The organism is Halobacillus shinanisalinarum (assembly GCF_022919835.1).
In the GTDB taxonomy this organism is placed as follows: Bacteria; Bacillota; Bacilli; order Bacillales; family Halobacillaceae; genus Halobacillus_A; species Halobacillus_A shinanisalinarum.
The window spans coordinates 4717078-4774748 of the sequence record NZ_CP095074.1 but is presented as its reverse complement, the minus strand read 5'-3'; the positions used below and the strand labels follow the sequence as shown (position 1 = coordinate 4774748).

Sequence of the window (57671 nt, the reverse complement as noted above, 5' to 3'; positions counted from 1 at the left end):
TCATGTAGAAAATCGCGATGTTTAATGAAAGCTTCCTCTGTCTCCTTGTAAGGACGAGTGGTGAGGAATGAACTGAACCATGCACTGGCAATTTGTAACTGTCGTAACTCAAGGGCCTGCTTTAACTCCTGGGTATCCTTTGGATATTTATTTCCTACCTCTGTACCTTGGAATCCTGCCAGTGCCATTTCGCTGACGCACTGCTCAAACGTATTGCCACTTCCTAATTCGGGCATATCATCATTGGTCCAGCCAATTGGACATATTCCCAGTTTTACCGCATTCTCTTTAAACACCTGCCGTTAACCCCCTAAACTTATGTATAATTAAATTTATACAGAAAAAAAGGGAGAACGCCTCCCTTTTTTCTACTGATTTATACCCAGCGAGTGGTCATTACTTTTTTGCGAGTAAAGAATTCTACTCCATCCTTGCCGTTAGCATGCAAGTCTCCGTAGAAAGAGTTTTTCCACCCAGAGAACGGGAAGAATGCCATTGGTGCTGGAACTCCGATATTGACTCCGAGCATTCCTGCATCAATCGTTTCACGGAACTGACGGACACTGCCTCCATCTTTGGTGAAAATGCAGGCTCCGTTGGCGAATGGAGATTCATTCGTGACCTCTATTGCTTCGTCTAAATTCTTAACACGTACAATGGATAGTACTGGTGCAAAGATCTCATCCTGCCAGATTTTCATTTCTGTCGTTACATTATCGAAAATGGTTGGTCCGACAAAATAACCTTTCTCCTGTGAAGTATTATCTTGACGACCATCTCTGATCAGATTTGCTCCTTCTTGTTCACCGGTTTCAATATAACCAAGCGTGCGTTCTTTGTGTTGTTCACGAATAACTGGTCCAAGGAATACTTCTTCATCCAGACCATTCCCGATTTTAACCTCATCGGCTTTCTGCTTAAGCTGAGAAATAAATTCATCGGCTACAGACTCTTCCACGGCAACGACAGAGGCAGCCATGCAGCGTTCGCCTGCAGAACCGAAGGCTGCATTAAGGATTTGAGTAGAAGCATTGTCCAGGTTCGCATCATTTAAGATGATGGAATGGTTTTTCGCTCCTGCAAGTGCCTGTACACGCTTCAGATTTTCTGTACCGCGCTTATATACATATTCGGCTACTGGCTGTGAACCAACAAAGGAGATCGCCGCGACCTTCTTGTGGTCAAGCAGTCCGTTCACAACATCATGCGCCCCATGGACGATATTAAATACGCCTTTTGGCAGTCCAGCTTCTTCTAATAGTTCTGCCAAGCGATTAGCCAAGAGTGGTGTACGTTCAGACGGCTTCATGATGAACGTATTTCCGGTGGCAATCGCCATTGGGAACATCCAACAAGGAACCATCATCGGGAAGTTAAATGGTGTGATTCCTCCAATAACACCGATCGGATAGCGGCTCACGCCTGACTCAAGTCCTTTGGCAATAGAGGGCAGCTGGTCGCCCATCATTAACGTCGGGGCCCCTGTCGCAAACTCAACGTTTTCAATTCCCCGCTGCACTTCACCTTTAGCTTCTTTTAAATTTTTTCCGTTTTCTATCGTGATCAATTCTGCCAGCTCATCCCAGTGTTCAACAAGCAGCTGCTGATACTTGAATAAGATACGTGCTCTTTTTGGAACCGGAACTTCTTTCCATTCCTGAAATGCTTGCTTTGCAAAATTCACCGCATAATCTACGTCTTCTTCGGAGGAAAGCGGTACTCTGGCAATAACTTCTCCGGTGGCTGGATTATACACCTCTTCGGCCTGGTCGCTTTTTGCCTCCACCCATTCGCCGCCAATATAGTTTTTTAGAGTTTTCAATTCACTAGTCACATTACTCATTTAATCTTCCTCCTTAAATAATAATGGTTTTTTATATGAAGTAATTCAGGAAATATCCTGTCTTTCGGCATTTGCTATAAATTTATCCACCTCACGAGTAGTCGGCATGGCGTCTGAACAACTGTGTCTCGAAATGACGATTGCAGCTGAAGCGCTCCCATATTCCATTGCCTTTGATAAATCCCACTGCTGGAACAGCCCGTAAATAAAAGCGGATGCATAGGAATCACCGGCACCAAATGTTTTTAGTACTTTGGTTTTAAACGTACCGCTCGTATGCGAGTGCCCGTCCTTTGTATAAGCGTAAGAGCCTTTTGATCCATGCTTAATGACTACAATTTCAGCATGGTGGTTAAACCATTTGGAAGCTGTCTCTTCATCTGTCTTCTTCTCTTTTTCGAATTGTTCCATCATGTCGAACTCATCTCTTGTGCCAATAATGACATTACATTTTTCGGCAGCAAGGTTATAATACGTTGCTGTTTCTTTTTCGTCTTTCCAGGTGTATGGACGGTAGTCAATGTCAAAGATCACGACAACTTCGTGTTTCCTTGCATATTCAAGGGCTAAAAATACAGCTTCTCTGGATGGACTTGCCGAGAGTGCCGTTCCCGAGATATGCAAAGCCTTGGCATTTTTTATATAATCTTCCGATACATCATCGGTACTTAGTTTTAAGTCGGCTACGTTATCCCGATACATTAAGATACTGCAGTCTTCCGGACTCTTAATTTCAGTGAAAGCTAACCCTGTTACAGCCCCTGTATGATCAACAGAGATATTCGTGGTATCGATGTCATCCCCTTGTAAATAATCCACGATGAAACGCCCCATTTGATCATCTGAAACCTTGCCTATAAAACCTGGTTTGAGACCAAGTCTCGCAGCACCAATAGTGATATTGGTCGGGGAACCTCCTACATACTTTGTGAAGGATTTAGTTTCTTCCATTGGACGATTAAACTGATCGGCATTTAAATCGATGCAAAGTCTTCCAATTCCAATAAGATCTATAGGTCTATCTTCTTTGAAATCCAAGTTGTACACGTGATCCCCTCCATTAATTCATAAACTATAAGAATCGTAGACTCTTTTATTGTTCCCTTAACTTGAAAGCGTTTAAATATCTTAATCTTACAATATAATATTGTGAGCTTAATTGCAACAGAAAGATACAAAATATAATCATAAATTAACCTAAAATTACTCAAAATTTCAATTGGTAGGCTCCTCATTAGTCTTGATGTCTCTAAACTTACTCATAATAAAATATAAGAAACTGCTATCCCGATAGATCCGAAGATTAACGTGAACGGCAGATTGGTGACGGTAATAGCGTATGGGTTTTGCCTGGTATTTATAGATGTCATAGTAACTACCACACCATAGGTGCCAGAACTTGCAGTTGCCAAAGCCCCTACAATTAACATCACACCGATTCCTATAGGGTTGAAGATCTCAAAAAATGGACGTAAAATCTCCAGCAATACACCAACCGTTGCTATTGGGTGAACGCCCAATAGACCAAGGCTTATGTATGTGAATAAAATTAACACAAGGATTACGACAGGATACTCCTTAAAGACAGTAAACGGATATTGGATCCACGAAAGAGCTGCGGTTTGATTAAGACTGTTTGAAAACAGAGATAGTGAAATAAAAAGCACCACAAAGTTCTGTAACTGATTGGTTTTCTGGCGCCAGCTTTTGTATCCCATTCTTAAAAAAAGAGAGGTTTTTTTCATGAAGAATGCCCAAACAAAAGAAAACGGAAAGATGACCAGAGTAACTGCAAGAATAAAACTCAGTCGTAACCATTGACTGGCGAGCATTACTACAGCTAAAAACATGCCTAAAATCATCAATAGTTTAAACATTTTCAGATAGATTTCCTTCGTAGCCTGGTACCTATGCGCTTTTCCCTGCTCTCTGTATGGAATGCTCCGAAATGAACGTTTTTGCAACTGGAAATCAATGAGTAATACGGTGAACGATACCAGTAACAGCCAAGGTAGATAACTCAAATAACTGACCCCTGTAGCATCAACCACAATGCCAACCATAATCTCCATTGGACTCCAGATCATCGTCAGAGCATAAGCTCGTATGGTGGACCTCGCAATAAGCCGGTCACGAATTCTTTTTTTTATGGATTTTAATGAATTGATTAACATCTCTTGTGATAAGTTTACCGCTGACAAATTTAAGAACGTCATTAATGTTCCGCTTGTCAGTACACTTTTAGGATACAGATCACCAAGATTTCGGACGTTTACTTTCATAAGCTTTTTAATACTTTTCTCGTAACGTCCGATATAGGCAGCACTATTAATCCATGGCAGCATGCTTAGAAATATAAGGAGATTCATATTAGATATAAGATACAATGGGAAGTTGTGAACGGGGATATCAGATGAAATTAACATAAAATTTCCAGTAGTTAGAAATAGACATCCCAGGACTTGAAACAAACGAGTAGCGTAATAAAAGGAAAGTAGAAGAATAGGTACAGCCAATATTCCTACAGTCCATTCAAGGTATGACAGATCCAGGAACACGTGGATTAAGTACACAAGTAAAAGTACGGAGTACAATATAAATAGTCGATCAGACAGCCATCGCTTCATACAAACTTCTCCAGGTGGCAGGAATAGGAATGAATAAATTCCAGAGGGAGAATAGGTTCTCCCTCATCTTCTACAAATCTAGGTAAATAGCTGATCAATCTCATCGAATTCTTGATTGCTAATCTTCACTTCGAGCGTTTGTAAATTACTTTTTACCTGCTCTTTGTTCTTTGCGCCTGGAATAATTACATCAATAGCCTCATGTTCCAGGTACCAGGCGAGAACTAAATGAGGAACTTCCACACCTTTTCTATCCGCGATCTTCCGAAGCTCTTCTACTTTTTCCAAGTTCTCCTTGAAGGCCTCTTCTTGAAAATGAGGCAGGCTGGAACGCAGGTCAGAGTCCGGAAAAGTAGTATATTTATCGTACTTCCCAGCCAGAAGACCTGATGCTAATGGAAAAAATGGCACAAAAGAAATCTCATTTTCGACGATGTAAGGGAAAAGCTCTTTTTCAGAATCTCTCTGAAACAAATTGTATAATCCCTGGAATACATCCACATATCCATCCTGATTGGCTTCTTTCAGCTGATCAAGACTCATATTGGAAACACCAATAGAGCGTATTTTGCCCTCATCTTTCAATTCCTTGAGCGCCCCTACGGCTTCAGCTTTTGGGGTGTTTTCATCTGGAAAATGAATATAATACATATCCAGGTAATCGGTTTTAAGGCGTTTCAGGCTGTCTTCGACGGATTGTTTAAGAAAAGCAGGGGAGTTATCCAAAACTTCTTCCCCGTTAACAAACTTTTGAGCACCTTTCGTAGCGAGGACAATTTCACTGCGATTGCCCATTTCACGTATAGCCTTTCCTACTAACTCTTCGGAGTATCCAGGGCCATAAATATAAGCGGTATCGAGAAAGTCTACCCCATTTTCCACCGCTTCTTTGACCATATTGACTCCTTGCTGCTCATCAAGATTTGGATACAAGTTATGGCCGCCGACCGCGTTCGTACCAAGTCCAATAGGATTTACATATAAGTCCGTTGTTCCAATTCTAGTTTTTTCAGCCATTTCCATGCTCCCCTTTCTTAAGGAAAGATTTATATCTGTTAGAAAAGGCGGCCTCACCAGCCTCCTTTTCTTTAGGCTCTCTTACTGCTCATAAACTCTCTCATCTTACTTTTAGCCATTTCTTTCATCGCCTCTTTAGCAGGCGTATGAATAATTCTAGGTTCATAGACTTGCTCATCAGCTTTTAATACTTTTCTTACGGCATTGGTCCAGGCTTGAATACACTCTGTATTGACATTGATCTTAGCGTGTCCAAGCTTAATCGCTTTTTGTAATTGATAGGTGGGGATCCCGGATCCTCCGTGGAGCACGAGCGGTACCTGGGTCTTTTCGGAAATCTGTTTCATTTCTTCAAACCCTAACTTCGGTTCTCCCTGGTAAGGGCCGTGTACAGACCCAAGCGCGGCGGCCAGGGCGTCTACATCAGTTGCCCCAACCAGCTTCAAGCATTCAGCAGGATCAGCGTACTTTACTCCGCCGGTCACACCATCTTCCGTACCACCGACAGATCCTACCTCCGCCTCTACCGAAACTCCTCTTGGATGCACGTAATCTACTACTTCTTTCGTCATTTGAATATTTTCCTCAATCCCATAGCGAGAGCCGTCAATCATAACCGAAGAGAAACCGGCATCCACCGCCGCTTTACATCGTTCAATACTTTTTCCATGATCGAGATGCAAGGCGACAGGCACGGAAATAGACATTTCTTTGACGAGGCTTTCTACCATAGCGACTATGGTTTGAAATCCACCTAGATAATCGATTAATCGATCAGACGCTCCCAGAATTAAAGGAGATTCCTCTTCCTCGCCTGCAGCTAGAAAAGCTTGAATCGATTCCAGGTTATTAATATTAAATTGCCCGACAGCATAATCTTCCCGCTTCGCTTTGAGCAGCATGTCCTTCATAGATACCAGGGGCGTCAGTACATTTTCATTCGTATTCACAGGTATCCACCCTCTTATTTATATTGGTTGAGTATTGTAGTGCTTGGATACTACATCAAGGGTTGTATCCTTCGCCTTTTTAATGACTTCTTCTGCATCCATTTCGTAGTAAGCAGGACGGAAGAGCTCTACGGATACGACTCCATCTTCATACCCAATCTCTTTCAAAGTAGACAGCAGTCGATCTAAGTCAATCGCCCCTTCCCCAGGCCAGACCCGGTCTTCATCTCTTAAAATACCGATCGGAAAGTCTTCTGTATCATCAATATGGAGAATGAAAATTTTTTTTCCATCTGCTTTTTCCAAAGCTTCATAACTTGAGCCCATGGCATGAAAATGGAAGCAGTCAAAGACGAGTCCCACATTTTCACGATCCACTTTTTGCACAATATCGTAGGCCTGCTCAAACGTATTCACCGTACACTCTGGATGACCTACAAACTCCATGGCAACCTTAATACCATACGGTTCTGCAATCTTCGAAAATTCTCTCAGCATTTTTACGGAACTTTTTTCAATGTTGTTCAGTAAAATTTTCTCCTCTGTTACAAGGGGAACGGCAACGATGTATGGAACACCCAGCTCACTTCCGATTTCCACCATCTGTTTGAATTCCTCTAGAACTTCTTCTTCATTATCGCGATTGTTAAAAAAGACCAGAGCATTCAAGGCTAACGGCTTAATGTGGCGCTCCTGAAAGTAGGATTTTAAATCGTCCAGGGAATGTGACTCCAAATACTCCGGAAGTTTATCCATCGCCCGTATTTCGATGTAATCATACCCGTGTTTATCACAATAATCTAAGTCCTTCTCCAAGTTTGAGTTCTCAAGCGTAGTTGCCTGATTAAAACATAATTTCATACTCTCTTCCTCCTTAATCGTAAAAAGTAACAGCGTCACATAGGCGGTGGGCCAATGTGACGCGCCAGCTGTTGACCTTGATTAAATATTCAATCCCTCTTTAATGGATTTCATGGTAATTTCATTGGACCATTCAGGTTTATCAGGATAAGAGAATACAGAGTTTGTCACAATTCCATCAAACTCCATTTCTCTTAATTTCCGGTAAAGTGCATCAAAATTCACTTCCCCTTCTCCAGGGTTCAAGTGCTGGTGGACCGTTACATTAGCATCAGGGGGATTCACAATATAACGAAGTCCAAAGGCAGCTTTATGATTGAGCGTATCGGCAATTAATACATGATCAAGCAAGTCTCCCGCTTCTTCCAAGTGCTGCTCCACATCGCCAATCCCATCATCATAGAAGAAAGCATGTGGAACGGAATAGACCAATTTGATCCAATCTTTATCCAGAGCGCGAATCATTTTAACGGCCTCTGTATTCAATTCAATAAAGTCATGAGGGTGGGATTGTAAATTAAGATTGATCCCCTCTTTTTCAAACAGCGGCATCAGCTCATCCATGGATTTTACAAACGATGCTTCACTTTGCACCGGACGGCTTTTATCGCCGGCAAATTCGGTATTCATTAAATCCACCCCTAAATCAGAAGTGATTTCAATACAACGCTTCCAATTTCTCACCGCTGCTTGACGTTCTTCTTCAATCGGGGATGACCATTGCTGAACAGGAAGTACGGAAGAAATTTTGACACCTGCATCTGAACAATACCTTTTCAAATCTTTGATGAGCTGCTTATTAACTTTTGGATATTCATTAAACCAAATAAAATCTTTACGCGGAGATAGCTCCACGTATTCATACCCTAATCTGGCCACGGCATCGATCGTATCTTTTAGGTTGGTATTATCACGAAAATGTGATGGATCATAGGCTAGACGCATAATCAATCTCTCCTTTGTCATTTATTTTAGATTAAATACTATTCGTCTTTGTGTGCACAAGGAGGGAGTTGTTTCTAACTCCCTAGTATTAATTGGTGACCCCTTAACTCCACACGGCTGTTTCTTTTTTATAAAAGTCAGGCGTGTCCTGGAGATTAATATCGACTTCTTCACCCGACTCCTGTGCCTGCAGGCATGCATCAGCTGTGACAGCTGCGATGTATCCATCCCACGATGTAGGCCCTTGCGGTTCGCCAATTTTCTCGATTGAATCCAGAAAATTCTGGAGCTCTTTGTTGTAAGCATCCATAAATCTTATTTTCCAATCGTTCAAGATGTTTGAGCTCACCTTGGATTCTTTACGAACTACTACACTAGCTACTTCTGGCAATTTAGCAATTCCTTCTTCTCCCATAACTTCACACTGGATATCATAACCATATTTACAATTGACAAAGACTTCTGCTTGAATTAATACTCCACTCTGGGTTTTCAGTGTGAATACTTGCGGATCCTGTAATTCTGCATGGGAGTGTTTTGTTTTTTTAGGGAAATCTACTCTTACCGATTCATAATTGTCATTGATCAGCCAGTGCAGGGCATCAATTTCATGAATCAATGTTTCTGTTACTGCCATATTCGTTTTGTAATTTTCATCAACAGCTGGATTGCGGTGTGAACAGCGGATCATTAACGGATTGCCGATTTCGTTGTTATCCAGGGCATCCTTCAGTTGTACATACCCTTCGTCGTAACGGCGCATGAATCCGACTTGTACAAGGCGCTTCCCGTGCTTTTGCTCCGCTTCAACAATTCTCAAACACCCTTCAGCGTTTGTGGCCAGGGGTTTCTCGCAGAACACATATTTCCCAGCTTCAATTGCGATAAGTACGCTCTGCTCATGTGCCGGCCCCCAGCTTGTCACAAAAACTGCATCTATGTTTTCATCTCCTACAAGAGATATATCATCAGGATAAACAGTGGCATCTAAGTTATAATCTTCTACGGCTTTATAAGCAGATTCCTGATTCACATCTGTAACTGCTTTAACTTCCCCTCCAGATAAAATGTTCTCAATTCGATTGATATGTTCTCTTCCTATGGCACCTGTGCCAATAACTCCAATTTTAATCGTCATATTCATCCTCCTCTAATTTTATAAAGCTTTGGTGTTCACATTTTCTTTTTGATTTTCTCTTTTCTTGAAATAAGACTCTATTTCTTCTAACGTCTTACCTTTGGTTTCAGGCAGGAACTTGGCCACAAACGCGATGGCCAATACTCCAAGAGCCGCAAATATAAAGAATGTGAAAGACAGCCCAATTCCGGCTAGCAAAATAGGGAAGACAAAGCTGACTCCAAAGTTAACCATCCATAAAATAAATACCGAGATCCCCATCCCCAATCCGCGTAGTCGCAGCGGGAAAATTTCAGCAAGCATCAACCAGGTAACCGGAGAAATCGCCCCTTGTTGGAAACCCAAGAACATAACCGTTAAGCTAATAACGACATAAGGCAAGACGGCTGTTCCTTCGAAAAGTAAAGATGAAATACCAATCAACAGTAACGCCGCTAGCGTTCCACATTGACCAACGAGGAGCATCGGCTTACGCCCGACCTTCCCTAACAGCCAAATACCCACAAATGTAGCAAGAACAGATATCACTCCATTAGAAATATTCGCTGTCAATGCCGCATCTGTACTAAAACCGGCATCTCTTAAAATCTCTGTTCCATAGTACATAATGGAGTTAACCCCGGTAATTTGCTGAACAATCGCAATTCCGATACCTAGAAACAAAATATGTCGAACCCACGGTACGGTTAGATCCTTGTACGTGGCCTTATCTAACTTCTCTTCCATAATTACAGTGGCATCGATTTGGTTATATTCACCACGTACATTCGACGTTTCGCGAATTTTGTGCAAAACTCCTATAGCTTGATCTTTTTTCTCATTTTTCATCAACCATCTTGGACTTTCTGGAAGTGGGAGCATACCGAAGAATAAAACCACAGCAGGAACAGCTGCAATTAATAGCATAATTCTCCAGACACTATCGTTGTCTCCTGACATGTTTCCTAAAATCGCATTGATGGTAAAGGCTAGCAGCTGCCCTGTTACGATCATTAATTCATTTTGTGTTACCATTCGTCCCCGGCTTTCAGATGGAGCCATTTCTGCTAAGTACGTAGGAACGGTTACGGATGCTCCACCGACCGCAAGTCCAAGTAAGAACCTGAAGATGATCATCACGGTTACACCAGGCGTAAAAGAAACTCCTAACGTGGCAACAAAGAAAAGTACGGCTAAGAAGATTATCGTTTTCTTCCGGCCGATCCCATCAGAGACCTTACCTCCAATAATCGCTCCGATCGCTGCTCCAAATAAGAGTGAACTCGTAACTAACCCTTCAAGGAAGGGAGTTAAATTGAGCTGGCTCTCTTTAGACATGTATGGGAGTGCCCCATTAATAACCCCTGTGTCATAACCAAACAACAAACCGCCAAACGTCGAACAAACAATAATGATAAATAAAAACTTACGGGGGTTCAGATTTTTTTTCATTACCTCGGCCTCCAGGTTTTAACTTTTTAATAATCAGAAAAATTAAAGTGTAACCGCTTGCCTAAAACTATAAGAGAGTATAGGGGAATGGAGATCCCCCTCCCCCCTTCTTAACTTCCACTATTGAGTTTTAATACTGTTTCGCTTCTCCAAGCATCTTCACCCGATGCTCGTGTGCTTTTTGAACGCTTTCACTTTCTGAAACTTCCGCTACTCCAACATTCCACCAGCTTTGATAACCGTCTGTCATAGTCTTTGGTAGTACCTTCATATCAATCAGTGTAGAAACGTCTTGTTTTTTCGAATCTTCCAAAGCTTCTTCCAACTCTTCCATTGAATGCACTTTATAGGTTTTTGCACCATAACCTTCAGCCACTTTGGCATAATCAATATTCATAACCTCGTTCTCGTCCGTTCTAAATTCACAATAGTAACTGCCGCTGCCATGATCCATTTGCAAATTATTGATACAGCCATAACCAGAATTATCAAATAGCAGGACATTGATTTTTTTATTATATTGAAGAGAAGTAATCAATTCTGAATGAAGCATTAGAAAACTCCCATCTCCTACAATCGAATAGACTTCTTTATCTGGATTCGCTAGCTTCAAGCCAAGCGTTCCGGAAATTTCGTAGCCCATGCACGAATAGCCGTATTCTAAGTGGTAGGTGTTCGGAACAGTTGAATGCCAAAGTCTCTGTAAATCTCCCGGGAGAGAACCTGCCGAACAAATAATGACGCTACTCGGATCGATCATTTCATTTATTTTTAATAAGGCAGTGGTTTGAGGAAGTTCTGTATTCAATGCGTCGGCATATTCATTCAGGACTTGTTGGGAAAAGTGATTTTTAATCTCTGGGTCAAAGTTTTCTCTGCTGTAAACCACTTCCTTCAGGCGATCCCGCTCTTTTAACCATTCTGCTTTCAGCTCCTGGATCTCTGAGCCAAATTCTGATTCATATCCATCCAGCATCGGCTGCAATTGCTCTAGAGTAAGTTTCGCATCTGCTACAACTTGGAAGCCTTCCATTTTATAAGCCTGCATGCGATTGACGTTTATATTGAGAAAACGCGTTTTTTCAAAGTCGAAAGCTGTTTTGGAAGAAGTGGCAAAGTCCGTGTACCTTGTTCCCACTCCAATTATAAGATCGGATTCCTTTGCTGCCTTATTAGCAGCAAGAGTTCCTGTAATACCAAGCCCGCCCAGATTATTTTTGAAATCTGATTCAACGGTAGATTTTCCTGCCTGTGTTTCTACCAAAGGAATATTATGCTTCTCTAATAGCTCCATTAAAATTTCTCGTGCCTGGGAATACTTCGCGCCTCCACCTACTAAAATGACAGGCTTTTCACTATTACGGATCAGCTCTTCTGCGCCTTGTAACTCACGCTTCTGCGGAATTGGACGATCCATATAATGAACCCGCTTCTTGAAAAAGTCGGCATCAAAGTCATACGCTTCCCCCTCCACGTCCTGTGAAATAGAGATCGTCGCCGGCCCCGCCTTTGCTGGATCAGTCATAACTTCAAATGCTCGAATTAAACTGCTCATTAATTGTTCCGGACGGGTCACACGGTCCCAATACCTTGAAACAGGCTTCAGGGCATCATTGGTAGTTGTTGCAATACTGTTTTCCTGTTCAAACTGTTGAAGAACAGGGTCAGGCTGTCTTGTCGCAAATGTATCACCAGGGAGAAACAATACCGGAATGTTATTAGCTAACGCTGTTGCAGCGGCTGTGACCGTATTAGCTGAACCAGGACCTACAGAGGTGGTTACAGCGTAAATTTTTTGCCTGAGTTTTTCTTTGCTGTAAGCAATAGCCGCAAGCGACATCCCTTGTTCATTCTTTCCTTGGATGACCTTTAGATCGCCAGCGTCTTGTTCAAGAGCCTGTCCAATTCCAAGAACGTTTCCGTGCCCAAAGATATTAAATACACCTTCTACAAAACGAAATTCTTCTCCATCAACATGTATATATTGGTTTTTAATAAACTTAATGAGTGCTTGAGAAGTTGTTAAACGTATGGTTTCTTTCATATGCAATTCACCCTTTACTTTCTTTAGGTTTCAAAGATTTATAGATTTTTAATCACGATTTACAATCCATTCATGGTCTTCATCGTTATTGAACTTCCACTTCCGAACAGGGCCAGCCATTACATTTAGATAATAAGATGTATATCCATCCGGTACTCCTACTGGATGATAACCTTTTGGCACGACGACCACATCACCATTTCCCGCGGTCATCGTTTCATCTAATGAGCGATCGTCTGTGTACACCCGCTGAAACACAAACCCTTGTTGAGGATCCATTTCATGATAGTAAGTTTCCTCCAAAAAGGATTCTTCCGGAAGATTATCCTGATCATGCTTATGAGGAGGATAGGAAGACCAGTTTCCACTTTCTGTGTACACCTCAACCACAAGAAGACTGTTTGCTGAAGGATCAGAATCAGGAAGAATGTTGTGGACTTTTCTTTGGTTGTTGTATTTACCCCTATGCTCTGCTTCAATGGAGTCGGCTTTAATCAATTTAGTAGGAAGCTGTTCTTGGGAAGGTGAATAGCATAAAGCTACCCGAGCTCCAGTAATCGCTTTTACTTGAAAGCTGCGATCATTTGAAACATAAACGCTATCTGTAGGTTTCCGTTCAAATACGCTGTCACGGGTCCCTAGATTCTCAAACGTTTCTTCTTCTACGTTGATATCAACCTTACCGGTTAGAGCAACGATGCAGCATTCCAAATTATCCAATTGCCCCCTATATAAGGATCCTTTTTCCAAGTCCACTACTTTAAATCCTACATACTCTAAATTGGAGCGCTCCCCTGTAATGTCATGGACTATGGTTACCCCCTCGGATTTCACTACATCCTGTGGTTTTCTCAGTAAATTGCTCATTTTCATCCCTCCATTAATTTAATGGTCACCAACGAATACTTCCAAATAATTACCCAAAAGTTATCACAAAAAGATAAATAAACGGTTTTTAACTTTTAAATCACAGCATAGATGTTATGTTTTGGTTAACTTATTGTTAAATTATGATACAATCATATTATTAAAAGCGTTTTCAGTCAACCGTTTTCAGAATATTTTATTCAATGATTTTTTGACTCCGTTTAGATTAAGGAAAGACCAGCTTTACATTATTTTTCTCAGTAAACTGATGGTATTTGTCTTCCGGTGCTTCATCTGTTACTAAATAATCGATATCTTCCATATCACAATACGTAGTTAATGAATAATGATCGAATTTACTACGATCTACTAAAAGGAAGACTTCTCTACTTCTGTCGACCACCGTACTTTTAATTTGCGTCTCCTGGGGAGAAGAGTTCGTTACTCCATTTGTTAAGGAGATGCCTGTCGAAGCCATGAATGCTTTACTGAAGTTATAACTTTTAACTGCCTCTGCACTTTCCAAGCCAGCGTATGACTTGGTAGACCTTTCATACATCCCACCAGTTGAATAAATCTTTAAATTACTATAAGGGGTGGCTTCCAAAGTAAAATCAAGATTATTCGTGACGATAATGAGATTTTTATCCTTTATAAATTCCAACACCTCAACTGTCGTTGTCCCGGAATCCAGAAAAATGATATCCCCATCCTCTACATAGGAAGCGGCTAATTCTGCGATTTTAATTTTTCCTTCTTCATTTTGCACTTTTCGATCATGGTAAGGTACAGTTGAAGATTTATTTGCTGAGACACCTCCATAAACCTTTTGAAGCTTGCCCTGATCCACTAACTCTTGAACATCTCTTCGGATCGTGTTTTTAGATACTTTGAATTCTTTAACCAAGTCATCCAACGAGACTGTTTGCATCTTTTGCACATACTGAAGTAACTCATTGATCCGCTTATTCTTTATCATTGTAAATGACCCCAATCCTGTTTGATGTTTGTATCTCACTTTGAATTCTTTCCTCCATGTTACCAAAATAAACTCAAAACTTCATCATTTTTTGGGGTTATTTATAGAAAAAGTGTATGATTTTTTTAAATTGTATGATATATTTTGATAAATTTACTCAAAGGAGGAAGTGAAATGCCATTAGTTCGATTTGATATTGTAGAGGGGAGATCTAAAGAAGAACTCCAATCTTTGTTAGACGCCTCCCATGAAGCTATGGTGTATGCTTTTGAAGTACCAGAACGTGATCGATACCAGATCGTACATCAGCATCCGGCTCACGAGATGATCATCCAGGATACGGGACTAGGATTTGAGCGCAGCAAGGATGTAGTAGTCATATCACTCACAAGCAGACCTCGGACAGAGCAACAAAAAGAAAATCTTTATCACAATTTTGCCGTGTATCTTCAGGAACGTTGTGATATCTCACCCGAGAATATTATGGTGTCCATCGCAAACAACGGAGATGCGGATTGGAGCTTCGGTAATGGAGAAGTTCAATTCCTGACTGGACTATTATAAGCAATAAAAAGATGACCCGGTATTTCTGGGTCATCTTTTATGCTTTCGTTTCAATCATTTATTCTTACCTTTTAGTTTAGTAATGAAGAACATGAGACTTGCTGTAGAAGTCCGGACGCTCTGGAATTGAAATGGGTTCTATTTTTTGAGACTTTTTCGCCTCTACAGACGCATCCGCTGTTACTGCTACGACAAAACCATCCCATGCTGTTGGGCCGCTCACCTCTCCTTTTATAGTGGAGTAGATCCATTCTTGCAGCTCTACATCGTATGAATCAATAAATCGGTCTTTCCAATCTACTAAAATTTCATTGGATAGATTAGCCTCACTGCGAATCGCTACACTAGCCGGTTCTGGAAGGTTCGCCGTCCCCATTTCTCCAACTACCTGACATTGAATATCATAACCATATTGACAATTAACGAAGCTTTCTACACTAATTCGAATACCTTTCTTTGTCTCCAAAAGTAAAATATGGGGATCCTGCAGCCCTTCCGCTGCAAAACGTGTTCTTTTTGGCAATAGGACCTGAGCAGAAACATAATCATCATCAAGCAGCCATCGTAAGACGTCCATTTCATGCACAAGGGAATCGGTTAAAGCCATATCCCCACTAAAGCCTGGCGCTTCTGGAGCACGGTGGGCACTGTGAACCATCAACGCTTCACCTATTTTTCCACTATCCACTATCTTCTTTAATTGTCGGTAGCTTCTATCGAAACGTCTCATAAAACCTACCTGGGTTAACGGCTTCCCATGCGCCTCTTCTGCCTCTACAATCCTCTTACATCCTTTTGCAGTTGTAGCTAACGGTTTCTCGCAAAAAACATATTTTCCAGCCGAAATGGAAGCAAACACAAATTCCTCATGAGTGGGCCCCCATGAGGTCACAATAATAGCGTCTACATTGTCAGCCTCAATCACCTCATGCCCATTTCCGTAAATTTCAGCATTCAGTTTTTCTTCTTTAACTACTTTGTTAGCAAGCTCAGCATTTACATCTGTAACCGCCACTATCTCTGCTCCCTGCAGAGAGTGCGTAATTCTGCGTATGTGATCTTGCCCAATAGCCCCTGTTCCGATTACACCGATTCTTAAGATCATGAATAACTCCCCTTTAATTTTAACCACTTCAAAGAATTGTTTATTTCAAAATTCGTTACTTTGATTCACACATGTATGCGGCATTTAAACACAGAATAAGTAGAAAAGAATGGTTTCCACAAATCCAAATTTTAATAATTAAATTTTCTTTCAACAATCAACAAATTTTAAGACAAGGATTATCCCCTCTTATGAAAGCGCCATCTTTTTGTGGTTATGGCATAAATTATATAAAGTACATAAGAAATTGTATTTAAATTATCAAGCCATATTTTTGCATTTTTATGCCATCATTCTATAATAAGCTTTATACCATACAAACTAGCAGTGTTTAATAGTCTATAAAGGAATTTGTAGTATAATCACGGTAAAAGCATAATGTGGCTTTGCGCTATACTAAAACTAGCGTCTAGAAAGTGAGGGAGACTCTTATGGCGACAACTCCATTAGTATTTGGAAAAAGCTTTTTAAACCAATTGATTCAGCGAATCCTTCTTGATAATGCAACCTTTCATGTCCATTATTGGGGAGGGGTTCCCAACCATTATGATACATTGCTTCATAAGCATGCGTTTTTTGAAGTCTGCTTTGTGGTGGATGGTGAGGGATATTATATTGACGGTAATCAGAAGTATTCCCTCGTCCCAAATACCATATTTCTATCAAGACCAGGAGTCCTTCATCAAATCAAAAGTGAAGATGGGTTGAAGTTAATCTATTTAGCTTTTGAATTAATCGAAACCGAATCATGTGAGGAATGGATCAGAATCATGAAAAAAGCGGAGCAATGTTCAAACGTGGTCTTATATGTAACCGATGACACCCCTGTTGCCCTTCTGTGGAAATCTTTATATTTACAAGCAGCAAAACCAAGCCATGCCTTAACGAAAGAAACATTAGCCAATTTATCAAGCTCTTTTCTTTATGTATTATTACAAACCTTTATTCCTTTTCCACAAAACGACAAACAGAAGGTACAGTTAGAAACCAAGTCACCGCTGTTAAATCAAGTCAAACTTCACATTAGAGACAACCTTTCCGGTACGTTAAAGCTCACGGATATTGCCGAGCATTTCCATGTTTCCAAGCGGCACTTATCACGGCTGTTTGTTGAAGAGCTCAGGGAAACCTATACAGATTTTGTCCAGAATGAACGATTACAGCACGCGGCAACCCTACTTAAAATGACCCAATTACCCATTAAGGATATCGCATTTGAAAGTGGTTTCTCTTCTGTTCATTATTTCACTCGCGTGTTTACCTCTTCGATGCGTCATTCTCCTGGGCGTTTCCGCACCCTCTACAAACATAATGAAATCACTTCCTTCGGAGAAGGTGAATAGAAAAATACCCGGATATAAGACCACTTATAGTCTTATATCCGGGTTATTTTAAGCGTTGAATTCAATTGTATGTCCATCGGGATCTAAGCAGAATAACTGAACAAAATTATCTGTTGTCCATTGTTCGATAACCTCTACCTGATTTGCTTTCAATTGTCTATTATTTCTTGATAATCCTTTACTCTGAATGCGACATGGTTACCTTGGGGGTCAATGGACACATTCAGGTTGTTAGCGGGAAGAGGAGCTTCAATTAAATGGAGCTCCTGCTGATTTTCTACTTGAAATCACAGACCATTATGCGGAGCATCTGGACGTTCGATACTTTTTAATCCTATGACATCACTGTAAAAACGCTTCGATTGTTGTAAGTACCTGGAAGTTAAACCGACATGGTGAATCATACCTAAGTTTATCATAATCCCTCCTTATGTATTACAATCCCCATCTTAAAATAAAAACCGTATTAGATTGTCCAACTCAATCACGTGCTACCCTTGAAACAAAACCTGACTTTGCTTTCTTAAAATCTCTTGGGAGTGAATCTCTGAGAACATCCATGGACTTTTTCACACCTGTTAGTGGATCCATTGTTAAATCTTCCATTTCTAGAACTATCGCTCCCTCATACCCCATCATTTTCACTACAGTAAAAAATTCCTTCCAATATTTAACGCTATGACCATACCCCAGTGCTACATAATTCCATGAACGATCCGCAAAGCTTTCCATTGGCTTAACATCAATTAAACCGTTTACATCATTAACTCCTCTTTCGATTCGAACATCTTTAGCATGCACATGATGAATGGCATTCCCTAATGTTCTCGCCGCTGCAATTGGATCGCCGCCCATCCAGAACAAATGACTTGGATCTAAGTTCATTCCAACCATTTCACCAACTTCATTTCGCAACTTCAATAATGTCTCGGGGTTATGAACCAAGTTGAAACCAAGATTTTCAATTGCAATTTTCTCAACACCTGAATCTTTTGCGACTTTTACCGCTCTTTCCCAATAAGGGAATGCTACTTCATTCCATTGCCAATCTAGTGTTTCGAAGTGAGGAGGTAGAATAGGGTGTGTGATCCAGTTTGGAACCCTATCCTCTGGTCTAGCACTAGGGCATCCAGACATCATAACAACTGTTTTCACACCCAATAGCCCCGCTAACTTAAATGTTTTTTCAACAACTTCCGCATGCTTTTCACCCTGCTCAGTAGGTTCCAGTTGATTTCCCGAGCAATTTAAAGCGGAAATTTCAAGACCCCTGCTTTCAATAGTCTCTAAGAATTGTCTACGCTGGTATGAACTATCTAAAAGACCATCTAAGTCTAAGTGAGGAGCATTGGACCAATTTCCACATCCTAACTCTATTGTCTCTATCCCTAATTCCTTACATGTGTCTAGCATTTTTTCAAATGGCATATAACTTAAAATGTCTGTAACCAAGCCTGTTTTCAACATAAAAAAATTCCTCCATTCAATTTATAAGTACCCATGGAAAATGAAAACTTGACCAATATTGCTGTTTCTATTCCTGATTTTTCATATGTTAAATAGTGGTCGCTATGCTAAAAACCTTCTTTGTACGTATTATAGAAAAATTTAGAATTTTTGTATTTCTAATATTAAGACTACTTTTTGTCTTTTAAAGACACGATTAAAATATATAAAGGCTTTTTCAGGGTACCGTCAATTAATTTGTGTAAAGAAGCAGTAATGTCTCCTGGTAAAGAAGAGTGATTATTATTCGAATTGGGTATCCTAATTCCATTATCACCAAAGCAACGTAGAACCCAATCTTGGAATGCCAGTACAAACAAAGAACGATTTAACAATTCTTCGATAATTTTAGAAAACTAAGATTCTCCTGCAAAGTAAAAAGAAGCCCTTTAAAAGTCCAGAGAACTTTTAAAGGGCTTCTTAATATTATATTTGATATTAATATCCAGTCATTTTACGCTTTTCATGCTTCAAAACCATTGTCTTAAATGGGTTTTGGGCGTTATCACATCATGCCGCCCATTCTTTAGATGGGTTATTTGAGCTTTATCACGCTTTATTTCATATTGGAACAGAATAGATATTTTCCTGTTAAATCAATTTTCTTTTTCTATATTTCCTCACTTATTTACAATTCGTGATATTCATGTGATGTTTTATGATGCATGTGATTTTTTCTGTTTCTTTATTTTAGAAAAAAGAATATTAACACGCAAGGTTGTAGCTAGAGTATATTCAAAGATATTGCCTTTTCTAAATAAGCATAACAATGTACTTTTAATTAATAAACGCTTGCAATACTATTGATCTTTGTAATTTGTTTACTTTCATTTGATTCTAGAGCAGAAAGAATTACCTGTAAAGATTTTATCCCTTCCTCTCCCGTTACAAGTGGATCACGATCATAAATAATCGCATCTACAAAATGATCAATTACATGTGTGGTCGTCTGCCCTTTCTCATCATTCGTTTGAATTTTATCTAACTTATAATGAACACATTCCCCGTTCTTATAATCAATTTTCAATGAATAATCGGGGTCATTTTCTAGCTGTATAGTTCCATTTTCACCGTAAATTACCGTGGTATTATCTCCGCCTGAAACATAAGACCAACTGGCGGTAAGCGTACCGACTACCCCGGATTCCATTTTTAAAATACAAATGGCATTATCATCTACACTTGTATTTTCTTTCGCCGAAGTTTCGACAAATGCTCCGACTTCGGAAACCTCCCCTAACAAGTAACGGATCAGATCGGCTTTGTGTACCCCTAAATCCCCCATAGCTCCTACAAAAGCTTCTTCCTTATTAAAAAACCAGCTTGTCCTACCATCGATACTCCAGTTTTCTGGACCACCATGTCCGAAGGTTGTTCGGAAGCTATAAATCTTACCCAGTTCTCCGGATTCAATAATATGTTTAGCTTTATGGTGAGATGAAACAAACCGCTGATTGTGTGCAATCATAATTTTTTTCTGGTTAGCCTTCGCTGCATTGTTCATTTCATTAGCTTCATCTAATGAAACAGCCATTGGCTTTTCGCATAACACATGTTTCTTTGCATTTAAGGCATCAATGGTGACGGAAGCATGAAGATAGTTAGGTAAACAAACACTTACAGCATCCACTTCAGTTAGCTGTAGAACTTCTTTATAATCAACAAATGCTCTTGCACCATATTTCTCGGCTACTTCAGCGACCCTGCTTTCGACTACATCGCAAACTGCTACAATTTCCACGTACGGGTTCACTTTATATTCAGGCAGATGACGTTTCTGGGCAATACTCCCACATCCAATAACAGCCACTTTTACTTTATTCATATTAACTCACCCTCCAATTTATTTTGGTTCAAGTTTTGAGTTTTCTACAAGTAAAGGAGAAGGTTTACAATGACTTTGTAATGTAGCCCGTTCTCCCGAATTTGATGACTTATGAAATGCATGCATAGTTTCTAGAACATGATAGGCTAATTGACTATTTGCTCTAAATGGTGTGTTGTATTTTATAGAAGAAATCATATCCATGACACCTAATCCTCTGCAATTTTCTGTATAAGGATATTCGAGTTCAATTTCCCGCCAATTATCCTCACCTTTTTTCTTTATGAATATAGGCCCACCAAATGTATTAGGATCAGGTACTTTTAAAGTCCCTTCTGTCCCGTAAATTTCCATTGGAGGTGTGTCGGTTGCCGCTACATCAAAACTCATACTCATAGTAGCGATAGGACCATTCTTAAACTCTAATGTTCCTGAATAATGAGTCGGTGTCTCAACGTTTATACTTCTTCCTTGTTTTTCACCCGTTTTGATTACGCGTTCGTGGGAATTTATTTTGGCCGAAGCAACTACTGAATTTATAGGGCCTAACAGCTGGATTAGAGCCGTAAGATAATATGGACCCATATCAAACAAAGGCCCACCGCCAACCTGGTAAAAAAATTCAGGATTTGTATGCCATTGTTCAGGACCAGATTTCATCATGAAAGCAGTAGCTGCTAAAGGAACCCCTATCTCTCCCTTCTGGATTAGCTGCTGACAGGTTTGAATTCCAGAGCCTAAGAACGTATCAGGAGCTGAGCCTGCGAGTAATTGTTTCTCTTCAGCCAATTTGACAATACTGGCTCCATCTTCAAGGTTGACAGCTAGCGGTTTTTCACTGTATACATGCTTGTCATTCTTTAAGGCTTGGATCGAAATCTCTGCATGAACGCTGGGTGGTGTTAGATTGATGACCAGATCTATTTCTGGACTTGTTAAAAGTTGATTTACCGGAAGTGCAAGAGGGATGTTATATTGCGTTGCCTTATGTTTTGCCAACTCCTTATTAAGATCTGAGCATGCTACCAGTTCAATGGTGATGCCCGTTGAACAGTTTTTGAAATAAATGTCACTGATATTTCCACACCCAATGACTCCTACCTTAACTTTCTCCACTCAATTACTCCTCCCTATCATTAATACTTGAACACTGATTATTCTTTTACAGCTCCTCCACCTAAGCCCTTGACTACTTTCTCTTGGGAGAACAGATAAACAACCAAGATTGGTAAGCTCGCTAAGGTTAAAGCTGCCATTAAACCGGGAACGTTCACCGAGAACTCTCCTTTAAAAGCCTGCAAGCCGAGAGGCAGTGTCATACTTCCAGGGCTTGATATTAAAACCAAAGCAAAAATAAACTCGTTAAACAAATGGATAAAATTGTATATAAGCACTGTCATCAAAGCCGGTGTAAGCATGGGCAGGATTACTCTCCAGAAAATCCCGAAGTGGGTGCACCCGTCCATTTTAGCAGCCTCTTCTAACGCTTTCGGAATTTCTCTCATAAATTGAGTTAATATGAAGATGGAGATGGGAAGACTAAAAGCAATATAGGGTCCTAACAAAGCCCAGAGTGTATCATAAAGTCCGATATTCTCGGTAAATTTAAATATGGGGATGAGCGTAGCATGGATAGGTAGCATCATCCCTGAAATAAATAATAAAAACACCGCACGGTTTAGTTTGAAATTCATCCGGCTTAATGGATAGCTAGCTAAAGCCCCAATGAACATAACAGCTACAACAGCAACTACTGTAATCAAAATACTATTGAAAAAGTAACGAGTTAAGCCCATTTCAAAAACGGAAACAAAGTTTTCTAAGGTTAAGGAGGAAAATATCGCAAATGGCTCTTCAAAAAATTCACTTTGCTTTTTAAGGGCTGTAGATACCATATAAAGGAATGGGTATCCGGTAAATATCAACAATATTAAAGCAATGATATACAAAGGAATTTTCTTCAGTATCGTTGTCATGAAAATGCCCCTTTCCTCTTACGGTAATAATCCATTAACTGGATAATAATGGTGACCACTAAAGCAATTAAAAACATAAGGAAAGCGATAGCACTGGCATATCCCATATTAAAGTTAACAAATGCTTGCTTGAACATATAGGTTCCCATCAATTCAGTACCATGGTTGGGTCCTCCGCCGGTCATGATGTAAAAAATATCAAAGGCTTTTAAAGAACCAACAATTGCAAGAATTGAAGAACTTACGATTGTTGGCATTAACATTGGCAAAGTAATGTGAATAAATTTTGTTAAGCTATTGGCCCCATCTATTTTTGCGGCTTCATATAATTCTTCTGGAACTCCAACTATAGCCGCTTTAAAAAGTATCATGTAAAAGGGAGAAAATTGCCACACAACGACAAGTAGCACCGCAAACATCGCCGTGTTAGAATCACTTAACCAGGTAACATTTTCAAATCCCAACAGGGTTACAAGCTGATTAATTACTCCATTAATTGGATCATACATAAGCACCCATAATAACCCGATTGCTATGGTAGACATAAGGAAAGGAAAGAAATAAACACTATTCATAAGGCGAATTCCTCTAATAGGTGCAAACAACATAAGCGCCATAATTAGTCCTAATGGGATTTGAACAAATATTGAGGCCAGCACCACCCATGTATTATTGGTTAATGAAGTCCAAAAAATCGAGTCGTTAAATAGCTGAACATAGTTCTGCAACCCGATAAAGGTTTTTTCACCCATGCCGTCCCACTGGTATAAACTGTAATTGAATGTCGAGAATATTGGATATAGAACATAAACGGCATAAACAATAAATGCTGGAGCAATAAAAAGCAAAATGGTAAGAATACTTTTAAATTTACTGTTGCTGATTTTTGGGGCTGATTTGGCAACAGTTCGAGACCGTGCAACAATTTTGTTTGCATGTGTTTCCACATGATCCCTCCTTCATTTGCTTCAAGAGGGGGGATGCCCCCCTCAACACTTCAAACTATTCTAAGACCTCTTTTGCTTTTTTCTCCATTTTCTCAGCTGCTTCTTTCGGCGTCATACCCAAACCGAAAATTGCTTGCGTCGTATCTTTGTGAAGTTCCGCTAGTTCGGATGGGAGCGTCTGATCATAAGGCATTTGCAAATGAGTCGCCTTCTGTACCACATCATAAAACTGCTTTGTAAAGTCATCAGAAGGCACTACACCTTTTACGGCTGTTAAAGACCCTGTACGATCTGTGTAATTCCTTGCAGTTTCTTCACTTGTCAGTTCTTTAATTAACTCTGTCGCCAACTCTGGGTGTTTTGAATTTTTAGATACTGACCACACAGGGCCTGTTGCAGCACCAAGCTGTGAGCGATTTCCTTTTCCGCCTTCAATAGTCGGGAATACAAAAAAGTCTAATTTCTTCTCAAATTCAGGAGCTTCTGTCCGAACGTTATTTAAGAAAGAAATGGTCATATCCATCATGGCAGCTTGGCCGGAGTATAATAGTTGTCTGCCTCTTCCTGCATCATAAGGAACACCATTGAACCCTTCATTAAAGGCATCTTTTTCAACCATTTCTTGTATGTACTGACCTGCTTGTACATACGCCTCATCGTCAAATCCTTTACCTTTACGGTGGAAGGCGCTATCAAAAAGTTCCGGTCCTGCAATACGACTTGCAAAATTCATCAGGTAGTAAGCTCCAGGCCATTTTGTTTTATTCGCTAATGCAATAGGAATAACATCGTTTTCATTTAATGTATTGATAATGTTCAACCACTCTTGATAAGTCTTCGGTTCTTCCAGACCGTATTTATCAAATATTTCTTTATTATAAAAGACCACATCAATTGAAAGACCAAGGGGAAGTCCGTACACTTTATTATTGAAGATAGCATTGTCCAAAGCCAGTTCATTAAAGTGGGATTTGTCTATACTACTGGTAATGTCTAACACTTTGTCCTGTTTAACAAATTTATTTAGCCATCCGCCACCCCAACTATGGAATACATCAGGTGCATTACCGCCGGACATGGATACAGAAAGCTTTTGTTTATAGGCATCATTCGGAATTCGCAGCATTTTCACTTTTACATCTGGATGCTTTTCTTCAAATTTAGCTACGGCTTCTTTATAAACTTTTTCTTTTTCACCTGGATCAATATGCCAAAACTCAATTACTTTTTTTCCCTCCTCTCCTCCTGAACTAGAAGAAGTCCCTCCACATGCAGATAAAATGAGAACAGAGCAAATCATAATCATACCTAGTATTTTTTTCAAACTGATCTCCCCTTTTACTAAGTTTTAGATCGAAGTAACATTTTGTTCCCTTAAGTAACGAAGGCTTTTAGATATACTTTCAAATGGCGAGCGCCTAGATTGATCCTGCTCAACAATCCACCATTCAACATTATTGGATTCAGCTCTATTTAAAACGCTCTCAATGTCCACTCCACCTGTACCTAATTCAGCAAAGAATCGTTCTCCATCTGTCGTCATATCCTTCAGATGAACAAGAGGTGTTCGTTCTTCATATTTACTTAACCATTTCACAGGTGATTCCCCAGCCTTGGTTAGCCAATAAATATCAAATTCAGCTTTCACCCATTCATGGTTCGTTTCAGTTAGTAAAAACTCTAAAGGGGTTTTTCCATCATTCATCTGCCTCAACTCAAAATCGTGGTTGTGATAAGATAATGTAATTCCTTCTTCCTGACATTTACGTCCAGCTTCATTTAAGATCTTAACCAGCTTGTGATAATCTTCGTCACTTCTTCTTTCAACTGGTAAATGCGGACACACAATGTGTTTGCTTCCTAGTATCTGTTGCGCTTGAATAACCTCTCCTATTTCAGATTCTATAGAAGTAATCGGAATATGACTTGAAGCTGCTTTCAGTCCTAATTGATCAATAGTCCTACGGAGATCCTTTGCTTCCATGCCACCATAACCGGCAAATTCTACACCTTGAAATCCGATATCAGCAACTCGCTCTAAAGTACCAATAAAATCTTTCTCACTCTCATTGCGTAAAGTAAACATTTGTAGACCTACCGGAATATTCAACAACTAAATCTCCCCTTCCAAAAAATTGAATGTAATCGATTACAATTTAAGTTAATAAAAACATGCTAGAATCTCCGAAGCTTCACCCCCTTTAATGGCCCTGTTGTAAACAATTACATCCCTTTGTGGAAATTTAGCCTATACTACAGTACTTTCTTTCTGTTTAGTCCCACAAGATTCACGAATAATCAATTTATCTGGCAGGACATGCTCCGTCTGAGACAGTGACTCGCCTTTGAATTTTCTAATTAGTAACTCCATAGCTCTTTTTCCCATTCCAAACATGGGTTGTGCAATGGTGGTTAATGGCGGATCAAAAATGGAAGAAAATTTTATATTATCAAAACCCACGACTGCTAAATCCCCTGGAACGTTCAATCCATGATGTTTTGCGGCATTGACTACACCCATGGCCATATCATCACTAGCAGCAAAAACTGCAGTTGGAGGGTTTTCTAGATCAAGCAGTTTCTTCATTTGTTTGTAGCCGGACTCATATGTAAAATCTCCTTCTAGTATAAGATTGCTATATATTTCTAACCCATTTTCTATCATAGCCCGGCGGTAACCCTTACACCTATTTTTTGAAATCAACGAGTACAAAGGCCCGGTCAAATGAGCAATTCTTTTATGCCCTAAACTAATTAAATGTTCAGTTGCCTTTTTACTACTATTAATATTGTCTATTGATACAACCGGTATCTTTACACCATCAAGATGAGCAGTAGCTAATACTATCGGATATTGATTACTAATATCCAATAAAGTTTCTTCATCTAGCTTTGGAGAAAGCATAATCATGCCATCGACTTGTCGTTGTTTCATGTGTTCAATTGAGCCATATTCACTATCAATCTGATTATTTGAATTCCGCAGCAACACTCTATAGCCTTTTTTTGAAGCTTCATCTTCAATACCACCGACAATCTCAGCGAATACTGTATTAATGATGTTCGGTACCACTACCAGAATCGTATTCGTTTCAGTTCTTCGAAAGTGACGAGCCAGCATATTCGGCTGGTAGTTCAATTCCTCGATGGCCTCTAATACCTTATGTTTCGTTGGTTCGGTTACCGCTTCAGGATTTCGTAGAACCCTTGAAACAGTTGCTGTCGATACATTCGCTAATCTTGCTACATCACTCATTTTTGTCATAATTAAATCTCCCTGTTCCCCTTATCAACATTGTAATCGATTACAAACATTGTAATGGATTACATTCAGAATTGCAAGATTATTTATAATATTATAAAATTAACTAAAAATTTATTAAGAATACATCGCGTCTTCTGAAGACGAGACTTTACCTGCTTTTTCATTGTTTCATCAGTTTAGGACCTTCGTCAGGATTATTCGCTTCATTAAGGTGCGGATTTGATTCCCTGAGTAGCAATAAGCAAGAATTAAGCTAACTTTTATCGCTAACACTCTAATGACTCTTTGAGATAATTGCATATTATTCGCCAAGTAGATCATTACAAGCTTTTTCTTTTCCTCATATGATCGAGTAATCAAACTTTCCATTTCCTCAACCCCTTTAACAGGAACGTACAAAGTGAACGTTACCCATTTTGTTACTCCTGAATACTTCCCAAGGGAATTAAGAACCTTTAAACCCTTTAGTCATAGTGTTTATGAGCAGATGATTACATAATGCCGCCCATCCCCTTTTAGATTAAAATAACATTAAACAGGAAATGGAAGTCTCTCTATGAACGCTTTTTCGATTTAATTAAGATGCTCTTGGATAAATAGCACTTACAATTATGAGTATTATCCAGTCACAATCCAGTCATTAAAAAGGTTTATTTTATAAACACTAGACTGGTGATACATAAAAAGGTAAACTTTCAACATAATAAGACCGGCAGTTTTCCGACTGGTTAAAAATAGAATTGAAGAACCCTGGCTTATCCAGGGTTCTTGCTTTTTCGTTCATCCTTCAAAAAATACGAGTGAAGAAACCTTTTCTGTGATTTAAATAAAAAAGTCAACATGTAATGTTGACTTTAAGTTATCTTATTTTACTGCTTCTTTAAGGCTTTTCCCCGGCTTGAATGCAGGTACTTTACTTGCTGCTATTTCTATTTCCTCACCTGTTTGCGGATTACGACCTTTACGTGCTGCCCTCTCTCTTGATTCAAAGTTACCAAATCCAATTAATTGAACACTATCTTCGCTTGCAAGTGCTTCTGTAATGGATTCCAAAGTGGCATCAACGGCTTTTCCTGCATTCTCCTTAGATAGCTCAGAATCCCCAGCAACTTTATTAACTAATTCTGTTTTATTCATAAATATCTCTCCTTTTTTATAACAACACACTTTTATTTTTACCATATATATCCTTAGTTATCAAGGTAAAGAGAGACTTCGGTTATTTACCTGGTTGACCGTTACAGTTTAAATGATGCACTTAACTCAAATTTAAGCGACATGGTTTCAGTAAGTCTTATTAAAGGGTTATGAATGAAATGATAAGTTTATCATAAAAAGCAATGGAGATAGGCCCTCCATTGCCTAATTTCTTTTCTATCAGATTACTTCTAATCGCTGTAACAACAGCTTGGGTACGGTCGTTAACTTTCATCTTGTGTAAAATATTGCTCACATGGTTTTTAAACGTTTTTTCACTAATATAAAGCGACTCAGCAAGACCGCGGTTACTACTTCCGTCCGCCAACAGCTGCAACACTTCACACTCACGGCGTGTAAGCAGATGAAGGGGCTTACGATACTGTACCGTTTGGTATGAGTTCTCTCCCGGGCTTTCTAATAACCGGTGATATTCCGCCATTAAACTATGCGTCACTTTTGGATGTAAGTAAGATCCGCCATTAGCGACTACTTTAATCGCTTCTATTAAAGCATCAGAATCCATTTCTTTTAACAAGTACCCGTGAGCCCCTGATTTAAGAGCGTGGGTTACGTAGTTTTCATCATCATGAATGGAAAGAATGATCATTTTCAGGTCTGGATAACGATCTTTAATCTTCGCTGTTGCTTCTATGCCGTTCATGTCAGGCATGCTAATATCCATCAATACAATATCAGGGTTATTTTTTTCGATAAGGTCGAAAGCTGCAGTTCCATCATCGCCTTCTGCAATGACTTCAAAGCTGGATTCAAAATCCAATATTCGTTTCACACCTTCACGAAATAGTTTATGATCCTCAATTAATACAAGTCTGGTCGCCATAAGTTACCCCCTACCCTCCCCATTTGCTTCTTTATTTTTTACGAATAAAAAGATTCTCATTTTCTCTGTCTATTTTATGTCGCCCTAATCCTACCTTTATTATAAACGCTTCACACCCTTTTTACATAGGTCTCAAATGGGATTAACTATATAAAGACAATTTTATCAAGAAGATGTCTATTGCATTGGTGAGTTGGATCCACCATATTTATCTCAATATGGTCCATTTTTGATACTAACTGTGAATTTCAGTGATAAATGGCGCATTAATTTGAGTGCTATTTGTCGTAAGGAGCTGATCCCTAGACATTGGTCGCTATATAAAAAAACCATACGAGTTTTTCGTATGGTTTTAAAAGATTTTTTATAAATTGGAAGAACAGCTTATCAATAAATTTACTGATATTCTATTCTAAAAGCTCCCCAATAATGGAGGTAAACTTAAATTACGAGAACAATAACATCTACGGGCGTAATTATCACATTAATTAATAAGCATATATTTATGTTTAAACCGAAATCCATTCACAATTCGTCAGCACCTGGTTTTCTCCACGGAAACCACTTCTGTTCCATTTATCTAGATCGGATTGGCTTTAGCATCAATTTTTGCCCGATCACCAGTCATCTTTGCCCATCTATCTACCCAAGCAAATTTTCTTCCTTGGGATTCGCTTTCCCGTTCTAGCAGACAAAACATCACCATTGTAAATTATATCAGAAGGAATTAGCCCTCATAAATGTTCGTTTTGATCATAATTAAAATAAATATTAATCATAAATCCACAGATTTTGAGACGTAACAATAACCGTTAGGAAGTAATACATAATATATTATTTGGGTATCCCCGGGTTAGTACCAAAGATTAATGACCATTATTTACATTCGTTTTCAGGTGAATAGTCATTGATTCCTTTTGAGTTGTTTGAACATTTTATAGATAAAAAAAAACCTCTATAGATAGAATCGACTCTTGAAATCGATACATTCATACGTTTTAATAATCCTAAAGTATCTCGATTTAAGTGACATCCATCACACGCTCTCTGCCATAAAGGGGTTAATACATCTTGCATTCTTCCAAGCAGTAGATGGTTCATCCTTACATGTTCAAGAAGGAATAAGCTAGCTCCTGGTTTACTTACTCTTTGGATTTCTTTGAGAGCTTGTACCGGATCTGGAATCGTACAAAATACAAGCGTTGCTACTACTGAGTCAAATGTATTTTCTTCAAATGGAAGTTTTTCCGCCTTGACTAAATAGGTTTTAATTGTCGCTCGGGATCGTTTTATACGTTTAAATGATTGTTTCCTCATCAAAGGGTTGGGTTCGATTGCATCTACCCGTGTTGCATTCTTATAGTAAGGAAAATTCGCACCTGTACCTGATCCGATTTCTAGTACTCTCCCCGTTGCTTCGCTTACCAGTATTTTTCTAACCTTTTTGAACTTGGCTTGTTCCAAAGGGGTCATTGCCATATCATAAATCCGCGGAAACCATTTTCCCATCCTATTCACCTCTGTATGATCACCTGTAGATGAAATAAATAAGGCTTATCCATAAATAGAGTTTTTAAAATTTCACTGTCACACTCATATCCTCCAATAAAACAAAATACGTCCAAAACAACATCCATCCTATCTTCGTTAATGCCAATATAACACAATGTAACCGAAGGATACGAGTGGTCAAAAATCTACTTGAACATCACGACATCCCTCGTCTTTTGATAAAAGTGATAGCCAAATGGCTTTCGTATGTATGCGTGGCTGAAGCCACGTCCATCACCTTTAAGGGTCGGATGTTACTAATCTGCAAGCCAAAATTAATGCCAGTAAAATAAAGAAATAATCCTTCTGACTTCATGGGTGCAAATAAAGGATAAATAGCTTAGTGCCACCTTTTAAGGAAACTAATAAGTCACGGTGTCAAAGAAGAAGGAGTAGAATGGTTATGGCCAATGTTGTGGAGTTTCTAAAATTCGTAATTAAGATGAAGACAAGAATCGGCTTACTAAATTTTAGTTAAAGAAAAAAGGACGGTTTCTCGCTAGCCCCCCTTTTCGGTTAAGAGATATTGATAAGGGATTTTGTTGATCCTGTTGTAACTGCTGGTTTTGCTGGTCAGTTGTTGTGTCCTTGGTTTAGAGCCTCTTGCAGCTAGCATTAGGATTGAAAGTGAAAGGAAATAGGATATGAAAACGACCTTAGACATAGATATTTTAAATTTTCATTAAATGTTTCACCAATTAAAACTCTGTCTTGTTTTATTCCTTCATATAAAAGGCACCATGTATAGATATGGGAGTATTAAATAATTTTATTTGCTATTTGGCTTTATATATTTCATATATACAAGGTAATTAACACCACTTATTTTTCTGAATTTTGGTTTTATTCGTTTAAATTCTTTGTAACCTAGTTTTTCATATAGTTTTACCGCATTTATATTTGTATCTGCAACTTTTAAAACATACTCCCTATATTGAGGGAAAGTGAATATATAATTCATAATTGCTGTCGCAACACCTTTGCCTCTATATTTTGAAGCTGTTGCAACAAATTCAACAGAGGCTATTTTATTACCAGTTTCTAGCAGAGGTTTTTCAAATTCAGGTTTTAAAACAGTGTAGGCAATTGTACCTTTGTAAAACCCTAAATGTTTTCTTAATTCTTTTTTATTCAAGTAAACGGAAGAAAATTCACCATTGGTACAGGCTGTCATCCCTGCAATTTCACCTTCTATAATTGCGACGTAGAAAACACCAAGAACAAACATATGCTCTAAAGCTTCTGCTAGTTTTTTATTATCTTCTGAAAAATAAGTTGGGGGCTTACCAAAACTATCAACAAAAATCTCACTAATCTTCTTTTTTGGATTTCACCTAATTCACTGGCACGTTTAATTTCAATCATTATAATCCTCTTTCTTCCGCAATTAAATATTCAGAAATTATATAGCCTTTTCACTAAAGGAATTACCATTGTAATTGCTCGATTTATGTAAAAATCCCCTTAAAATCTCCGTTTATTTTAAAAATCCAATTACATTTCCATGATTTGTACTGTTTATTAACCATCTTTACCGGTTCTTTAATACAGTTTTTCTAACAAATTTAAGATTTCCCTCTGTTCGAGACGTATGTTTCGATATGATGACCTTATGAGAAGGAATCATTTCAATTGGCACCTTCCTAATATTTGGAATGTCGGCGATACCCCATGCCCATCAAGATTAGTGACAATAAATGTAACTGGGTAAATGAATGATGCAAAGCGTAATTACTTACGTAAGATAAATAGAACAAAGGCTGTTTAGCATTGGGTTATTATTTAGTCAACGAAGTGGAGGATTAGCCCCTCCACTTTGCTTTAAAGTTACAAAGGAACAATGAAACCATCAAAAAAGATCCCTACACTCGAGAATGAAAACTCCTGCATAATATGGACCGATTCAGAAAAAGCGCACTCTTATTACATTAGTACGCCTATGCGCCCATTTGAAGAATATTTTACGTAATATTGGAAGTAAATTTATATAGAATTAATACTATTTTATTAAACTTAATTTGAATGTATAAAGACTACTTATGTAAGAAGGAGGCTATTTTATGAAATTAAAATCTCTTGGTATTAGTATTGTTACCATCGCTATTACCGCTATCTTAATCACAACAAATTCTTTCAGTTCTCCCGTTCAAGGGAAAACAAATGAAAATGAAAAGCTGCAATTCAACGCTGATGGGAAGTATCGAATCGTACAGTTTAATGACATTCAAGATGATGAGGATATCGATCCCCGGACGATAGAATTAATGAATACAGTGCTTGATGAGCAGAAGCCTGATTTGGCCATTTTAAATGGCGATATGCTTAACGCTGATCTGGAAACACCGGAGGAGGTGAAGCAAGCCATAAAAACTATTACCCAACCGATGGAAGATAGAGGGGTACAATGGGCGGTAACCTTCGGCAACCATGATGAGGACCATACACCGAAGACCGGGTTAGATGAAGAAGAAATGCTAGAAATCTATATGTCTTATGAACATAACGTCAATAAGCCCGGACCAAAAGATATTACCGGAACAGGAAATACAAACCTTGTTATCAATAATTCCAAAAATACAAAACCGGCATTTAATATTTGGCTGTTTGACAGCGGAAGATACGCACCCGAGGAAATTGCAGGGCAGGATTTCGAAGGTTATCAAACCTGGGATTGGCTCCGCCACGATCAGGTTCAGTGGTATACTGAAACTTCTAAAAAACTGGAGAAAACAACCGGACATAAGGTTCCTTCGTTAGCGTTCATGCATATTCCTCTCCCGGAATTTGAATATATGTGGTATGCTAGCCCATCTGAAAGAACAGAAGAAAGCCATGCAAAAGCTGTGGAAAAACATAATATCAGAGGCGAAAAGAATGAGTGTGTTTGTACTGGTCCATTTAACAGCGGAATGTTTGCTGCTATGCTGGAGAGAGGCGACGTAAAAGGTGTGTTTTCTGGCCATGATCACATCAATACATATGTTGGGGACTATTATGGAATCAAATTAGGCTATGCAGGAAGCGTAGGATTTGGAGCTTATGGCCTTGGCGAGGAGGAAAATCACAGATTACGTGGTGCCCGGGTGTTCAACTTAGATGAAAATACGAAGGATGGAATTGTCGACACCGAAATGGTTTTTGCGAAAGACTATGGAATACAGTAAAAAAGGATTAACTGCAGTTATACTGTTAATAGATTAGCAAAAGAATATTATAGGATAAGCCACCCTGTCAAAAGTAACGGGTGGCTTTTTTGTATCTGGCTCTATCCATCTCATTTACAGCAGAGAAGTATTCATATACTTAATGCTATTCTATTTACTTTCTAAAAGTTCTCCCCTTATTCCATTAAATGGCCCGTTCGTGATATAAATGCAGTAATATTTTCAATACTTCCTTCCTTAGAAACGTATGTTCTGATATCATGACCTTATGAGAAAGATGGAATCAATTTCAATTAGTAATCTCCCCTGATGTCCTGATTGTTACATAGATTCCGTCCTTCTCTTCTTTTTAACATATATGTTCAATCATGGTACACTACCTAAACCATTTAATTCCCTCTATTTTATTGTAAAATAAAAAGACGGCACGGAGCCGCCCGTATATTATTCCGTCGGAGCTTCTTCATGGTCTGTTATAAACCGTCCTTTTGTAATTGATGCCGTAAGAAAAGACGGCGTGGGAGAGCCGTCCTTTTCCGTATTCTTCATATACACATTAATTAATAGATGGCACCTACGCTATTATCAGTCATTAATAGAGCCGTTTGGAGCTTATCTAGTTCTGCCGTCCAGTTGTCTATAGAGCGTTGTAGCTTATTCGCTTCCCCTTGATTGCCCTTTTCAGCCTGTATGTTTGCGACTTCTCGAAAAGTATGAACTAATCGTTTATACTCCGAGATGATATCGCTTAATTGACGATCCCCTTTAAGGTCGATAAAGAACGCTATAACTTCTTGAGCTTCTTCACGGTCTTTGATAGTCCAGTTACGTATGATCTCTTTTCCTTCGATCATCGGCTTTCCGTCGATCTGCTTCGCCAGTTCACTCATGTTATAACCTCCCCGTGTCCTTTTTATTACTTCGCGTATTCTTCATGCTCCCCTAATTACATTACACTTACGTTACATTACTGTCATTGATTTGTAAACTGCTTTTCTAGTAAATTTATTTTCCGTTAAATCCATACCTCTCGAAATAGTAGAGGAAGTTGTAAGTGCTTCACAGAAAGCCCAAAAAGGGGTCCAGTCAGGAGAATTCAGATTTACAACGATAAGCATTAGAAAGTATTAAATGGTGGGGTTTAACAACGGTAAGGAGGAGTATTAAGTTTTGATACATGTATATGAGACAATCTGAACACCTAGAATCGTAGCTCTATATATTCTCAATGGAGTAAACCCTAATGAAATGAAAAAGGCTGAACGGCAAAAGCCGTCCAGTCTATAAGTAATTATCTTGTTAAGCAATCGCGCCCCTTTTCATGAAGACTTGATTTCAAGATAATATTAATCATGATCTTCCGCTTTTGCCCTCTTTAAAGGAATAGCTTTGTAAAAGGCTTTTGGGAGATGCTTCATTATTCTATATAAAAAAGCGACTATTCCTCAAAAGCGATAGTCGCTATCCCAACACATATTCAATTTTTCGCTAGGGAAGCATGGAGGTTCTTAGTAAAGTCTTCAACGAATTTCTGGCAGCGTTTCACGTCATCTTCCTCTGGCGTTAGTTCCACCTTAAGCGATGGGATCAAAATCTTCGCTCCACATGCTGCAAGTTGTTCTTCAAATTTATCAACGGCTCCTCCATATGCTGGATACATCGAATCACATGAACCAAAACATGCGGCTGCTTTTCCGCTTAAATCAACAACCGCCAAATCCTCATAGAAATCTTCCAATTCATAAGGGACATCGCCGTCCCCCCACGTGTAACTGCCTAACAGGATCGCATCATAATTCAACAAATCCTCTACTTCAACATCATCCATATCTATTTGAAAAAGGGAAACAGAAACTTTCAATTCCAGCAAGTGAGTTTCAATAATCTCTGCGATTTCCTCGGTGTTTCCCGACATACTGGCGAATAGTACGACTACTCTTTGCATACATTCTACCTCCTCACCTCAAGTTTAGTTGATAATGATTATCATTGTCAAATGAGTGCATAAAAAAGAAGCTTTCACTTAAAAGCTTCTTTTCTAGAATTACATAATCCAACCTATTCGGCCGCACAAGAAGGAGAAGTGTTCTTGTTAGGGTATATTCAAAGACCTGACAATTAATAGAGGCATCCTTTATTGAATAATCACGCTCCTTTTAAAAGAAGATTCGATACTAAGATAAAGTGGCACCAAGCTTCTATTAGCTGGTATTCACAAAGAAAGAGCGCAAGTCTTCAGTTTAAACTGCACCCCATTTGTGGAAGAACAAAAGCGAAAACCTTGATCACCCCGACAACCGTAAGACCTCGAGGGAGTAGGCGCTGGAGCTGAACGTGGCTCTTGATGAAAAAGGACATTATTGAGCCAAAAATTTATACTTTCTTATACTTGGGACGTTAAAGTTTTAGCTACATCGAATCCCTTACTGGCTAAAAATTTCCTAAAGTACGTAAAAAGATGCGAACGATCTATGCATATTTTTAAAGCAACAGTCCTCATCCAAAATGCGTGTCTTTCTTTACATATTTATAATAAATAGTTAAACAACATTAATATCATTCCGATACAATAGTCTTAAATATTAGATTAATAGAGGAGTGATTTTATGAGTAAATTTGGCAAGTCTGTTTTGGCTGGTATGGCAGCTTTGTTCCTTATAGGGCAAACCGTAGTTACTACTTCTGCACAGGCCCACTCAGGAACCACCAGCAGCAAAGAAATCCAATCTGCCATGCAATCAGAAAACAAGAAAAAAGAAATGGAAGCCCGCTCTATTGACCATGTAAGATTAATAGGAGCTTTCAATCTGCCTCATGAAATGACCTATAAAGGAACAGTGGTTGGTGGCTTTTCCGGTATCACGTACAACCCTCACAACAATAAATGGCTGATCATTAGTGATGACAGGTCATATCATAACCCGGCAAGACTTTATGAAGCGAAAATTAACTATAACTTCAGGGGTTTTCAGACCGTTAACCTAGTCGATATCACTTACTTGAAACAGCCTGGTAACACCGTTTATCCAAACAAAAATCAATTCCTTTCCAGTACAGAGGGGATTGTTGCAGACCCAGAATCAATCCGCTTTGATCCACAAAACAGAAGCATCTGGTATACAAGTGAAGGCGATCGTTCCCTTGGTTTGAATCCATTTATTCGTCAAGCCACACCAGACGGCAGCTTTATTTCCGAATTGCCTTTAACAGAGACTGCAATCATGGATGAACAGTATGAAAAAGGATTCCGAAACAACTTAGCATTGGAAGGCAGCACATTCTCTGCGGACGGGGAAACATACTGGACGGCAATGGAAGGGCCGCTTCTTCAGGATGATGCCATACCAACACCTGAATCAGGAGCATTATCACGAATCACCCAATATGACAGAGAAGGAAATGTATTAGCTGAATATGCCTATCCGATTGATGCTATTCCAGAACAACCGGGGGATGGGAAACATGCAGACAATGGTGTAACCGAGATTTTAGCTATCAATGATCAGGAACTGTTAGTGCTAGAACGTGCCAGTGTTCAAGCAGAAGATGGTAGCTACAGCAACTATGTAAGGGTTTATAAAATAAATGTAAACGGAGCGACGGACATCAGCAGTATGGAATCAATAGACAAGGAGAATATCATCCCATTTCAGAAAGAACTGGTCGTTAACTTAAATACCCTTGCACTTGATAAAGTGGATAATGTAGAGGGAATGACCTGGGGCAAAAAGCTCCCAAACGGAAATGACACCCTGGTTCTGGTTTCAGACAATAACTTCAATCGAAGCCAAATCACACAGATAATCGCTGTGGAAATTATACCTGAGGATAAATAAAGGAAAGAACACACTTAGGAAAAGTACAATAAAGAAGAAGCTCTGCATCTGTCAGCAAAGCTTCTTCTTTATTTCTATAGATTTATATATTTTTTCTTTCAGGAACCGAGTTTTTAAATACCAGCCATTTCGTGTAAAAAATACCTTCCTTTTCTAGTTCATACGCTATTGTGCGATAGCCATCAAGTATTGCTTTGAAATAAAGTTTGATCAAAATACCTCACAGACCAGCATTTTACGATAAATAATAAGGATCCATTTTGAAAAAAAGTTTGATCATTTTCTACCTGCGTTACTCCACTAAACTCCCTTATCTGGAATAAAATTCACTTTTATCTCGAATTCAAGTCTTCCAGATAATGGCCCTTATGCGGAAGACTTGAACTGAAGATATTCTAGTTCTCAATAATTAATATCATCTATTAACACGTTTCATTTATACCGTTTAAGAAGTTCACTTTGGTTTCTCTAAGGTTTTAATAAATTCATTAAGTTTCGTTATCTTGTTTGTTTTAAATGCAATCCCTTTTTCATCAGTAATTATATATGTAGGCGAACCCTCATATAACTCTAACAACTCCTCTGTGTTTTTAACATCACTGACAGAATGGGTTACCTGTATTCTTTGAAAAGGAAAATTTGCTGCAACAGAACTAGGATAGGCATCATATCCTCCCTCTTCATTTGGTTCGGGATGATAGGTATAAAGCCCATACCCTTCTTCTACTGTCAGTTCCTGAACAATCTCTTGTTTGGAATAAGGTGTGACAGTTACCGTTTGGGATTCATAGGCAGGCAGTTTACTATAATTTAACAGATCATCCTTTGTAACTAGTTTTTCTTCATAATTCTCTCCAATTTCTACGGCTACTTTTTGCCCCTGCTTTAAACCATTAAATGAATCCACTTCACCTTTCACTTCTAAACTTTTATCTGTCTTAACTAAAAAAGCTTCGATTGACTTCTGTTTTTTATCGTGGTCCATCTCTTGTTCTGCCATTAACTCATCTTCAACAAAGACGACAAACGTCTTCTTCTCATGATTTACTTCGAATATATTACCCTCAATAGAAACAGTATTATTATTGGAGCATCCAGCTAAAAGTATGGTTATAACCATGATGATCCCCACGTTCTTATACATAAGAAATTCCCCTTGAATTTGAAGTGATTGGTAATAATATTAGCGTATCATATAAGTTTAAAGGGAACGACCAAACAAAAGAGCGATCATCTTTTTTAAGAATATCCCCTAGTCTTGAAGGCAATATTATATTCATATAAATTTTAACTTAATTCTTTTCACTGTATCAAAACGTCAATACTTCTTTGACCTCGCTTAATAATTTTGCACTTCCTTTCCTTGCTTTTATTACAACTGAATATTGCCATCACTTAGATCCAGTCTTGCCATTTTTTTGATCCATTCAAATAGGTTATATGAAAATAGGCATTTAGTTCTATACTGAAAGAGTGCGCCTATTTTGGGGTCTTGACAAGGAGCCTCTGTGGTAATAATTTTAGGCAATAAACGGCAGCTAAAAGCTTGCCTGGCAAGGAAGCCTATCATTACCACCCCTCCTTGTAAAGACCGTGGGTGGAAAAGGATAGACTAATAACACTCACCCCATTAGATTACTGTATGGCTCACTTTATAGTGAGCTATTTTTTTGGTGTTCAACAAATTAAGAGAACTGGACTTAAAATGCCGGTTCCCCTTTTAATTGCTTATTCTAATGTAGGCTTTAATTAAAATTTCATCAGACAGATCGTCCATCTTGTACGGGCACCACCTTTTCTTTTGAGGTTATTTGACCGATCATCGGTATCCCCTCCCTCAACATTTATCCTAGAAGTATTTATCCGGGCATTCATATTTTGAATGGACACATGACTTCTCCTCGAATTAGCCTAGGAGTTCTGACTTACCCCGACTCAATAGCCTTATAGTTAAAGGTTAATAATTTTGTTATTCGGGAAAAGTTGAAAGCAGACAAACTATTGGAGGTGTTCTTATTTATACACATCAACGAGTAACAAAGTGCATTGAAAATCACTTTGACCTAAAAGAGGTACGAGTTCACCCCTATCCAGCCTATCCGTGGGGGCAACAAGTCCTGGATCGTACAGGTGATTTTTCAGTAGTCTTCTACTGGGAAAAAACAAATCAAGTGGTCATCTTTTATAAGGGAACAGAAGATTGTTGGTTTTGCTGTTAATTCTATTTTGATGAGTTTGACATGGCACTTCTTTTTGCAGTGTCACTTATAAATCGATAAAATGTTCCCCATAATGAAAGATTAATATTGTCACTTTTTGTAAGGTGATGACTTTATTTGACTAAACCGTCCTATTTTTTCAAAAAAGCAGTATAATATGATTTGTTGTCTTTTGTTTAACTAACGTAATTAATCCGAAAGAACAACAAAGTGTCAACATATATCATCAGATAATATCTAGAACAATAAAAAACCAAGGCGTTGGGGCACCTTGGTTGAAAACAGAATGAGCTTGAACAAACAATATTACCGACCCTTTTGTTGTAGAAACGCTATCAGCATACCAAAGCTCAACATTATGCTTATCGCTTCAAACGGAGTCACAGTAATCACCTCACTACGAGAGAATTACTCATTCTGTGCATAGGACATGCACTGTCAATATAACATATATTACCCACTAATTTCAGAATATTACAATAATGTGTAAGAATTACCTAGGACCTATCTCGTTTGTCTCTGAATTTTTCTAATTATTACGCCTATACCGACCAATGTTCAAGAAATTAAAAAAACGTAATAAGGGGAATATTCCCTTCATTACGTTTTTTCCCGCATTCATGAAACCCCGCAGACATCTTCACCTTAAAATTACTTAACATACTGTGATATTCGATGCCCTACCGAATGAACACAAAAAAAGAAACCTCATATTAGAGGTACCCTTTCTCTTCTAAACTGGTATAACCTTTATAATCTTCATTTTGGATTGGTCTACCTATGTTAATGCTTTCCTTAATTTTCTTCACATAATCTTCTCAAGATAAAAAGTACAAACTTTCTACTACTCCTTCAAATCCTAAATAATCGATTCTTCCTACAAAAGTTTCCTTGATTTCTTCCTCACTAAAATTTTGCAATAAGATTTGATGAAGCATTAAAAAACATCAATTTGTGATCACTTATAAGCAAAATAAGCTCTAACCCCTAATAAATCAGGGGGTTAGAGCTTTTAGTTTCTTACATCACTCTTTTAAACATTTTTTCCATTTCGTATTCAGAGAAAAATACTATAATTGGTCTGCCATGTGGGCATGTAAAAGGATCAGTTGATAATCGTAAATCTTCAAGAAGCTGAAACATGTCGGTTTGGTTCAAATAGTGATTCGCCTTAATGGATCGTTTGCATGACATGAGAATGGCCGCTTCTTCTCTTAGTTTCGTCACATTAATCCGCTCATCACTCATGAGTTGTTCTACCATTTCCTGTATAACTTCCTCTTCAAACCCTTGAGGAAACCATTGAGGATGCGAACGGATAATGTAACTATTATCCCCGAATGTTTCAAAAAAGAGACCAACCCTTTCCAACTCCTCTTTATATTCTTCGATTCTTAAGGCTTCCTTGCTCTGGAATTCGAACGTCAGCGGTACGAGCAATTCTTGTACCTCCTGAACCACCTCACCAATTTGATCACGGAAAAACTCATATTTGATGCGCTCCTGTGCTGCATGCTGATCGACAATGTACATGCCATCTTCATTTTGCGCTAAAATGTATGTTCCGTGAAGTTGTCCGATTGGATACATCGTTGGTACACGCTTCTTGTCCCCTTGCTTTTCTACAGCAGGGGAGGTTGCAGTCTCTAATTCCTCCATCCTCTGTTCTGGTTGTGTTTGCATTTCTTTAACAACGGAATGTTGCTGATCAGGGAACGAGCTTGCCTCAGGTGCCGGAGCATTTGGGATCGCGGGAGTGGTTGGTTGTCGGTTGTCTGGTTGTGCTTGGTAAAGATCAAAACTCCTCTGTTCACTGTATGATTTCGGCGGGCTTTTTTCCTTTTTTTGCTCCACTTTAGGGATCAATGTCTGTTTTCTAAAGGCTTCGCGAATCGTCGTTTCAACAATCTCGTAGAGTTCTCTCTCTTTACTAAATCGGGCTTCCAGTTTCGCGGGATGAACATTCACATCAACCAAGATCGGATCCATTTCTACTTTTAAAACAACAATGGGACTTTTCCCAATCGGAAGCAATGTATGATACCCTTGCTGAATCGCTTTATTGAGAGCAATGTTACGAATATACCGATCATTAATAATGGTAGATATATAGTTTCTTGACGCCCGATACACTTCTGGTTTAGCGATATAGCCTGTTACTTTAAAATCCAGCGTTTCCGCTTCAATCGGCACCATTTTTCTTGCTACATTCATGCCATATATTTTTGCAATAACTTGCAGAAGATCACCGCGGCCATTGGTTCTAAATAATTCCTTTTCATTATGTGTGCAAGTAAATTTAATATCAGGATGAGCCAGGGCCATGCGATTTAAAACATCTGTGATATGGCCGAGCTCCGTGTGGATGGTTTTCATATATTTTAAACGGGCAGGCGTATTGAAGAAAAGTTCTTCGACAGATAAATCTGTACCTTGCCTAGCGTCACTTTTCGATTCTTCAATGACCTTGCCGCCTTCAAATTTAATTCTTGTTCCAGCCTTATCCCCTGTTGAAGTTTGAACCGTTAATCGGCTGACGGCAGCTATACTCGCAAGCGCTTCCCCGCGAAACCCCAGGGTACGTACGTGAAATAAATCATTTTCGTCTTTGATCTTACTCGTCGCATGGCGGTGGAAAGCCTTCTCAGTATCTTCTTGATCCATACCATACCCATCATCGGTAATCCGAATCCGCTGCAGTCCGGCCTCTAAAAGCTCGATATTCACCCATGTACTTCCAGCGTCAATGCTGTTTTCAACTAATTCTTTAACCACAGAAGCCGGACGTTCTACCACTTCCCCGGCAGCAATTTTGTTAGCTAAATGGTCCGGCATTAATTGAATTCGTGCCATGAAAGATCCTCCTTGTTACGACTTGATCTGCTTCTGCAAGCGGTGAAGTTCATTCATCGCATCCATTGGGGTCATTTGCATTAAATTTAAGCCCTTGAGCTGTTTCTCAATTGCCGAAGACTTGCTTTGCTTTGAAGGTCTCGTTTCCTCAACAAACAAACTTAGTTGTCCCTCATCGGTTGAAGCAGCAACTTCAGCGTTTCCACTTTCCAAATGATTTAACAAAAACGTCGCTCGTTCAATAAGCGGATCCGGTAGATCGGCTAATTTGGCCACATGAATTCCATAACTCTGATCCGCAGCCCCTTCTTGAATTTGATGAAGAAACACGACATTTCCTTCATATTCTTCCGCCCGTACATGGATATTTTTCAAACGATCAAGCTGATCTGCAAGGGCAGTCAGTTCATGGTAATGAGTAGAAAATAACGTCTTTGCTCGAATTCTTTCATGAATATGTTCAACGATAGCCTGAGCTAGGGCCATGCCGTCGTATGTGCTTGTTCCTCGACCGATTTCATCTAATAAAATCATACTTTGCTCTGTCGCATGGCTGAGGGCGTGGTTAGCCTCAAGCATTTCTACCATGAAGGTACTTTGCCCTGAAACCAGGTCATCCGCCGCTCCTATTCTTGTAAAAATTTGATCAAACAGGGGCAATGAAGCGGCTTCACACGGAACAAAACTGCCCATTTGCGCCATAATCGCTGTTAAAGCGAGTTGCCTCATATACGTGCTTTTCCCTGACATGTTCGGGCCTGTAATCAGTAACACATCTGTTGAATCGTCCATATAGATATCATTCGGAACAAATGACTCTCCCTTCATCACTTGCTCCACAACAGGATGTCTACCTTGTTTAATGTCAATGATACGTTCATCAGTAAATGAGGGACGGCTGTAGCCATTCTTATCAGCACTTTGTGCAAAGCCTTGCAATACATCAATGCGGCTGATTTGTTCGGCTAATTTTTGCAATTCCTGGACATAGTTTTTCACTTGCTCGCGGACATCAAGGAAAAGCTGATATTCAAGGTCCACACTCTTTTCTTGTGCTTCCAATATTAACGTTTCTTTTTCCTTGAGCTCTGGGGTGATAAATCGTTCAGCATTTGTTAACGTCTGCTTGCGTTCATATCGATCTTCCGACAGGTGGGGCAAATTTGCTTTTGTGACTTCAATATAGTAACCAAACACACGGTTGTAACCGATTTTTAACGATTTAATTCCTGTTTCGGATCGTTCCTTCCCTTCAAGCTCAGCGATCCACTTCTTGCCGTTTTTTGATGCATCCCGGTATTCATCCAATTGACTATTGTAACCATCACGAATCATGCCGCCCTCTTTAATTGTGATCGGCGGATCATCAGCTAAACTTTCTTCCAGCAGTTGTTTTAAGGATTCCTGTTGATCTATTTCCTTATAAAGATTCGTAAGAGAGGGATGATCAAATTGCCCAAGTGTTGTTAAAAGCTCTGGAATCTTTGCCAGCGAATTTCTAAGCTGAATTAAATCCTTAGCATTGACATTACCAAAAGCAACGCGCCCTGCTAACCTCTCCAAATCATAAACAGAGGTCAGTTGTTCACGCAATGTTTCCCTTTCAAAAAACTGTGCAAGCATTCCTTCGACTTGATCATGTCTTGTATTCATTTCATCTTTGGAGAGCAGCGGGCGTTCGAGCCATTTTTTAAGCGTTCGGGCACCCATCGCTGTAATCGTATGGTCAATAACAGAAAGAAGGCTGCCTTTTTTCCCTTGTTTCCTTAACGTTTCAACAAGTTCAAGGTTACGCTTAGAATACATGTCCAGTGACATATATTGCTTTAGCTCAATCGGCTGAACCGGGCGTAAATGATCTAATGAACGTTTCTGTGTATGTTCAATATAATGAAGCAGACGACCAAAACCTTGGATGAATTTGTCCTGGTGAATCGATTCTATTAAATGGCTGAATTCTTGTTGAATTTCGGTTTGATCACAAAAAGAAACCGTGTAGCCCAGCCGCTCCTTGAGCAGCATCTGACGGTCCCCATCGAAATCACTGGCCACCACTACTTCTTTTACGGGTCGATTGAACAATTCACTCATAACGGCATCAAACCCATTTGAAATAAGAGCGATGCTATTTTCCCCCGTGGTTAAATCATTATAGCTTACCGTAAACGTTCCATCTCTGAATTCACTTACAGAAGCAAGGTAATTGTTCTCTTTTTCATCAAGCATACTCCCTTCCATGACCGTTCCTGGAGTAATTAATTGAACAACTTCCCGCTTTACAACCCCTTTTGCAACCTTGGGATCTTCAACTTGTTCACAAATCGCTACTTTAAACCCTTTTTCTACCAGCTGCTTTATGTAATTTTCTGCAGAGTGGTACGGAACGCCACACATTGGAATGCGATCCTTATCCCCGCCATCACGGCTCGTTAGCGTGATTTCAAGCTCTTTCGACGCGCTGAGCGCATCGTCAAAAAACATTTCATAGAAATCTCCTAATCTAAAAAACAAAAAGGCATCCTTGTGCTCCGCTTTTATCTTCAAATATTGCTGCATCATGGGCGTGTATTGTGCCATTCCTACAATCCTCCAAAACGTACGAAATTCTACATACTGTCATTATATCACATTTTCCGCTATCTCTTGAACGAAAGCAGACACGTAAATGATGGCAAAAAAAAGAATGCCCCGCTGAATCAGCAAGGACATTCATATTTACTCTTCACGGCTACTACTGCTGCTTGGCAGGAAATCAGTTTCAATATCAGAGAAGTCATCAGATGATAAATCATATTCGTAGTCATCGTCTTTTCCACAACCGTTTGGATCCACTTTCACGCATAGCTTCGTTTCACCAATAACATCTACGATAAATTCGCGTTCAACTTCAACAACCATTTTCTGCCCCTGAGCTGCAATCTTGCATTCTAAACAATTAGGCTGTTGAACAGCTTTGGCAACAACTTCTAAATCATCGCTGATACAATTCTCGTCTTTCACCGATAATCGTACATGATCACAATAATTGACGCGTTCCGTTACAACTTCTGTCTTTGTATTATCATTATAAGAGTACCAAACGTTTATATCGTAACTTCCCGTGACTTCAACATGATCTCCTTTTTTCTTAGCATTGTAAATATGATTGATAACCCAGCAGCCTAAAATACTAGTCGGACGGTGAGACGGGCTGATCGTGTTCGTTGCTTCGGTGAATTTTTTCCCTTTTCCACATACAGCCTTTGTAATAATTTCTCGGTAATCCCGTTCAAAGAATGACATAGCAATATTCCTCCTTAATCTACGACCCATTTTATGCAGGTCATGGGCGAATGGTGATAACAAAAAAAAGAATCGATGACTACAAAACATCTGTACTCCAATCCTATGCAGACGCCCAGGAAATTGTACCAAGAAATGTGGAGAAAGGCGTTTAGATCTGAAACGCATAAGCAAAACGGCGTAGTGAAGCGATTTTTCTTCACGAAGTCGAATTGCTTATGTCGCGAAGATCTGCCCTTCGGAACTGGACAATAGAAATGTGAAAGTGCCTTGTTTAGACTCGAAAAGAATAAGTAGAACGCCGCAGTGGGGCGGTTTTTTCCCCACGGAGGTGAATCGCTTATTCTTTTCGAGTCTAGGCTGCTTGCAGTGGACAGTAAGAAATGTGGAAACGAGTGATTAATTCCCCTGAACTAAGCAAGCACACGTAAAGACTATGATCTCCCAGTCTTGCAGTGTGCTTGCTTAGGGCACGGGAAATTGCGAGTTAGAACTGGACAATAGAAAGCGAAGTATAGTCTTTTGTGCAGAAACTTTTCAAAAAAGGAAACGGAAAATCCTGTACGACCTCATTAATAACTTAGCGCATTTAAAAAACCGCCGGATAGTTATCCGACGGCTTTCGTATAATTAATGTCCACAAGCTTCATTCTTTTGTTTTGAACCTGTTTCGCCACTTAGTAAGTCTCCGCCAGTTGAACGAATGACTTCGTTTGTTACTTCCCGTGAGATGGTGCTTGAGATCATTTGCAAAATATCATTAATAACCATTTGCGAATCTTTAAATTCAGCTACGACAGGGATGCTGTCAAGCTCATCTTGTAAGCGGTCGATTTCTTTCTCTACTTTTTCAAGGGCTTCTGTTTTACCATAGGCCTGAAAGTTGACAGCCTGCTTTTGCAGGGCTTTGATTTTCTTAATATAGCTCTGGACTTTAGTGTTATCATTTAATTTAGCTTCGATCTGTTTAAAGCGATCGATCTCTTCAATGTCTGCCATCATCTTTGCAAGCTTATGGGCTTCATCTACCACTTGTTTTCTTGTGTATTCTGCCATTATTTCACCTCTATCGTTTCTTCGACCATGACGCCATCTAAGGACCATGTCTTCGCTTTATTGATTTTTACTTTTACGATGGTTCCAATAGATGAACGCGGGCCTGTAAAGTTTACCATTTTATTTCGTTTCGTATAACCAGCTAATACTTCACTGTTTTTCTTACTTTCGCCTTCCACAAGAACTTCAACGACTTCGCCTTCATACTTCTTCATCGCTTCAGCAGACTGATCATTAACGAGCTTGTTCAGACGCTGAAGGCGATCTTTTTTCTCTTCCATTGACACATTATCTGTCATACGAGCAGCTGGCGTACCTTCACGAGCTGAATAAATAAACGTGTAAGCCGCTTCAAACCCAACTTCTTCCATAAGTGACATCGTATCCTGGAATTGTTCTTCCGTTTCATTTGGGAACCCGACAATAATGTCTGTAGTCAGTGTAGCATTCGGCATGGCTGTACGAATTTTACGAACAAGCTCTAAATATTCTTCACGGGAATATTTACGCCCCATAATTTTCAATACATCAGAGTTTCCGGACTGGACAGGTAAGTGAATATGGTCAAGCATATTTCCGCCTTTGGCTAGGACTTCAATTAAACGATCGTCGAAGTCACGCGGGTGCGAGGTCGTGAAACGAATACGTGGAATATCAATTCCTGTCAACTCGTCCATGAGATCGCCCAGTCCATAATTAATGTCGAGATCTTTACCATAAGCATTCACATTTTGTCCGAGCAGGGTTATCTCCTTATAGCCTTGAGCAGCCAGGTGACGTACTTCTTGAATAATATCTTCAGGCAAACGGCTTCGTTCTTTGCCTCGCGTATAAGGAACGATGCAGTACGTACAGAATTTATCACACCCATACATGATGTTTACCCATGCTTTAATTTTACCTTTACGGGAACGAGGGAGATTTTCAATGATGTCGCCTTCTTTTGACCATACATCGATGACCATTTCTTTACCAAACATCGCTTCTTTTACAAGCTGTGGCAGACGGTGAATGTTATGTGTTCCAAAGATCAAATCAATGAATGGATGTTTCTGCAAAATTCGATTAACGACAGATTCCTCTTGAGACATACATCCGCAAACACCGATGATCAAGTTCGGATTTTCAAGCTTAAGCGGTTTGAGGTGGCCGATTTCTCCAAATACTTTGTTTTCGGCATTTTCACGGATGGCACATGTATTCAACAGAATGATATCTGCTTCTTTCGTGTCACTTGTAGATTCATAGCCCATTTCTTCAAAAATACCGGCCATCACTTCTGTGTCATGTTCATTCATTTGACAGCCGTAGGTGCGAATCATATATTTGCGACCGTGACCTATGTTATCCAATTCTTCAGGAATCGTGAAATCATAGTGAACCTTTACATCCTCTTTCCTGCGACGCTGCGCCTTTCTTAATGAAGGCGGCTGATACGTCGTTTCAAAATACTTCGTAAAGTCTTCACTGCTCTTCTGCTGAATTCGCTCGAGGTTGTCCTGGTCGGATTTTACGTCCGCTGGCGTTCCCTGGCGAATTTGCGACATTTCTTTGCGTTGTTGTTCGTTCATTACGATCTCCTTTCAAACAGAGCATGCTAACTGTCTCATTATATCAATTTTACATGAAAATATTAAGGGCTAACCATAATTCATAAGGATTGTCACACAATCGTGCGCTCTCCAGCATAAGTAAAGCCACTATGATCTCTATCATAGTGGCTTAGGACCCATTTTACAAAATATCTAACCTTTTCCCAACAGTTTCAAAAGCCTGTAACGCTTCTTGAAGTTCTTCCTTCGTGTGTTCGGCTGTTACGATTGTACGTATCCGACCTTTTCCGCGTTGCACAGTTGGGAATACAATCCCTTGGGCGAACACACCTTCTTTAAACAGTTCATCAGAGAATTTATGTGTTAAGGCATCATCACCAATCATAACAGGGGTAATTGGTGTTTCACTAATTCCTGTATCAAAACCTGCCTTCTCCAAGCCGTCTTTAAAGAATTTTGTATTGGCCCAAAGCTTTTCAATCAGCTCTGGCTCTTCAAGCAGCACATCGATGGCGGCATCGTTAGCTGCTGTGACAGCAGGTGGATGTGACGTACTGAATAGGAACGGACGGCCTTTATGAATTAAATACTCACGGAGTGTCTTCGTACTTGCTACATAACCGCCTAACACGCCGATTGCTTTACTCAATGTCCCTACTTGAATGTGAACACGTCCATCAAGCCCGAAATGGTTAACGGTACCACGTCCGTTATCACCTAACACACCACTTGCATGAGCATCATCGACCATAATTAGTGCATCATATTTTTCGGCAAGCTCAACGATTTGCGGGAGGGGTGCAATATTTCCATCCATGGAGAACACACCATCTGTTACCACAAGTCGTGTTCTGAAGTCTGAGCTTTCTTTCAAGGCCTGCTCCAAGGAATCCATATCAACATGCTTGTAAATTTTACGTGACGCTTTCGTTAGACGAATGCCATCAATAATGGAAGCATGGTTCAGTTCATCAGAGATTACGACATCTTGGTCTGTTAAAATAGATGAAAGCACACCCTGGTTTGTTGTAAAACCAGATTGGAACACAAGAGCCGCTTCGGTATGCTTAAATTTCGCCAGTTTCTCTTCAAAATCTTCATGCATTTGCAGTGTACCTGCAATCGTACGAACGGACCCTGTACCTACCCCAAACTTTTCGTTGGCTTCATCGGCAGCTTTTTTCATTTTTGAGTGGGAGGTTAACCCTAAATAGTTATTAGAAGAAAGCTGGATCACTTCTTTTCCTTTAATGACTACTTTTGAGCCTTGTGCTGATTCTAATGGGATCAGCTTTCTAAACGTCCCTTCATCCTTCATTTCATCCAGCTGTTCCTGTAAGTATTCAAAACCTTTCATGACGATCATCCTCCTTCATAGTTATGGGTGTAACACTACTTTACCGCATTTTCCTTCATTCATTAACTGAAAGCCTTTTTCAAATTCCTCAAGATCAAAATGGTGTGTAAGGACCGGCTTCACATCCACTTGTCCTGAATCTAGCAAACGGGACACCTGCTGCCATGTTTCGTACATTTTACGTCCGGTAATTCCTTCAACATGTACACCTTTAAACACAACATCATTGGTAATATCAAGCGTTACAGGTGTAGTTGGAAGACTTAAAATCGAGACTCTTCCTCCATTTGTAATCATTTTAAACCCTTGGTCCATCGCCACTGGATGTCCGCTCATTTCACAAACGACATCGACACCATGTTGATGTGTCCGTTCTTTCGCTTCTTTTACTGGGTCTGTCTCGCCAGAATGAATGGTCGCCGTCGCTCCCATTTCTTTCGCAAGTTCCAGCCGGTAGGCATTTAAGTCAAACGCAAGTACCTGGGAGGCACCTGCAGCCTTAGCCACACCTACAGCCATTAAGCCAATAGGTCCACATCCGATAATAGCTACGGTTTTACCAGCTACATCACCGCTTAACACTGTGTGAACAGCATTTCCCATCGGCTCCTGAATAGAAGCGATATCTGTCGGTAAGCCTTCTGGATTTCTCCAGAGGTTGCTCGCAGGCAAGGCTATATACTCAGCAAAACAGCCTTGTGTATCGACACCTATGATTTGTGTGTTTTCACAAATATGAGATTGACCTGTTAAACATTGCGGGCAATGACCACAGACGAGGTGTGTTTCTGCACTTACATAATCACCGATAGAGAAATTATTGACTTTTGATCCGATCTCCACGATTTCACCAGCAAATTCATGGCCAAATACATAAGGCGGCTTTACCCGACTCGCTGACCATTCATCCCAATTATAAATATGAACATCTGTACCACAGATGGATGTAGCTTTTACACGAATAAGTACTTCATCATCCTGAATGCCAGGTATAGAAACTTCACGAAGTTCTGCACCAGATCCATGATGATGCTTTACAATAGCTTTCATTGTTCCATTCACAGAGAACACTCCTATCTACTTGAACAAGGATTTATTCCTTTTATATTCATAATAGTATCATGAATATAAAAAACAGCAAACCCTAGTGTATGTTTTGAGTGGACATTTGATTTCTTTATGAAACGCTTACCTTTAATTCGATAAAACCAAGGAAGCGAGATCTTTTTTTACACACTAAAAAAACCGCACATACTCTACATGAGCGTGCGGTTTCACAACATTTTTATTTGTAATTATGAAGACAACGAAATTAACGAGGCTCGACAATCAGTTTAATCGCCGTACGTTCCTCCTCATCAATCATGATATCGGTAAATGCGGGAATACAAATGAGATCAATTCCGCTTGGCGCAACAAACCCCGGGCGATCGCAACCGCTTTCACGGATTGGTTAAGCGCACCTGCCCCTATGGCTTGAATCTCGGCTGTTCCACGTTCCCTGATAACATTTGCCAGGGCTCCTGCTACTGAATTAGGTACGGATTTAGCTGATACTTTTAATACTTCCATTACTAGCTCCTCCTTCATTCACTATGGTTGTTCCATAACTACTATATTCTGTGCAGATGTAGAATATTCCCTTTTCATTATGCAGGAATTTTTCGCAAAATTCAAACAATCAGCCAAAGAACGGATGATCCTCATTAATCTGAATCCGTTTTACTTTTGTTGCACGGCCAGTCGCTTCATCCACATCTACTAAAAATCCACTTAGTTGTGTTCTTCCCTTCTTTGGGACTTCAAAACGTACCGGCAAATTGGTTAGAAATCTTTTTAAAACGGCTTCACGCTCCATACCAAGTATGCCATCATACGGTCCAGTCATACCTACATCGGAAATGTAAGCTGTTCCGTTTGGTAAAATGCGCTCATCTGCCGTTTGGATATGTGTATGTGTTCCAACATTTATGCTGACTCGTCCATCCACATACCACCCCATTGCTTGTTTTTCACTTGTAGCTTCCGCATGAAAATCTAAGAAAATAATCGGCGTTCTCTTTTTTGCTTCTTCAATCAGGTCATCAATTTTTCTGAACGGATCATCATTGGGAGCTAAAAAGGTACGTCCTTGTAAATTGATGACGGCTACTTCTGCTTTGGGCGTTTTGACATAGGTAATCCCTTTCCCTGGTGTGCCCTCTGGAAAATTGGCAGGACGTACTAAGTAGTCCGCGTGATCAATAAATTCAAAGATTTCTTGTTTATCCCAGGAGTGATTCCCTAGTGTAACCGCTTGAGCTCCTACTTCTAAGAATCTACGGTAAATCTTTTCAGTTATCCCTTTGCCTGCTGCCGCATTTTCACCATTAATAATGGTAACGGCCGGTTGATATTTCTGTTTTAATTTAGGTACGTATTCGTCAACCATCTCTCGACCCGGGGATCCTACGACATCACCTATAAAAAGTATTCTCATTATCTTTTCCTTTCTTACTATGCATTTTGTTTATGAATGATAAGGTCAAAAAATGAAAATGAAGCGGCCAGTGAAGACCGCTTCATCTACTATTTCGCATATTCCACTGAACGTGTTTCACGAATCACTGTTACTTTAATATGTCCTGGATAATCGAGTTCACCCTCAATTTGATTACGTATATCCCTAGCCAGGCTTGTTGCTTTTAAATCGTCAATTTCATCCGGGCGAACGATAATTCGAACTTCTCGTCCAGCCTGAATAGCAAACGACTTTTCAACACCGCCATAAGATTCACAAATCTCCTCAAGCTTCTCAAGACGTTTGATATAGTTCTCAAGTGTCTCGCTTCTCGCACCTGGACGTGCTGCTGAAAGAGCATCAGCTGCTGCAACAAGTACAGCAATGACAGATGTAGGTTCTTCGTCACCATGGTGAGACGCAATCGCATTAATTACGACATCGTTCTCTTTATATTTGGTAGCTAGTTCCTTACCAATTTCCACGTGACTTCCTTCCACTTCATGGTCAATCGCTTTACCTATGTCATGCAATAGTCCAGCGCGACGAGCCAGTGTCTCATCCTCCCCGAGCTCCGCTGCAAGGAGACCAGACAGATAGGCCACCTCTGTTGAGTGCTTAAGAACATTTTGTCCGTAGCTTGTACGATATTTCAGGCGACCGAGAATTTTAACGAGATCAGGATGTAAACCGTGAACCCCAATTTCAAAGGTCGTTTCCTCCCCAACCTCGCGAATGTAATCATCCACTTCGCGACGCGATTTATCAACCATCTCTTCGATGCGTGCTGGATGAATTCTACCATCCTGAACAAGTTTCTCTAAAGCCATCCGTGCTGTTTCCCGACGAATAGGATCGAAACCAGATAGTATAACAGCTTCAGGTGTATCATCAATAATGAGATCAATACCAGTAAGCGTTTCTAACGTACGGATATTACGTCCTTCACGACCAATAATCCGCCCTTTCATTTCGTCGTTAGGCAAGTTAACTACTGATACAGTAGTCTCTGCCACATGGTCAGCGGCACAGCGTTGAAGGGCAAGTGAAAGAATGTTCTTCGCTTTCTTATCAGCCTCTTCTTTAGCACGGTTTTCTGCTTCTTTAACCATAAGTGCTGACTCATGAGAAACTTCCTGCTCCACACGCTCGAGAATGACTTGTTTCGCTTGGTCTGATGTTAGACCAGAGACACGTTCAAGCTCTGCTTGCTGTTCTTGAAGCATCGCTTTCACTTTGCTTTCCATTTCTTCAATTTGTTGTTGTCTTTCGGCAAGAGTCCCCTCTTTCTTTTCGAGTGACAAGTCACGTTGATCTAAAGTTCCACTCTTACGATCAAGATTCTCTTCTTTCTGTGTTAATCGATTTTCAGTTTTCTGTAATTCCATGCGGCGTTCGCGAATCTCATTTTCCGCTTCTTGACGAAATGTCTGATTTTCTTCTTTAGCTTCTAGAAGAGCTTCTTTCTTCGCAGAATCAGCATTGCGCCGACCTTCTTCAACAATTTGTTTCGCAAGGTCCTCTGCACTTGAGATTTTCGCTTCCGCAATAGATTTCCGAATGAGATAACCAACAACAGAACCGACGATAAGGGCAAGCAAACTGAAGATGATGGATATCATATCCATAGTTTCACCTCCTCTTGCTATAAACTTGGTCCGTTTGTCGGCATGTACAAACGATTCATTTTCAGTTTCATTACGTTTTAAATAAGATATAAATATGAAAATGATACACATTCATTTTATGCTTGAGAATAAGGATTGTCAAGGAATCGTCAAATCTGCACCCCCATTAAACAAAAGATTACAAACAGTCTGTCTATTTATAGGAGAAACTCTGGGCATTCTGATAGACACGTTAGTTGAAATTTAACTAAGTTCAACACGTCCTGCGCCATTTGCAAACGGTCCTGCGTACCCGCGAAGACCAGAACCGATTGTCTAGTTTTCGTGTCTCCGGAACGCTTGTGTTAAAATCTTTTCGCAAAACAAAAATAGTCCCTCTCTTCAAACAAGTGCCATAAGCACGCGTTTAATCAAGGGACCATCATCTTTCATCTATACATCGAGAGATTCTTGACTTTCAGAAGTCTTTTCTTTCTTTTCTTCGGCAGAGGAGCCATCCATATCATAATGCGCTCGGACTAATCCTTTAATTTCTTGATACACCTCTTCATTTTCCTTCAAGTACTTTTTGGCATTTTCTCGTCCCTGACCCATTCTTTCATTATTGTAAGAATACCAGGATCCACTCTTTTGAACTAAGTCTAGATCAGTACCGATATCTAATAATTCACCTTCTCTTGAGATCCCTTCCCCGTACATAATGTCAACTTCAGCTTTCTTGAATGGGGGAGCTACTTTGTTTTTAACAACTTTTAATCTCGTTTTGTTCCCTACCATTTCATCGCCTTGTTTTAACGTTTCGGCGCGGCGTACTTCTAGTCTTACAGATGAATAGAATTTAAGTGCACGGCCCCCAGGCGTCGTTTCAGGGTTACCAAACATCACACCGACCTTTTCACGAATTTGGTTAATAAAGATCGCTGTCGTTTTCGATTTATTAATCGCACCAGATAGTTTTCTCAAAGCTTGGGACATTAAACGAGCCTGAAGACCCACGTGGGCATCACCCATCTCGCCTTCAATTTCAGCCTTCGGTACAAGGGCAGCTACAGAATCGACAACTACCATATCAACAGCACCGCTACGTACCAACGCTTCGGCAATTTCCAATGCTTGTTCCCCTGTATCAGGCTGTGACAGCAATAGCTCCTCAATATCTACACCAAGCGCTCGTGCATAAACCGGGTCAAGCGCGTGCTCTGCATCAATAAAAGCTGCTTGTCCACCTTGTCTTTGAGCTTCGGCAATTGCGTGTAAGGCAACTGTCGTTTTACCAGAGGATTCTGGTCCATATATTTCAACAATTCTGCCGCGAGGATACCCACCCACACCTAGAGCTACATCAAGGGCAAGCGATCCGCTGGAAACTGTACTTATTCTTTGTTCAGCCTGTTCCCCAAGCTTCATAATCGATCCTTTACCAAATTGTTTCTCAATTTGTCTTAATGCCATATCTAACGCTTGCTTACGATCACTCATAATATTCCCCTTTCAAAATTACTATCCTAATCATAACTTGTTTTTTAGTATTTGCCAACTAAAAAGCGAATAAATGTTCCCTTTTTTTTCAGAAGGAGTCCCTATGCTACTTTTACATTTTTCTATAGCAAAAGAGCAGATATTCCTCTCATGGGTAATGGATAACTACTTTTTCAAGTGATGAAAAATAATTTCATACCCTTTTTTTACAGCACGTGTGCGAACGTTATCTCTTCCGCCTTCAAAATGATGTCTTTCAACAATTGGGTCTTGCCCTCCAATTTGAAGAGCAATGTAAACTACACCCGGCTCCTGGCCTTCACTATTGTCTGGACCTGCTACTCCTGTAAAGCTAATCGCTGCCTCTACACTGAGACGTTTTTGCGCCTGTGTAGCCATTGCTTTTGCACATTCCTCACTAATCGTTCCATGTTGCTTAATAAGATCAGCGGATACGCCAATCACACTCTCTTTTGCTTGAGCCGTATAAGCAACAAGGCCACCTTCGCAGACAGCCGATGCTCCGGGCAGTGCTATGAGTCGTTCGATAAACTTACCGCCTGTCAGGCTCTCAGCAGAGCCTAGTGTCATCCCTTTGGCCTTAAGCAGATCCCTAACTTTTTCTTCGATTGTCATATCGTCACTGCCATAATAATACCTGCCGACCCTTTGCAAAACGTCCGCTTTTAAGGCGGCAATCTTAGCTTTTGCATTCGCTCCTGAAGCCGTGAGCCTTAAGCCAACCTCTCCTTCTGCAGCAAGAGGGGCAATCGTCGGGTCTTGCTGATGTTTGATGATATCTTCTAGTTTATGCTCAAGTGTTGATTCGCCAATGCCTATAAACCTGAGCATTTCTGAAACAATTTCTGACTCTAATTGAAAAACATCAATTAGATAAGGCAGAACATGCTCTTCCATTAAACTTTTCATCTCAGAAGGGACCCCAGGAAGAAAGACAAATAAAGTCTGATCATGTTTAACCAGTTGCCCTGGAGCCATCCCTTCCGCATTTGCCAATACACTGGCATGTTCGAACACCAATGCCTGCTTACGATTATTCGTTGTCATCTGACGGTTGTTCTTCCTATAAACAGACTCGATTTTCGCAAGTGTGTTTTCATGAATCACTAAGTTCTGTTTCAACAAAGGTTTCACTGCATCACGTGTTAAATCGTCCTCTGTAGGGCCAAGTCCTCCTGTAACGATAATCACGTCCGAGCGTTCACTAGCCACCTCAAATGTTTTAATGGCGCGTTCCATGTTATCTCCTACCACACCATGAAAATACACGGGTGCTCCATACTTAGCTAGTTTTTTTGAAATCCACTGAGCATTCGTATTTGCGATTTGCCCTAATAAAAGCTCTGTACCTACGGCAATAATTTCAGTTCTCATTTTGAACCTCTCATAACGTGCCAATTTTTTACGAAATAATCATACCCTGAAACAACCGTAATAATTAAAGCGGCATACAAGGCAATCTGTCCAAGGGGAAAGCCGACGTATGCGAGCGGCCAATTGTGCAGTAAAAGAATGGAGATCGCAACAATTTGAATCCAAGTTTTGAGTTTTCCCATCTGACTGGCAGCGAGAACACTACCTTCCCTGCAGCCACTAGCCGCAATCCTGTGACGGCAAATTCACGACTGATAATTAAAATGACAATCCAAGCCGGAGCCAGACCTATCTCCACTAACAGAATCAAAGCAGCGCTTACTAGCAACTTATCCGCCAGCGGATCAAGGAATTTCCCTAAATTGGTAACCAGATTATATTTACGTGCGATATATCCATCAATCCAATCCGTTGTAGAGGCAATAATAAACAGCAATGCACCAGCTAAATGGGAGATGGGCAGTGATTGGTCGCCCATTTGAAAGCTTCCCCATTGAAAAGGAACACTCATTAAAATAATGAAA

46 protein-coding genes and 2 pseudogenes (2 of these 48 only partly in view) are annotated in these 57671 nt (G+C 39.8%); 4 read left to right on the top strand and 44 right to left on the bottom strand.

What is annotated here, in order from left to right; genetic code table 11:
- From iolE to MUO14_RS23550, 13 genes are all read right to left on the bottom strand, one after another.
- A protein-coding gene (gene iolE, locus MUO14_RS23610) for a myo-inosose-2 dehydratase (RefSeq protein ID WP_244752926.1) crosses the window boundary here: on the bottom strand, positions 1-296 show its 5' end (the start). Its footprint begins 598 nt before the window's first position; 296 of the gene's 894 nt are visible here — the first part of the coding sequence; the start codon lies at positions 294-296; its stop codon lies beyond the left edge, outside the window.
- Between the two features lie 80 nt (positions 297-376).
- Positions 377-1843 carry a CoA-acylating methylmalonate-semialdehyde dehydrogenase gene (locus tag MUO14_RS23605; protein WP_244752925.1) on the bottom strand — a complete coding sequence of 489 codons (1467 nt, stop codon included), beginning with the start codon at positions 1841-1843 and terminating at the stop codon, positions 377-379.
- A 45-nt stretch (positions 1844-1888) separates the two neighbouring features.
- Entirely contained in the window at positions 1889-2890 is a 1002-nt protein-coding gene (gene iolC, locus MUO14_RS23600) for a 5-dehydro-2-deoxygluconokinase (protein ID WP_244752924.1), read from the bottom strand.
- Between the two features lie 212 nt (positions 2891-3102).
- Positions 3103-4470 carry a hypothetical protein gene (locus tag MUO14_RS23595; protein ID WP_244752923.1) on the bottom strand — a complete coding sequence of 456 codons (1368 nt, stop codon included), beginning with the start codon at positions 4468-4470 and terminating at the stop codon, positions 3103-3105.
- Between the two features lie 78 nt (positions 4471-4548).
- Positions 4549-5487, bottom strand: coding sequence for an aldo/keto reductase (locus MUO14_RS23590; protein WP_244752922.1), 939 nt, complete (start codon positions 5485-5487; stop codon positions 4549-4551).
- A gap of 71 nt (positions 5488-5558) precedes the next feature.
- Positions 5559-6398 (bottom strand): class II fructose-1,6-bisphosphate aldolase, encoded by an 840-nt coding sequence (fba, locus tag MUO14_RS23585; RefSeq protein ID WP_244755737.1) that lies wholly within the window; start codon positions 6396-6398, stop codon positions 5559-5561.
- A gap of 57 nt (positions 6399-6455) precedes the next feature.
- On the bottom strand, positions 6456-7298 hold the full coding sequence (gene iolI / locus MUO14_RS23580) for a 2-keto-myo-inositol isomerase (RefSeq protein WP_244752921.1): 843 nt from the start codon (positions 7296-7298) through the stop codon (positions 6456-6458).
- Between the two features lie 81 nt (positions 7299-7379).
- On the bottom strand, positions 7380-8243 hold the full coding sequence (locus MUO14_RS23575; protein WP_244752920.1) for a sugar phosphate isomerase/epimerase family protein: 864 nt from the start codon (positions 8241-8243) through the stop codon (positions 7380-7382).
- A 103-nt stretch (positions 8244-8346) separates the two neighbouring features.
- A complete protein-coding gene (locus MUO14_RS23570) occupies positions 8347-9381 on the bottom strand; it encodes a bifunctional inositol 2-dehydrogenase/D-chiro-inositol 1-dehydrogenase (protein WP_244752919.1) in 1035 nt (344 codons plus the stop codon).
- 18 nt (positions 9382-9399) lie between these two features.
- On the bottom strand, positions 9400-10812 hold the full coding sequence (locus MUO14_RS23565; protein WP_244752918.1) for a sugar porter family MFS transporter: 1413 nt from the start codon (positions 10810-10812) through the stop codon (positions 9400-9402).
- A gap of 130 nt (positions 10813-10942) precedes the next feature.
- On the bottom strand, positions 10943-12856 hold the full coding sequence (iolD, locus tag MUO14_RS23560) for a 3D-(3,5/4)-trihydroxycyclohexane-1,2-dione acylhydrolase (decyclizing) (protein WP_244752917.1): 1914 nt from the start codon (positions 12854-12856) through the stop codon (positions 10943-10945).
- Positions 12857-12904: 48 nt separating this feature from the next.
- On the bottom strand, positions 12905-13723 hold the full coding sequence (gene iolB, locus MUO14_RS23555) for a 5-deoxy-glucuronate isomerase (RefSeq protein WP_244752916.1): 819 nt from the start codon (positions 13721-13723) through the stop codon (positions 12905-12907).
- Between the two features lie 226 nt (positions 13724-13949).
- Positions 13950-14702: a DeoR/GlpR family DNA-binding transcription regulator gene (locus MUO14_RS23550; protein WP_244752915.1), complete on the bottom strand. Its 753-nt coding sequence runs from the start codon at positions 14700-14702 to the stop codon at positions 13950-13952.
- 174 nt (positions 14703-14876) lie between these two features.
- Here MUO14_RS23550 and MUO14_RS23545 point away from each other — a divergent pair, with 174 nt between their 5' ends.
- Positions 14877-15266 (top strand): tautomerase family protein, encoded by a 390-nt coding sequence (locus MUO14_RS23545; protein WP_244752914.1) that lies wholly within the window; start codon positions 14877-14879, stop codon positions 15264-15266.
- Positions 15267-15342: 76 nt separating this feature from the next.
- On the opposite strand, the gene MUO14_RS23540 is transcribed toward MUO14_RS23545, so the two are convergent.
- On the bottom strand, positions 15343-16371 hold the full coding sequence (locus MUO14_RS23540; protein WP_244752913.1) for a bifunctional inositol 2-dehydrogenase/D-chiro-inositol 1-dehydrogenase: 1029 nt from the start codon (positions 16369-16371) through the stop codon (positions 15343-15345).
- A gap of 431 nt (positions 16372-16802) precedes the next feature.
- Here MUO14_RS23540 and MUO14_RS23535 point away from each other — a divergent pair, with 431 nt between their 5' ends.
- Complete coding sequence (locus MUO14_RS23535) at positions 16803-17714, top strand: helix-turn-helix domain-containing protein (RefSeq protein WP_244752912.1); 912 nt, start codon at positions 16803-16805, stop codon at positions 17712-17714.
- Positions 17715-18001: 287 nt separating this feature from the next.
- Here the strand turns inward: MUO14_RS23535 and MUO14_RS24460 are convergent, their stop codons facing one another.
- From MUO14_RS24460 to MUO14_RS23475, 13 genes are all read right to left on the bottom strand, one after another.
- Positions 18002-18133 carry a VOC family protein gene (locus tag MUO14_RS24460; RefSeq protein ID WP_255822146.1) on the bottom strand — a complete coding sequence of 44 codons (132 nt, stop codon included), beginning with the start codon at positions 18131-18133 and terminating at the stop codon, positions 18002-18004.
- Between the two features lie 61 nt (positions 18134-18194).
- A complete protein-coding gene (locus MUO14_RS23530) occupies positions 18195-19178 on the bottom strand; it encodes a sugar phosphate isomerase/epimerase family protein (RefSeq protein ID WP_244755736.1) in 984 nt (327 codons plus the stop codon).
- Between the two features lie 823 nt (positions 19179-20001).
- Positions 20002-21045: a Gfo/Idh/MocA family protein gene (locus MUO14_RS23525; RefSeq protein ID WP_244752911.1), complete on the bottom strand. Its 1044-nt coding sequence runs from the start codon at positions 21043-21045 to the stop codon at positions 20002-20004.
- Between the two features lie 18 nt (positions 21046-21063).
- The gene (locus MUO14_RS23520) at positions 21064-22161 is read right to left on the bottom strand and encodes a Gfo/Idh/MocA family protein (protein ID WP_244752910.1); all 1098 of its coding nucleotides are present in this window, start codon (positions 22159-22161) and stop codon (positions 21064-21066) included.
- A gap of 38 nt (positions 22162-22199) precedes the next feature.
- Positions 22200-23021, bottom strand: a complete 822-nt coding sequence (locus MUO14_RS23515) for a carbohydrate ABC transporter permease (protein ID WP_244752909.1) — start codon at positions 23019-23021, stop codon at positions 22200-22202.
- Entirely contained in the window at positions 23018-23968 is a 951-nt protein-coding gene (locus MUO14_RS23510) for a carbohydrate ABC transporter permease (protein ID WP_244752908.1), read from the bottom strand. The genes MUO14_RS23515 and MUO14_RS23510 overlap by 4 nt, the downstream gene beginning before the upstream one ends.
- A gap of 55 nt (positions 23969-24023) precedes the next feature.
- Positions 24024-25292: an ABC transporter substrate-binding protein gene (locus MUO14_RS23505; protein WP_244752907.1), complete on the bottom strand. Its 1269-nt coding sequence runs from the start codon at positions 25290-25292 to the stop codon at positions 24024-24026.
- A gap of 24 nt (positions 25293-25316) precedes the next feature.
- Positions 25317-26081: a sugar phosphate isomerase/epimerase family protein gene (locus tag MUO14_RS23500; protein WP_244752906.1), complete on the bottom strand. Its 765-nt coding sequence runs from the start codon at positions 26079-26081 to the stop codon at positions 25317-25319.
- A gap of 135 nt (positions 26082-26216) precedes the next feature.
- Entirely contained in the window at positions 26217-27233 is a 1017-nt protein-coding gene (locus MUO14_RS23495; RefSeq protein WP_244752905.1) for a LacI family DNA-binding transcriptional regulator, read from the bottom strand.
- 864 nt (positions 27234-28097) lie between these two features.
- A complete protein-coding gene (locus MUO14_RS23490; protein WP_244752904.1) occupies positions 28098-28370 on the bottom strand; it encodes an HU family DNA-binding protein in 273 nt (90 codons plus the stop codon).
- A gap of 160 nt (positions 28371-28530) precedes the next feature.
- Positions 28531-29274 carry a response regulator gene (locus tag MUO14_RS23485; RefSeq protein ID WP_304654203.1) on the bottom strand — a complete coding sequence of 248 codons (744 nt, stop codon included), beginning with the start codon at positions 29272-29274 and terminating at the stop codon, positions 28531-28533.
- An 876-nt stretch (positions 29275-30150) separates the two neighbouring features.
- Positions 30151-30783, bottom strand: coding sequence for a class I SAM-dependent methyltransferase (locus tag MUO14_RS23480; protein ID WP_244752903.1), 633 nt, complete (start codon positions 30781-30783; stop codon positions 30151-30153).
- Between the two features lie 811 nt (positions 30784-31594).
- Positions 31595-32053, bottom strand: coding sequence for a GNAT family N-acetyltransferase (locus tag MUO14_RS23475; RefSeq protein ID WP_244752902.1), 459 nt, complete (start codon positions 32051-32053; stop codon positions 31595-31597).
- An 832-nt stretch (positions 32054-32885) separates the two neighbouring features.
- On the opposite strand from MUO14_RS23475, the gene MUO14_RS23470 reads away from it, so the two are divergent.
- Positions 32886-33989 carry a metallophosphoesterase family protein gene (locus tag MUO14_RS23470; RefSeq protein WP_244752901.1) on the top strand — a complete coding sequence of 368 codons (1104 nt, stop codon included), beginning with the start codon at positions 32886-32888 and terminating at the stop codon, positions 33987-33989.
- Between the two features lie 560 nt (positions 33990-34549).
- On the opposite strand, the gene MUO14_RS23465 is transcribed toward MUO14_RS23470, so the two are convergent.
- Together MUO14_RS23465 and MUO14_RS23460 are read right to left on the bottom strand one after the other, a co-directional pair.
- The gene (locus tag MUO14_RS23465) at positions 34550-34879 is read right to left on the bottom strand and encodes a hypothetical protein (RefSeq protein ID WP_244752900.1); all 330 of its coding nucleotides are present in this window, start codon (positions 34877-34879) and stop codon (positions 34550-34552) included.
- A gap of 587 nt (positions 34880-35466) precedes the next feature.
- Positions 35467-35934, bottom strand: coding sequence for a flavodoxin (locus tag MUO14_RS23460; protein WP_244752899.1), 468 nt, complete (start codon positions 35932-35934; stop codon positions 35467-35469).
- 661 nt (positions 35935-36595) lie between these two features.
- Here MUO14_RS23460 and MUO14_RS23455 point away from each other — a divergent pair.
- Positions 36596-37825 (top strand): esterase-like activity of phytase family protein, encoded by a 1230-nt coding sequence (locus MUO14_RS23455; RefSeq protein ID WP_244752898.1) that lies wholly within the window; start codon positions 36596-36598, stop codon positions 37823-37825.
- 454 nt (positions 37826-38279) lie between these two features.
- Here the strand turns inward: MUO14_RS23455 and MUO14_RS23450 are convergent, their stop codons facing one another.
- The 15 genes and pseudogenes from MUO14_RS23450 to pgsA form a co-directional block, all read right to left on the bottom strand.
- On the bottom strand, positions 38280-38969 hold the full coding sequence (locus MUO14_RS23450; protein WP_244752897.1) for a hypothetical protein: 690 nt from the start codon (positions 38967-38969) through the stop codon (positions 38280-38282).
- Positions 38970-40350: 1381 nt separating this feature from the next.
- Positions 40351-40428 carry a putative holin-like toxin gene (locus MUO14_RS24945; protein ID WP_396265863.1) on the bottom strand — a complete coding sequence of 26 codons (78 nt, stop codon included), beginning with the start codon at positions 40426-40428 and terminating at the stop codon, positions 40351-40353.
- Between the two features lie 636 nt (positions 40429-41064).
- Positions 41065-42897: a DNA mismatch repair endonuclease MutL gene (gene mutL / locus MUO14_RS23445; protein ID WP_244752896.1), complete on the bottom strand. Its 1833-nt coding sequence runs from the start codon at positions 42895-42897 to the stop codon at positions 41065-41067.
- Positions 42898-42912: 15 nt separating this feature from the next.
- A complete protein-coding gene (gene mutS, locus MUO14_RS23440; RefSeq protein WP_244752895.1) occupies positions 42913-45474 on the bottom strand; it encodes a DNA mismatch repair protein MutS in 2562 nt (853 codons plus the stop codon).
- A gap of 138 nt (positions 45475-45612) precedes the next feature.
- Complete coding sequence (locus tag MUO14_RS23435) at positions 45613-46179, bottom strand: outer spore coat protein CotE (RefSeq protein WP_244752894.1); 567 nt, start codon at positions 46177-46179, stop codon at positions 45613-45615.
- Positions 46180-46809: 630 nt separating this feature from the next.
- On the bottom strand, positions 46810-47235 hold the full coding sequence (locus MUO14_RS23430) for a YlbF/YmcA family competence regulator (protein WP_244752893.1): 426 nt from the start codon (positions 47233-47235) through the stop codon (positions 46810-46812).
- Entirely contained in the window at positions 47235-48806 is a 1572-nt protein-coding gene (gene miaB / locus MUO14_RS23425; protein WP_244752892.1) for a tRNA (N6-isopentenyl adenosine(37)-C2)-methylthiotransferase MiaB, read from the bottom strand. The genes MUO14_RS23430 and miaB overlap by 1 nt, the downstream gene beginning before the upstream one ends.
- A 163-nt stretch (positions 48807-48969) precedes the next feature.
- Positions 48970-50145, bottom strand: a complete 1176-nt coding sequence (locus tag MUO14_RS23420) for a glycine C-acetyltransferase (protein ID WP_244752891.1) — start codon at positions 50143-50145, stop codon at positions 48970-48972.
- Between the two features lie 21 nt (positions 50146-50166).
- The gene (gene tdh / locus MUO14_RS23415) at positions 50167-51207 is read right to left on the bottom strand and encodes an L-threonine 3-dehydrogenase (RefSeq protein WP_244752890.1); all 1041 of its coding nucleotides are present in this window, start codon (positions 51205-51207) and stop codon (positions 50167-50169) included.
- Positions 51208-51457: 250 nt separating this feature from the next.
- Positions 51458-51717, bottom strand: a pseudogene (locus tag MUO14_RS23410) (stage V sporulation protein S).
- Between the two features lie 109 nt (positions 51718-51826).
- Complete coding sequence (locus MUO14_RS23405) at positions 51827-52624, bottom strand: TIGR00282 family metallophosphoesterase (RefSeq protein WP_244752889.1); 798 nt, start codon at positions 52622-52624, stop codon at positions 51827-51829.
- A gap of 89 nt (positions 52625-52713) precedes the next feature.
- A complete protein-coding gene (gene rny, locus MUO14_RS23400) occupies positions 52714-54273 on the bottom strand; it encodes a ribonuclease Y (RefSeq protein ID WP_244752888.1) in 1560 nt (519 codons plus the stop codon).
- 432 nt (positions 54274-54705) lie between these two features.
- Positions 54706-55752, bottom strand: a complete 1047-nt coding sequence (gene recA / locus MUO14_RS23395; protein ID WP_244752887.1) for a recombinase RecA — start codon at positions 55750-55752, stop codon at positions 54706-54708.
- 165 nt (positions 55753-55917) lie between these two features.
- Positions 55918-57147 (bottom strand): competence/damage-inducible protein A, encoded by a 1230-nt coding sequence (locus MUO14_RS23390; protein ID WP_244752886.1) that lies wholly within the window; start codon positions 57145-57147, stop codon positions 55918-55920.
- Positions 57144-57671: pseudogene (gene pgsA / locus MUO14_RS23385) on the bottom strand (CDP-diacylglycerol--glycerol-3-phosphate 3-phosphatidyltransferase) (it continues 50 nt past the right edge of the window). The gene MUO14_RS23390 and the pseudogene pgsA overlap by 4 nt, the downstream one beginning before the upstream one ends.

Bases quoted from the DNA above. Each gene is read 5' to 3' on its own strand.
- MUO14_RS23470 (WP_244752901.1), top strand. From the start codon at position 32,886: ATGAAATTAAAATCTCTTGGTATTAGTATTGTTACCATCGCTATTACC.
- MUO14_RS23460 (WP_244752899.1), bottom strand. From the start codon at position 35,934: ATGCAAAGAGTAGTCGTACTATTCGCCAGTATGTCGGGAAACACCGAG.
- MUO14_RS23430 (WP_244752893.1), bottom strand. From the start codon at position 47,235: ATGGCAGAATACACAAGAAAACAAGTGGTAGATGAAGCCCATAAGCTT.
- MUO14_RS23465 (WP_244752900.1), bottom strand. From the start codon at position 34,879: ATGAGTGAACTGGCGAAGCAGATCGACGGAAAGCCGATGATCGAAGGA.
- iolB (WP_244752916.1), bottom strand. From the start codon at position 13,723: ATGAGCAATTTACTGAGAAAACCACAGGATGTAGTGAAATCCGAGGGG.
- MUO14_RS23390 (WP_244752886.1), bottom strand. From the start codon at position 57,147: ATGAGAACTGAAATTATTGCCGTAGGTACAGAGCTTTTATTAGGGCAA.
- miaB (WP_244752892.1), bottom strand. From the start codon at position 48,806: ATGAACGAACAACAACGCAAAGAAATGTCGCAAATTCGCCAGGGAACG.
- MUO14_RS23525 (WP_244752911.1), bottom strand. From the start codon at position 21,045: ATGAATAAAGTAAAAGTGGCTGTTATTGGATGTGGGAGTATTGCCCAG.
- MUO14_RS24460 (WP_255822146.1), bottom strand. From the start codon at position 18,133: ATGATAAACTTAGGTATGATTCACCATGTCGGTTTAACTTCCAGGTAC.
- rny (WP_244752888.1), bottom strand. From the start codon at position 54,273: ATGGATATGATATCCATCATCTTCAGTTTGCTTGCCCTTATCGTCGGT.
- MUO14_RS23595 (WP_244752923.1), bottom strand. From the start codon at position 4,470: ATGAAGCGATGGCTGTCTGATCGACTATTTATATTGTACTCCGTACTT.
- fba (WP_244755737.1), bottom strand. From the start codon at position 6,398: ATGAAGGACATGCTGCTCAAAGCGAAGCGGGAAGATTATGCTGTCGGG.
- MUO14_RS23480 (WP_244752903.1), bottom strand. From the start codon at position 30,783: ATGGGAAAATGGTTTCCGCGGATTTATGATATGGCAATGACCCCTTTG.
- MUO14_RS23565 (WP_244752918.1), bottom strand. From the start codon at position 10,812: ATGAAAAAAAATCTGAACCCCCGTAAGTTTTTATTTATCATTATTGTT.
- MUO14_RS23495 (WP_244752905.1), bottom strand. From the start codon at position 27,233: ATGACAAAAATGAGTGATGTAGCAAGATTAGCGAATGTATCGACAGCA.
- MUO14_RS23570 (WP_244752919.1), bottom strand. From the start codon at position 9,381: ATGACGATTAAAATTGGAGTTATTGGCACAGGTGCCATAGGAAGAGAA.
- MUO14_RS23575 (WP_244752920.1), bottom strand. From the start codon at position 8,243: ATGCGTCTAGCCTATGATCCATCACATTTTCGTGATAATACCAACCTA.
- MUO14_RS23420 (WP_244752891.1), bottom strand. From the start codon at position 50,145: ATGAAAGGTTTTGAATACTTACAGGAACAGCTGGATGAAATGAAGGAT.
- iolI (WP_244752921.1), bottom strand. From the start codon at position 7,298: ATGAAATTATGTTTTAATCAGGCAACTACGCTTGAGAACTCAAACTTG.
- MUO14_RS23515 (WP_244752909.1), bottom strand. From the start codon at position 23,021: ATGACAACGATACTGAAGAAAATTCCTTTGTATATCATTGCTTTAATA.
- MUO14_RS23475 (WP_244752902.1), bottom strand. From the start codon at position 32,053: ATGTTTGTTCTTGGTGTTTTCTACGTCGCAATTATAGAAGGTGAAATT.
- MUO14_RS23405 (WP_244752889.1), bottom strand. From the start codon at position 52,624: ATGAGAATACTTTTTATAGGTGATGTCGTAGGATCCCCGGGTCGAGAG.
- MUO14_RS23535 (WP_244752912.1), top strand. From the start codon at position 16,803: ATGGCGACAACTCCATTAGTATTTGGAAAAAGCTTTTTAAACCAATTG.
- mutL (WP_244752896.1), bottom strand. From the start codon at position 42,897: ATGGCACGAATTCAATTAATGCCGGACCATTTAGCTAACAAAATTGCT.
- MUO14_RS23455 (WP_244752898.1), top strand. From the start codon at position 36,596: ATGAGTAAATTTGGCAAGTCTGTTTTGGCTGGTATGGCAGCTTTGTTC.
- MUO14_RS23590 (WP_244752922.1), bottom strand. From the start codon at position 5,487: ATGGCTGAAAAAACTAGAATTGGAACAACGGACTTATATGTAAATCCT.
- MUO14_RS23550 (WP_244752915.1), bottom strand. From the start codon at position 14,702: ATGATAAAGAATAAGCGGATCAATGAGTTACTTCAGTATGTGCAAAAG.
- iolD (WP_244752917.1), bottom strand. From the start codon at position 12,856: ATGAAAGAAACCATACGTTTAACAACTTCTCAAGCACTCATTAAGTTT.
- recA (WP_244752887.1), bottom strand. From the start codon at position 55,752: ATGAGTGATCGTAAGCAAGCGTTAGATATGGCATTAAGACAAATTGAG.
- MUO14_RS23605 (WP_244752925.1), bottom strand. From the start codon at position 1,843: ATGAGTAATGTGACTAGTGAATTGAAAACTCTAAAAAACTATATTGGC.
- MUO14_RS23450 (WP_244752897.1), bottom strand. From the start codon at position 38,969: ATGTATAAGAACGTGGGGATCATCATGGTTATAACCATACTTTTAGCT.
- mutS (WP_244752895.1), bottom strand. From the start codon at position 45,474: ATGGCACAATACACGCCCATGATGCAGCAATATTTGAAGATAAAAGCG.
- MUO14_RS23490 (WP_244752904.1), bottom strand. From the start codon at position 28,370: ATGAATAAAACAGAATTAGTTAATAAAGTTGCTGGGGATTCTGAGCTA.
- MUO14_RS23540 (WP_244752913.1), bottom strand. From the start codon at position 16,371: ATGATCTTAAGAATCGGTGTAATCGGAACAGGGGCTATTGGGCAAGAT.
- MUO14_RS23435 (WP_244752894.1), bottom strand. From the start codon at position 46,179: ATGTCATTCTTTGAACGGGATTACCGAGAAATTATTACAAAGGCTGTA.
- MUO14_RS23485 (WP_304654203.1), bottom strand. From the start codon at position 29,274: ATGGCGACCAGACTTGTATTAATTGAGGATCATAAACTATTTCGTGAA.
- MUO14_RS23545 (WP_244752914.1), top strand. From the start codon at position 14,877: ATGCCATTAGTTCGATTTGATATTGTAGAGGGGAGATCTAAAGAAGAA.